General features: G+C 69.2%; 52 protein-coding genes and 1 pseudogene (2 of these 53 cut by a window edge). 29 read left to right on the top strand and 24 right to left on the bottom strand.

The window, feature by feature from the left end; translation table 11 throughout:
- Positions 1-280, bottom strand: the start of a protein-coding gene (locus LG391_RS33715; protein ID WP_225773414.1) for an NAD(P)H-dependent oxidoreductase. Its footprint begins 326 nt before the window's first position; the window shows 280 of its 606 coding nt (coding positions 1-280); the start codon lies at positions 278-280; its stop codon lies off the left edge, out of view.
- 153 nt (positions 281-433) lie between these two features.
- Here LG391_RS33715 and LG391_RS33710 point away from each other — a divergent pair, with 153 nt between their 5' ends.
- The gene (locus LG391_RS33710; RefSeq protein ID WP_255647008.1) at positions 434-970 is read left to right on the top strand and encodes a TetR/AcrR family transcriptional regulator; all 537 of its coding nucleotides are present in this window, start codon (positions 434-436) and stop codon (positions 968-970) included.
- Between the two features lie 53 nt (positions 971-1,023).
- Positions 1,024-2,763: a M28 family peptidase gene (locus tag LG391_RS35105; protein WP_225773410.1), complete on the top strand. Its 1,740-nt coding sequence runs from the start codon at positions 1,024-1,026 to the stop codon at positions 2,761-2,763.
- A 15-nt stretch (positions 2,764-2,778) separates the two neighbouring features.
- Here LG391_RS35105 and LG391_RS33700 read toward each other — a convergent pair whose 3' ends face one another.
- Positions 2,779-3,027: a hypothetical protein gene (locus LG391_RS33700; RefSeq protein ID WP_225773408.1), complete on the bottom strand. Its 249-nt coding sequence runs from the start codon at positions 3,025-3,027 to the stop codon at positions 2,779-2,781.
- Positions 3,028-3,105: 78 nt separating this feature from the next.
- Between LG391_RS33700 and LG391_RS33695 the strand changes: the two genes are divergently transcribed.
- The 8 genes from LG391_RS33695 to LG391_RS33660 all read left to right on the top strand — a co-directional run bounded on the left by LG391_RS33695 (position 3,106) and on the right by LG391_RS33660 (position 13,526).
- A complete protein-coding gene (locus LG391_RS33695) occupies positions 3,106-4,047 on the top strand; it encodes a nucleoside hydrolase (RefSeq protein ID WP_225773406.1) in 942 nt (313 codons plus the stop codon).
- A gap of 307 nt (positions 4,048-4,354) precedes the next feature.
- A complete protein-coding gene (locus LG391_RS33690; protein ID WP_225773404.1) occupies positions 4,355-5,383 on the top strand; it encodes an amino acid ABC transporter substrate-binding protein in 1,029 nt (342 codons plus the stop codon).
- A gap of 207 nt (positions 5,384-5,590) precedes the next feature.
- Positions 5,591-6,673 (top strand): ABC transporter permease subunit, encoded by a 1,083-nt coding sequence (locus LG391_RS33685; protein ID WP_308013086.1) that lies wholly within the window; start codon positions 5,591-5,593, stop codon positions 6,671-6,673.
- A 2-nt stretch (positions 6,674-6,675) separates the two neighbouring features.
- Positions 6,676-7,854, top strand: coding sequence for an amino acid ABC transporter permease (locus tag LG391_RS33680; protein WP_225773400.1), 1,179 nt, complete (start codon positions 6,676-6,678; stop codon positions 7,852-7,854).
- 16 nt (positions 7,855-7,870) lie between these two features.
- Positions 7,871-8,638, top strand: a complete 768-nt coding sequence (locus tag LG391_RS33675) for an amino acid ABC transporter ATP-binding protein (RefSeq protein ID WP_304608583.1) — start codon at positions 7,871-7,873, stop codon at positions 8,636-8,638.
- Positions 8,639-9,147: 509 nt separating this feature from the next.
- A complete protein-coding gene (locus LG391_RS33670; RefSeq protein WP_225773398.1) occupies positions 9,148-10,317 on the top strand; it encodes a porin in 1,170 nt (389 codons plus the stop codon).
- Between the two features lie 447 nt (positions 10,318-10,764).
- Complete coding sequence (locus tag LG391_RS33665; RefSeq protein ID WP_225773396.1) at positions 10,765-11,937, top strand: porin; 1,173 nt, start codon at positions 10,765-10,767, stop codon at positions 11,935-11,937.
- Between the two features lie 416 nt (positions 11,938-12,353).
- Positions 12,354-13,526 (top strand): porin, encoded by a 1,173-nt coding sequence (locus LG391_RS33660; RefSeq protein WP_225773394.1) that lies wholly within the window; start codon positions 12,354-12,356, stop codon positions 13,524-13,526.
- 24 nt (positions 13,527-13,550) lie between these two features.
- On the opposite strand, the gene LG391_RS33655 is transcribed toward LG391_RS33660, so the two are convergent.
- From LG391_RS33655 to LG391_RS33635, 5 genes are read right to left on the bottom strand one after another with little or no spacing between them, the layout of a single operon-like run.
- Positions 13,551-14,132, bottom strand: a complete 582-nt coding sequence (locus LG391_RS33655) for a GNAT family N-acetyltransferase (RefSeq protein ID WP_225773392.1) — start codon at positions 14,130-14,132, stop codon at positions 13,551-13,553.
- Positions 14,129-14,989, bottom strand: coding sequence for a 3-mercaptopyruvate sulfurtransferase (gene sseA, locus LG391_RS33650; protein WP_225773390.1), 861 nt, complete (start codon positions 14,987-14,989; stop codon positions 14,129-14,131). The genes LG391_RS33655 and sseA overlap by 4 nt, the downstream gene beginning before the upstream one ends.
- A complete protein-coding gene (locus tag LG391_RS33645; protein WP_225773388.1) occupies positions 14,986-15,711 on the bottom strand; it encodes an alanyl-tRNA editing protein in 726 nt (241 codons plus the stop codon). The genes sseA and LG391_RS33645 overlap by 4 nt, the downstream gene beginning before the upstream one ends.
- Positions 15,708-16,736 (bottom strand): cysteine synthase A, encoded by a 1,029-nt coding sequence (locus LG391_RS33640; RefSeq protein ID WP_225773386.1) that lies wholly within the window; start codon positions 16,734-16,736, stop codon positions 15,708-15,710. Before LG391_RS33640 ends, LG391_RS33645 begins: the two co-directional genes overlap by 4 nt.
- Positions 16,737-16,775: 39 nt before the next feature.
- Positions 16,776-17,411 carry an NUDIX domain-containing protein gene (locus tag LG391_RS33635; protein WP_225773384.1) on the bottom strand — a complete coding sequence of 212 codons (636 nt, stop codon included), beginning with the start codon at positions 17,409-17,411 and terminating at the stop codon, positions 16,776-16,778.
- 307 nt (positions 17,412-17,718) lie between these two features.
- On the opposite strand from LG391_RS33635, the gene LG391_RS33630 reads away from it, so the two are divergent.
- The 6 genes from LG391_RS33630 to LG391_RS33605 all read left to right on the top strand — a co-directional run bounded on the left by LG391_RS33630 (position 17,719) and on the right by LG391_RS33605 (position 25,219).
- Entirely contained in the window at positions 17,719-19,386 is a 1,668-nt protein-coding gene (locus LG391_RS33630; RefSeq protein ID WP_225773383.1) for an ABC transporter substrate-binding protein, read from the top strand.
- 76 nt (positions 19,387-19,462) lie between these two features.
- Entirely contained in the window at positions 19,463-20,395 is a 933-nt protein-coding gene (locus LG391_RS33625; protein ID WP_225773380.1) for an ABC transporter permease, read from the top strand.
- A gap of 9 nt (positions 20,396-20,404) precedes the next feature.
- Positions 20,405-21,295 (top strand): ABC transporter permease, encoded by an 891-nt coding sequence (locus LG391_RS33620; RefSeq protein ID WP_225773378.1) that lies wholly within the window; start codon positions 20,405-20,407, stop codon positions 21,293-21,295.
- A gap of 4 nt (positions 21,296-21,299) precedes the next feature.
- A complete protein-coding gene (locus LG391_RS33615; protein ID WP_225773376.1) occupies positions 21,300-23,402 on the top strand; it encodes an ABC transporter ATP-binding protein in 2,103 nt (700 codons plus the stop codon).
- Between the two features lie 170 nt (positions 23,403-23,572).
- Positions 23,573-24,010 (top strand): helix-turn-helix domain-containing protein, encoded by a 438-nt coding sequence (locus LG391_RS33610; protein WP_225773374.1) that lies wholly within the window; start codon positions 23,573-23,575, stop codon positions 24,008-24,010.
- Positions 24,011-24,097: 87 nt separating this feature from the next.
- Positions 24,098-25,219, top strand: coding sequence for a DegT/DnrJ/EryC1/StrS aminotransferase family protein (locus LG391_RS33605; RefSeq protein WP_225773372.1), 1,122 nt, complete (start codon positions 24,098-24,100; stop codon positions 25,217-25,219).
- Here LG391_RS33605 and LG391_RS33600 read toward each other — a convergent pair.
- The gene (locus LG391_RS33600) at positions 25,216-25,827 is read right to left on the bottom strand and encodes a LysE family translocator (protein WP_225773370.1); all 612 of its coding nucleotides are present in this window, start codon (positions 25,825-25,827) and stop codon (positions 25,216-25,218) included. The genes LG391_RS33605 and LG391_RS33600 overlap by 4 nt on opposite strands.
- An 89-nt stretch (positions 25,828-25,916) precedes the next feature.
- Positions 25,917-27,461, bottom strand: coding sequence for an amidase (locus tag LG391_RS33595; protein ID WP_225773368.1), 1,545 nt, complete (start codon positions 27,459-27,461; stop codon positions 25,917-25,919).
- A gap of 152 nt (positions 27,462-27,613) precedes the next feature.
- On the opposite strand from LG391_RS33595, the gene lpxA reads away from it, so the two are divergent.
- A complete protein-coding gene (gene lpxA, locus LG391_RS33590) occupies positions 27,614-28,399 on the top strand; it encodes an acyl-ACP--UDP-N-acetylglucosamine O-acyltransferase (RefSeq protein WP_225773366.1) in 786 nt (261 codons plus the stop codon).
- Positions 28,400-28,460: 61 nt separating this feature from the next.
- Positions 28,461-28,925 carry an SRPBCC family protein gene (locus LG391_RS33585; protein ID WP_225773364.1) on the top strand — a complete coding sequence of 155 codons (465 nt, stop codon included), beginning with the start codon at positions 28,461-28,463 and terminating at the stop codon, positions 28,923-28,925.
- 50 nt (positions 28,926-28,975) lie between these two features.
- Here the strand turns inward: LG391_RS33585 and LG391_RS33580 are convergent, their stop codons facing one another.
- Positions 28,976-29,878 (bottom strand): NAD-dependent epimerase/dehydratase family protein, encoded by a 903-nt coding sequence (locus tag LG391_RS33580; protein WP_225773363.1) that lies wholly within the window; start codon positions 29,876-29,878, stop codon positions 28,976-28,978.
- Positions 29,879-30,080: 202 nt separating this feature from the next.
- Here LG391_RS33580 and LG391_RS33575 point away from each other — a divergent pair, with 202 nt between their 5' ends.
- Both LG391_RS33575 and LG391_RS33570 read left to right on the top strand, forming a co-directional pair.
- Entirely contained in the window at positions 30,081-31,079 is a 999-nt protein-coding gene (locus LG391_RS33575; RefSeq protein ID WP_225773361.1) for a TIGR03571 family LLM class oxidoreductase, read from the top strand.
- A 17-nt stretch (positions 31,080-31,096) separates the two neighbouring features.
- A complete protein-coding gene (locus LG391_RS33570; protein ID WP_225773360.1) occupies positions 31,097-31,948 on the top strand; it encodes an aldo/keto reductase in 852 nt (283 codons plus the stop codon).
- A gap of 505 nt (positions 31,949-32,453) precedes the next feature.
- Here the strand turns inward: LG391_RS33570 and LG391_RS33565 are convergent.
- Positions 32,454-33,611: an IS110 family transposase gene (locus LG391_RS33565; RefSeq protein ID WP_225767413.1), complete on the bottom strand. Its 1,158-nt coding sequence runs from the start codon at positions 33,609-33,611 to the stop codon at positions 32,454-32,456.
- A 121-nt stretch (positions 33,612-33,732) separates the two neighbouring features.
- Positions 33,733-35,235 carry an FGGY-family carbohydrate kinase gene (locus LG391_RS33560; protein WP_225773358.1) on the bottom strand — a complete coding sequence of 501 codons (1,503 nt, stop codon included), beginning with the start codon at positions 35,233-35,235 and terminating at the stop codon, positions 33,733-33,735.
- A 146-nt stretch (positions 35,236-35,381) separates the two neighbouring features.
- On the opposite strand from LG391_RS33560, the gene LG391_RS34825 reads away from it, so the two are divergent.
- Both LG391_RS34825 and LG391_RS33555 read left to right on the top strand, forming a co-directional pair.
- Complete coding sequence (locus LG391_RS34825; protein WP_255647006.1) at positions 35,382-35,504, top strand: hypothetical protein; 123 nt, start codon at positions 35,382-35,384, stop codon at positions 35,502-35,504.
- 3 nt (positions 35,505-35,507) lie between these two features.
- Positions 35,508-36,455, top strand: a complete 948-nt coding sequence (locus LG391_RS33555; RefSeq protein WP_225773356.1) for a shikimate dehydrogenase — start codon at positions 35,508-35,510, stop codon at positions 36,453-36,455.
- 6 nt (positions 36,456-36,461) lie between these two features.
- Here LG391_RS33555 and LG391_RS33550 read toward each other — a convergent pair whose 3' ends face one another.
- From LG391_RS33550 to LG391_RS33540, 3 genes are all read right to left on the bottom strand, one after another.
- Positions 36,462-37,271, bottom strand: coding sequence for a DUF72 domain-containing protein (locus LG391_RS33550; RefSeq protein WP_225773355.1), 810 nt, complete (start codon positions 37,269-37,271; stop codon positions 36,462-36,464).
- Between the two features lie 89 nt (positions 37,272-37,360).
- The gene (locus tag LG391_RS33545; protein ID WP_225773353.1) at positions 37,361-38,392 is read right to left on the bottom strand and encodes an NAD(P)-dependent alcohol dehydrogenase; all 1,032 of its coding nucleotides are present in this window, start codon (positions 38,390-38,392) and stop codon (positions 37,361-37,363) included.
- 259 nt (positions 38,393-38,651) lie between these two features.
- The gene (locus tag LG391_RS33540) at positions 38,652-39,161 is read right to left on the bottom strand and encodes a DUF1993 family protein (RefSeq protein ID WP_225773351.1); all 510 of its coding nucleotides are present in this window, start codon (positions 39,159-39,161) and stop codon (positions 38,652-38,654) included.
- Positions 39,162-39,338: 177 nt separating this feature from the next.
- Here LG391_RS33540 and LG391_RS33535 point away from each other — a divergent pair, with 177 nt between their 5' ends.
- Together LG391_RS33535 and LG391_RS33530 are read left to right on the top strand one after the other, a co-directional pair.
- Positions 39,339-39,812, top strand: coding sequence for a nuclear transport factor 2 family protein (locus tag LG391_RS33535; RefSeq protein WP_225773350.1), 474 nt, complete (start codon positions 39,339-39,341; stop codon positions 39,810-39,812).
- Positions 39,813-39,823: 11 nt separating this feature from the next.
- The gene (locus LG391_RS33530; RefSeq protein ID WP_374200835.1) at positions 39,824-40,372 is read left to right on the top strand and encodes a TetR/AcrR family transcriptional regulator; all 549 of its coding nucleotides are present in this window, start codon (positions 39,824-39,826) and stop codon (positions 40,370-40,372) included.
- On the opposite strand, the gene LG391_RS33525 is transcribed toward LG391_RS33530, so the two are convergent.
- The 3 genes and pseudogenes from LG391_RS33525 to LG391_RS33515 all read right to left on the bottom strand — a co-directional run bounded on the left by LG391_RS33525 (position 40,359) and on the right by LG391_RS33515 (position 42,409).
- The gene (locus tag LG391_RS33525) at positions 40,359-41,276 is read right to left on the bottom strand and encodes an alpha/beta fold hydrolase (RefSeq protein ID WP_225773443.1); all 918 of its coding nucleotides are present in this window, start codon (positions 41,274-41,276) and stop codon (positions 40,359-40,361) included. The two genes, LG391_RS33530 and LG391_RS33525, sit on opposite strands and share 14 nt — an antisense overlap.
- 105 nt (positions 41,277-41,381) lie before the next feature.
- Positions 41,382-41,846 (bottom strand): annotated as a pseudogene (locus LG391_RS33520) (GNAT family N-acetyltransferase); the annotation flags it as partial.
- Positions 41,843-42,409 (bottom strand): TIGR00645 family protein, encoded by a 567-nt coding sequence (locus tag LG391_RS33515; RefSeq protein ID WP_225773346.1) that lies wholly within the window; start codon positions 42,407-42,409, stop codon positions 41,843-41,845. The gene LG391_RS33515 and the pseudogene LG391_RS33520, both read right to left, overlap by 4 nt.
- 213 nt (positions 42,410-42,622) lie before the next feature.
- Here LG391_RS33515 and LG391_RS33510 point away from each other — a divergent pair, with 213 nt between their 5' ends.
- The gene (locus tag LG391_RS33510; RefSeq protein ID WP_225773344.1) at positions 42,623-43,786 is read left to right on the top strand and encodes a transglycosylase SLT domain-containing protein; all 1,164 of its coding nucleotides are present in this window, start codon (positions 42,623-42,625) and stop codon (positions 43,784-43,786) included.
- Positions 43,787-44,236: 450 nt separating this feature from the next.
- Entirely contained in the window at positions 44,237-45,196 is a 960-nt protein-coding gene (locus LG391_RS33505; RefSeq protein WP_225773342.1) for a crotonase/enoyl-CoA hydratase family protein, read from the top strand.
- A gap of 75 nt (positions 45,197-45,271) precedes the next feature.
- Here the strand turns inward: LG391_RS33505 and LG391_RS33500 are convergent, their stop codons facing one another.
- The 6 genes from LG391_RS33500 to erpA form a co-directional block, all read right to left on the bottom strand.
- Positions 45,272-47,566 carry a hybrid sensor histidine kinase/response regulator gene (locus LG391_RS33500; protein ID WP_225773340.1) on the bottom strand — a complete coding sequence of 765 codons (2,295 nt, stop codon included), beginning with the start codon at positions 47,564-47,566 and terminating at the stop codon, positions 45,272-45,274.
- 221 nt (positions 47,567-47,787) lie between these two features.
- Positions 47,788-48,579 carry a histidine kinase dimerization/phospho-acceptor domain-containing protein gene (locus tag LG391_RS33495; RefSeq protein ID WP_225773338.1) on the bottom strand — a complete coding sequence of 264 codons (792 nt, stop codon included), beginning with the start codon at positions 48,577-48,579 and terminating at the stop codon, positions 47,788-47,790.
- Positions 48,580-48,828: 249 nt separating this feature from the next.
- Positions 48,829-49,650, bottom strand: a complete 822-nt coding sequence (locus tag LG391_RS33490) for a HAMP domain-containing sensor histidine kinase (protein ID WP_225773336.1) — start codon at positions 49,648-49,650, stop codon at positions 48,829-48,831.
- A gap of 76 nt (positions 49,651-49,726) precedes the next feature.
- Complete coding sequence (locus tag LG391_RS33485; RefSeq protein ID WP_225773334.1) at positions 49,727-51,862, bottom strand: EAL domain-containing protein; 2,136 nt, start codon at positions 51,860-51,862, stop codon at positions 49,727-49,729.
- A 141-nt stretch (positions 51,863-52,003) separates the two neighbouring features.
- Positions 52,004-52,774, bottom strand: a complete 771-nt coding sequence (gene xth / locus LG391_RS33480; RefSeq protein WP_225773333.1) for an exodeoxyribonuclease III — start codon at positions 52,772-52,774, stop codon at positions 52,004-52,006.
- A gap of 105 nt (positions 52,775-52,879) precedes the next feature.
- Positions 52,880-53,221, bottom strand: coding sequence for an iron-sulfur cluster insertion protein ErpA (gene erpA, locus LG391_RS33475; protein ID WP_225773331.1), 342 nt, complete (start codon positions 53,219-53,221; stop codon positions 52,880-52,882).
- 118 nt (positions 53,222-53,339) lie between these two features.
- Here erpA and LG391_RS33470 point away from each other — a divergent pair, with 118 nt between their 5' ends.
- The 3 genes from LG391_RS33470 to nagZ form a co-directional block, all read left to right on the top strand.
- Positions 53,340-54,503 carry a deoxyguanosinetriphosphate triphosphohydrolase gene (locus LG391_RS33470; RefSeq protein WP_225773329.1) on the top strand — a complete coding sequence of 388 codons (1,164 nt, stop codon included), beginning with the start codon at positions 53,340-53,342 and terminating at the stop codon, positions 54,501-54,503.
- 203 nt (positions 54,504-54,706) lie between these two features.
- Positions 54,707-55,777: an SPOR domain-containing protein gene (locus tag LG391_RS33465; protein ID WP_225773327.1), complete on the top strand. Its 1,071-nt coding sequence runs from the start codon at positions 54,707-54,709 to the stop codon at positions 55,775-55,777.
- A 9-nt stretch (positions 55,778-55,786) separates the two neighbouring features.
- Positions 55,787-56,116: the start of a beta-N-acetylhexosaminidase gene (nagZ, locus tag LG391_RS33460; protein WP_225773326.1), read on the top strand. The gene runs 705 nt beyond the window's last position; the window shows 330 of its 1,035 coding nt (coding positions 1-330); it begins with the start codon at positions 55,787-55,789; the stop codon falls past the right edge of the window.

Below are 56,116 nucleotides of genomic sequence, written 5' to 3'. Positions count from 1 at the left end.
GCAGCCCCGGCATCGACCACCAGTACACCGGATAGACCAGCACCAGCGCATCGGCGCGGTCGATCCGCGCCTGCTCGGCGAGCACGTCGGCGGAGGGCGCCGCCTGCTTGAGATGGACGGCGTGGTCGTTTGCCGTGAAGCGCGGGTCGAAGCCTTCCGCCATCAGGTCGGCGATCTCGGCGGAATGGCCGGCCAGGGACACGCCCTCGGCGAGGCGGGCGGCCACGGCGTGGGTCAGCGATGTGGGATCGGGATGCGCGACGACGACGAGCGCGTGCATGCCGGCAGCTCCTGCTGGTGATTGCGGGGACGGACGAAGTTTTATATACTTTTCGTAACTTACGTTTGGTATATAAGCATGTCAAGCACCCCTGTGAGAGACTCCCGGTCGCCGCGCCGCCGCCTGTCGCGGGAGGAGCGGCACCGACAGCTCATGGACGTCGCCTGGCGCCTGGTGCGGGAGGAGGGGACGGACGCCCTGACCCTCGGCCGGCTGGCCGATCAGGCGGGCATCACCAAGCCGGTGGTCTACGACCATTTCGGCACGCGCACCGGGCTGCTGATCGCGCTGTACCGGGAGTTCGACGACCGCCAGACGGCCCTGCTGCAGGCCGCGCTGCGCACCGGCGAGCCGACCCTGGCCGGGCGGGCGGCGGTGATCGCCTCCGCCTATCTCGACTGCGTGCTGGCCCAGGGCCGCGAGATCCCGGGCGTGGTCGCGGCCCTGACCAGCTCGCCGGAGCTGGAGAAGGTCAAGCGCGAATGCGACGCGGTGTTCCGCGAGACCTGCCGCGCCGCCCTCGCGCCCTTCGCCCCATCCGGTGCCATCGCCCCCGCCGGCCTCTGGGCGATGCTCGGCGCCGCCGAAGCCCTGTCCGCCGCCGCGGCCGGTGGCGACCTCACCGCTGCGGAGGCGCAGGCGGAATTGGCCGAGACCATCGCCGCGATGGTTGCTAGGAATCGGGGCTGACGCCGGGGCGGAACAGCCGGGCGTCTTCCGCACGAAACCACGGGCAAGCCAGCATGCGCATCGTCGACGTCGTCGAGGTCACCAAGCCGATCGCCTCCCCGATCCGCAATGCCTATATCGACTTCTCCAAGATGACGACGAGCCTGGTGGCCGTGGTGACCGACGTGGTGCGCGACGGCCGCCGGGTCGTCGGCTACGGCTTCAACTCGAACGGGCGCTACGGCCAGGGCGGGCTGATCCGCGAGCGGTTCCGCGACCGCATCCTGGCGGCGGAGCCGGCGAGCCTGCTCGACGATGCCGGCGAGAACCTCGACCCGCACCGGATCTGGGCGGCGATGATGGCGAACGAGAAGCCGGGCGGGCACGGAGAGCGCTCGGTCGCCGTCGGCACCATCGACATGGCGGTGTGGGACGCCGTCGCCAAGATCGCCGGCCAGCCGCTGTTCCGGCTGCTGGCGCAGCGCAAGGGGCGCGAGGCGAACCCCCGCGTCTTCGTCTATGCCGCGGGCGGCTACTACTACCCCGGCAAGGACAATGCGGCGCTGCGGGCGGAGATGCGCGGCTATCTCGACCGCGGCTACACCGTCGTGAAGATGAAGATCGGCGGCGCCCCGATCGACGAGGATCGCGGCCGGATCGAGGCGGTGCTGGCGGAGATCGGCGGCCAGGCGCAGCTGGCGGTCGACGCCAATGGCCGCTTCGACCTCGAGACCGCGATCGCCTACGCCAGGATGCTGCGGGACTATCCGCTGTTCTGGTACGAGGAGGCCGGGGACCCGCTGGACTACGCGCTGCAGGCGGCGCTGGCGGAGTTCTATCCGGGCCCGATGGCGACCGGCGAGAACCTGTTCTCGCACCAGGACGCGCGGAACCTGCTGCGCTATGGCGGGATGCGGCCGGACCGCGACTGGCTGCAGTTCGACTGCGCCCTGTCCTACGGGCTGGTGGAGTATCTGCGCACCCTCGAGGTGCTGGCGCAGCTCGGCTGGTCGCCGGCGCGCTGCATCCCGCATGGCGGGCACCAGATGTCGCTGAACATCGCCGCCGGCCTGGGCCTCGGCGGCAATGAGAGCTACCCGGACCTGTTCCAGCCCTATGGCGGCTTCCCGGACGGGGTGCGAGTCGAAGACGGCCACATCGTCATGCCCGACCTGCCGGGCATCGGCCAGGAGCAGCGCTACATTGTCGTCTCGGCGCATTACGACCATCTCGGCACCCGCGGCGGCCGCATCTACAACGGGGCGGACGACAACGCATCGGGCACCGCCGCGCTGCTGGCCCTGGCCGACCATCTCGGCAAGCACCCGACCCGGCATCCGGTGATCTTCGCCGCCTTCTCGGGCGAGGAGCTGGGCATGATTGGCAGCGAAGGCTTCGTCCGCGCGCCGCCGGTCCCGCTCTCCGCCATGGGGGTGGAGATCAACATGGACATGATCAGCCGCAGCAGCCGCAACGAGGTCAGCGTCCTCGGCACCTGGCATTATCCGTTCCTGCGGCCCTGGCTCGAGCCGCTCTCCGGCAAGGCCGGGGCGCCGAAGATCATGTTCGGCCATGATGCGCCGGAGCCGAAGGACGAGGACTGGACCCTGCGCTCCGACCACGCGCCGTTCCACAAAGCGGGCATCCCCTTCGTCATGTTCGGGGGCGAGGAGCACGCCGACTACCATCGCCCGACCGACGATTTCGAGCGGATCAACCCCGTGTTCTATGTCCGCACGGTCGAGATGATCACCCGCGCGATCGCCGTCCTGGACGACAGGCTGGACGAGTTTCCGGTGCGCGCCGGCGCCTGACCCGCGGTCTGGCCGTCACTCCTTCGGCTTGCCGTAGACCCCGCGCAGGAAGAAGTCCCAGACCGCGTAGACCAGGGCCGCGCCCCAGAGGAACAGCCACAGCCGGTCGCCCAGCCACAGATACTCCGCCGCCAGGGCGGCGATCAGGAAGACGACGATCAGCAGCCGGACCCAGAGGGGTTCGAGCCAGGGATGGGCTTGCGGCGTCGGCATCGTCTCCAGCGCGTCCGGCGGGGCAGGGGCGGGGAGAGTGGCACGGAGCATGCCCCCGCATCCAGCGGCGTTTTGCGCCGCGCCCGGCCGCGCTATGGTCGGGCCGGCCGACACGAAAGGACCCTGCCGATGCCGAAGATCATCCTCGACTGCGACGTCGGCATCGACGACGCGCTCGCCATCCTGTGGCTGGCCGACCGGCCGGGGGTGGAGATCGCCGCCCTCGGCAGCGTGCACGGCAACGCCCATGCCGACGTCGCCGCCGCCAACGCCCAGCATGTCTTCGACCTGGTCGGGCTCGGCCATGTCCCGGTCGCGGTCGGGGCCGAGGCGCCGTTGGCCCAGCCGGTCAGCATCAGCGGCCATGTCCACGGCGACGACGGGCTCGGCGGTCACGGCCCGCAGGCGCCGCTGCGGCCATTCGCACCCGAGACCGCGGCCGAGCAGCTGGTCCGTCTGGCCCGGGCCGAGCCGGGCGCCCACGCCATCCTGGCCACCGGGCCGCTGACCAATCTGGCGCTGGCGCTGCATCTCGAGCCGGAGCTGCCGCGGCTGGTCGAGCGGGTGGTGGTGATGGGCGGGGCGGTGACCGTGCCGGGCAACATCACCGCCGCGGCCGAGGCCAACATCTTCCACGACCCGGAGGCGGCGGAGGCGGTGTTCGCCGCGTCGTGGCCGGTCACGCTGGTCGGGCTCGACGTCACCATGACCGCCTGGCTGGGCGAGGCGGAGCTGGCGCGGATCGAGGCAGATTCCCGGCCGCGCGGGCGCTTCGCCTGCTCCATCCTGCAGCACTATGTCGGCTTCTATCACGCCCGCTACGGCATCCGCGGCTGCGCCCTGCACGACCCGGCGGCGGCGATGCTGCTGCTCGACCCCGGCCTCGCCGACTATGCCGAGTGGCCGGTCCGGGTCGAGCTCAGCGGCGACCTGACCCGCGGCATGACCCTGGCCGACCGGCGCGGTGTCCCCGAGGAGCAGGCGGCGGCGGGGCGGCCCGCCGTCCGGGTGGCGACCCGGATCGACCGCGACCGCGTGGTCGGCGGCTTCCTCGACGGGCTGCTGCGCTGACGGCAGGAAGTCGACCGCCGGTCTATTCTTGCCGATTGTCGCGATACATCTGGTCGCGACGCGGCGCTTGCCGAAAGAACCGCCAATCCGTTGCGCATGGATTGGTCGGATGATTATTCGGAAAGCACATGGAACGGTCGCCGTTTGATTGAAATACCATACACCAGCAGCTCGCCGGAGGCGCCAAACCAAAAAAGCCGTGCATTCGTCGGGGATGTTCCATTAAATGACCCTCCCCCGGCGGCGCTTCGTCGGGACGACTTGCGGTTTCGCTCCGGCGAAGGCCGGGGCAAAAAGGGGAGGTTTCATGAAGGTTCGTACTCTGCTCGCGGCGGGGGCTGCGGCCGTGGCCGCGATGGGCTTTGCCGCCTCGGCACAGGCCGGCGCCGTGCTCGATGCCATCAAGCAGAAGGGCTTCGTGCAGTGCGGCGTCAACACCGGCGCGCCCGGCATGTCGGTGCCCGACAGCCAGGGCAACTGGACCGGTCTCGACGTCGACACCTGCCGCGCCTTCGCCGCGGCGATCTTCGGCGACGCGACCAAGATCAAGTTCACGCCGCTGAACGCGCAGGTCCGCTTCACGGCGCTGCAGTCGGGCGAAGTGGACGTCCTGGCCCGCAACACCACCTATTCGCTGACCCGCGACACCGAGCTCGGCCTGAACTTCACCGCCATCAACTTCTATGACGGCACCGGCTTCCTGGTGCCGACGAAGCTGGGCGTCAAGAGCGCCAAGGAGCTGAACGGCGCTTCGATCTGCGTCCAGCCGGGCACGACCACCGAGCTGAACCTGGCCGATTGGTTCCGGGCGAACAAGCTGGACTTCACGCCGGTCGTGATCGAGCGTCTCGAAGACATCGAGGCCGCCTTCTTCTCCGGCCGCTGCGACGCCTACACCACGGACCTGTCCAGCCTCGCCGGCACCCGGGTCGCCAAGGCGCCCAACCCGGACGACTACGTGCTGCTGCCCGAGGTGATCTCGAAGGAGCCGCTGGCTATCGCCGTGCGCCAGGGCGACGAGCAGTGGGCCGACGTCACCCGCTGGGTCTTCAACGCGCTGATCCAGGCGGAGGAGAGCGGCATCACCAGCAAGAACATCGACGACTTCAAGAACTCCCAGGACCCGACCGTCCGGCGCATGCTCGGCACCGACCCCGGCATGGGCAAGGCGCTCGGCCTGCCCGAGACCTGGGCCTATGACGCGATCAAGCAGGTCGGCAACTACGGCGAGATCTTCGACCGCAATGTGGGCAAGGATTCCGCCCTCAAGCTCCAGCGCGGCCTGAACGCCCTGTGGAACAACGGCGGGCTGCAGTACCCGCTGCCGATCCGCTGATATCGGATCGGGGCTGCCGCCGGCTCCATCGCGAGCCGGCGGTGGACCCGCGGAAGCCCGCAGGTCGGCTGGAGTGGCACAGGCCGAGGATCATCTATGACCATTACTGTCTCCGGGGGATCCGGAAAAAGCGTCCGTCGCAGGCGCGCGCTCAACGATCCGCGACTGCGGTCGGTCGTCTATCAGATCATCATCCTTGCGGTCGTGGTGGGGGTCGGATGGTTCCTGATCTCGACCATGCTGCAGAACCGCGCCGCGAGCGGGATCGCGGTCGGCTATGACTTTCTTTACGGCCCCGCGAATATTCGCCTGAGCGACGATTCGCTGATCTCGTACGCCCCCTCGGACAACTGGATCCGCGCCCTCGAGGTCGGTGTTCTCAACACCCTCGTCGTCTCCGTTCTCGGCATCGTCCTGGCCACGATCCTCGGTACCGTGATCGGTGTGGCGCGGCTGTCTGGCAACTGGCTGGTGGCCAAGCTGGCGGCCGTCTATGTCGACGTCCTTCGCAACATTCCGCTGCCCATCCAGCTGCTCCTGTGGATCGGCCTGATCCGGTTCGCGCCGCCGCCGAGGGAGGCGATCACCCTCCTGCCCGATGTCTTCATCAGCAACAAGGGCCTGCGGGTGCCCGCGATCCAGAACGACCCGATCTTCCTCTGGGTCGGCATCGCGGCGCTGATCGGCCTGATCGCGGCCTGGGCCATCCATCGCTGGGCCAAGGCGCGCCAGGCGGCGACGGGGCAGCCCTTCCCCAGCGTCTGGACGGGCCTCGCCGTGGTCCTGATCCTGCCGATCGCGGTCTGGCTGGCGGGCGGCGCCCCGGTGGTGCTCGAGCTGCCGCAGCTCGGCCGCTTCGATTTCACCGGCGGATGGACCCGTAGCCCCGAATTCGCAGCCGTGCTGATCGGGCTTTCGGTTTATACCGCGGCCTTCATCGCCGAGATCGTGCGCGGCGGCATCCTCGCGGTGTCGCACGGCCAGACCGAGGCGGCCCGCTCGCTGGGCCTGCATTCGGGCATCACTCTGCGGAAGATCATCCTGCCCCAGGCGCTGAGAACGATCCTGCCGCCCTTGACCAGCCAGTATCTCAACCTGACCAAGAACTCCTCGCTCTCGGTCTTCGTCGGGTATTTCGATCTGGTGCTGGTGGGCAACACCATGGGCAACCAGACCGGCCGCTGGGTCGAGGCGATCTCGATCTACATGGCGATCTACCTGACGATCAGCCTCGCGATCTCGATCGGGATGAACGCCTACAACCGTCGCATGGCCTTGCGGGAGCGCTGAGAATGTCGGACGGACGCTCCCTCACCGATCCCTTCGTCGCCACCGGCGAGATCCCGGCCCAGCCGCCGCCCAGCAGCGCCGTCGGGCCGATCGCCTGGCTGCGGCGCAATCTCTTCAGCACCTGGTACAACGTCATCCTGACCCTGGCGATCGCCTATCTGTTGTATCTGGTGGTGCCGCCGCTGATCTCCTGGGCGTTCATCGACCCGGTCTGGGGGCCGGCGACGCCGGATCAGCCGGCCCGCGAGGTGGTGGACGCCTGTCGCGCCGCCGCGGGGGCATGCTGGGCCTTCATCGGCGAGAAGTACCGGCTGATCTTCTTCGGCCTCTACCCCTATGGCGAGGAATGGCGGCCGGTCCTGGCCATGATCCTGATGGTCGGGGTCGTGGTCATCAGCACGATGCGCCGGTTCTGGAGCCGGTGGCTGATCTGGGCCTGGGTCGTGGTGATCGTGGCGGCGATCGCGCTGATGTACGGGGCCATCCCCCTCGGCTTCGTCGACATTCCCGTTCCGGGCCTGAGCATCGTCGAAACCGTGAAATGGGGCGGCCTGCCTCTGACCATCGGCCTGTCGATGGTGGGCCTCGCGGTCGCCTTCCCCTTCGGCATCCTCCTGGCGCTCGGCCGCGCCTCCGCGATGCCGGTCGCGCGGGTGCTCTCCGTGACCTATATCGAGATGATCCGCGGCGTCCCGCTGATCACCGTGCTGTTCATGTCGAGCTACCTGTTCCCGCTGTTCCTGCCGACGGGATGGAACTTCAACGGGCTGCTGCGGACCCAGATCGCGATCATCCTGTTCTCGGCCGCCTATCTGGCCGAGGTCGTGCGCGGCGGGCTGCAGGCGCTGCCGAAGGGCCAGTTCGAGGCCGCCGACAGCCTCGGCCTCGGCTACTGGCAGAAGCAGCGGCTGATCATCCTGCCGCAGGCGATACGGGTGTCGATCCCGGCCCTGGTCAACTCGTTCATCGGCGTCTTCATGGACACGACGCTGATCACGACGGTCAGCATGTACGACATCCTGCAAGGCGCCCGCGCCGGCTTGGCCGACGCGATCTGGGGGCCGTACTACAAGGAAGCCTATGTGTTCGTGGCGCTGATCTTCTTCGTGTTCTGTTTCTCCATGTCGCGCTATTCGCAGTATCTGGAGAAGTATCTGAACATCGGTACGCGCCGCCGCTGACAGGGAGACTGTAACAATGACTGCGACGCAAGCGACCGCGACCCAGCCGGAAATCCTGATCCAGATGTCCGGGGTCAACAAATGGTACGGCGAGTTCCATGTCCTGCGGGACATCAACTTCGCCGTCGAGAAGGGCGAGAAGGTGGTGATCTGCGGGCCCTCGGGCTCCGGCAAGTCGACCCTGATCCGCTGCCTGAACCGGCTGGAAGAGCACCAGAAGGGCTCGATCGTCGTCGACGGCATCGAGCTGACCAATGACGTCAAGAACATCGACGCCATCCGCCGCGAGGTCGGCATGGTGTTCCAGCAGTTCAACCTGTTCCCGCACCTGACGGTGCTGGAGAACCTGACCCTCGCCCCGATCTGGGTCCGCAAGGTCCCGAAGAAGGAGGCCGAGGAGACGGCGATGTACTTCCTCAAGCGGGTCAAGATCCCCGAGCAGGCGCAGAAGTATCCGGGGCAGCTGTCCGGCGGCCAGCAGCAGCGCGTGGCGATCGCGCGATCGCTGTGCATGAAGCCGAAGATCCTGCTGTTCGACGAGCCGACCTCGGCGCTCGATCCCGAGATGATCAAGGAAGTGCTCGACGTCATGGTCGAACTGGCCCGCGAAGGCATCACCATGATCTGCGTCACCCACGAGATGGGCTTCGCCCGGACCGTGGCGAACCGGGTGATCTTCATGGATCGCGGCCAGATCGTGGAGCAGAACGAGCCGGAGGAATTCTTCAAGAACCCGAAGTCGGACCGGACCAAGCTGTTCCTGAGCCAGATCCTGGCACATTGAGGGCAGGGGCGCCGGTCGGGCGCCCCGTTCCCGTCCCGAGGCCGGCGAGGCGCTGCCCGCCGGCCTTTTTCATGCCCAATGGGTGGCTGCCGCCGCTTCCGCAGGGAATTCCGGGCTGGACATCGTGTCGATCGGGCGGTGTGCGGCTCCAGCCTTGCGCATCTGCGAAGGTGTGGCCCTCCGGCCACAGGTCGTTGCGATTTTATCTTACATACATTCTAGAATGTATAATCTGATTGCCGCGTCTCCGAGGGCGAGACTATGGTCTCGAAGTTTTCGGGGCATCCGCCCGACCGACCGCCAAGGCCGATCGGACTGTGCTTTCGATGACACAGATCGGCGCCGTTTCGGGGGACTCGCTTTCGACACGGCCGCCATCGCCCGACCGGCAGCGTCGGGTTCTGCCTGCAAGCCCCGATGGGCAGCCAAGACGGGGCAGGCAAGCAGGCGGGCCGAGAGGCGTCTTGAGCGAACCGCCCTGCATTCGGTGTGGGGCATAGGAGGGAAGAATGAAGAAGGTACTGCTGGGTGGTACGGCGCTTGTCGCCGCCGCTCTGATCGGCGCGATGCCGGCATCGGCGGCCGACGCCAATGTGACGTCCGGTCTTTCGCTGAAGATCAGCGGCTTCATCGGGTCCCAGGCGACCCTGTCTCTGGGCGACACCCAGAACGACGAATTCGACCGCGACTACGACTTCCAGAGCAGCGCCCGGATGCAGTTCGACGTCAAGAACGTCACTGATTCCGGCCTGGAATACGGCGGCCGCATCCGTTTCAACTCGGTCAATCGCCGCGACGACGTCCAGGTGGACCGCACCTACGTCTATGTAAAGGGCGGCTTCGGTACGGTGACCTTCGGTAACGCGCCGACCACCGCCGATGACTTCGGCTATGTCTACGCGCATGACCAGCTGAGCGGCGACATGGGCCTGGGCGCCGGCTTCGGCGACCTGCTCGACGGCAACTTCTACTTCGGCGGCAACGAGTTCTTCTCGATCGACGCGACCTACCTCGCCGGTCTGAGCAACGCCGACACCCGAATCAAGTACACCTCGCCGACCTTCGACGGCTTCAGCTTCGGTGTCGACTTCACCCCGGTGGTCGGTGGTCCGGACCATGCCGGCAATGGCGGCCGGAACGACCTGTTCAACGACGACGAGACGATCTACGAGAACGTCGTCACCGCCGGCGTCAACTACGAGCAGACCTTCGACGCCGTGTCGCTCCGCCTCGCCGCCTCGGCCGCTTACGGCAACGGCGTCAGGACCTCCATCAACAGCGACAACCTGAGCGGCAACGATCTCGAGGTCTACACCCTCGGTGGCCAGGTCAGCTCCGGCGGCATCTACTTCAGCGTGAACTGGACGCACAACGAGCAGACCGCGTTCACGTTCAAGCCGGTCGACACCGTCATCGGCAACCTCAGCTACCAGTGGGGGCCGTTCCTGGCTTCGGCCTCCTACGCCTATACCTGGGCCGACAAGGGCAATGGGCTGGATTCGTCCTACACCAGCGGCGCGGATCTGAAGGAAGACCACCTCGCTGGCGTGAACCTGACCTACACCCTGGCTCCGGGCCTCAACACCTATGCTGAGGTCATCTACTCGAAGCAGAACTTCCGCGCGGGCGCGGATTGGGAGTCCGCCAGCCTCGGCACCGGCATCGTCCTCGGCTTCTAAGAAGCCCTGGCGAGTCCGGACCGAAAGGTCGGCTCGGGAAGACCGGGCGTGACAGACCACTCCTAACGGTCTCTGTCTCGTCCCCTCGAAGGCTGAAAGGTCACGTCCGGTCGACGGAGGATGCGCGGTCTGCAGACCGCGCATCCTCTTTTTTATGTGCGTCTCGAGCGATGCTGTCCGGCCTGTCTCCATCTACATTACATACGTTCATGCATGTATATTCTCGTTGCTTCGCTCCGCCGGAGAGATTACCGTTCCGTAATCTCGCGACGGGCCGAGTCCCGAAGGCCCCGCAGCCCGGGGCGGACTCGGACCTTCGTCCTGGGAGATGCGCTCTCGATTTCCTGTGCAAAGCCAAGGCTCGGCGTGGACGGCCCACCGGATTTTCCGGCGATGCGATCCTCAGATCGGCGAAGCCGTCGAGACGGACCGAGTGGAGGAGGGGAAGTGAAGAAGGTTCTGCTGGGTGGGGCGGCGCTGGCCGCCATGGGACTGGCCGGCGCGGCGCCGGCATCGGCTGCGGACGCGAATGTGACGTCCGGTCTGCAGCTCAAGATCAGCGGTTTCATCGGCTTCCAGGCCACGTTGAATCTGGGCGACACCCAGAACGACGAGTTCGCTCGCGACTATGATTTCCAGAGCGGCGCGCGGCTGATCTTCGACGTCAAGAACGTCACCGATTCGGGCCTGGAATACGGCGGTCGTATCCGTTTCGATCAGGTCAACCGCCGCGACGACGTCAGCGTCGACCGCACCTATGTCTATGTGAAGGGCGGTTTCGGCACGGTGACCTTCGGTAACGCGCCGACCGTGGCCGACGACATCGGCTATGTCTATGCCCACGACGCCCTTGCCAGCGAGATCGGCGCGGGCGGCCTCAATTTCGGCGACCTGCTCGACGGCGACTTCCCGCTGGGCGGCGGCGATCTCTACTCGCTCAACGCCACCTATCTGGCGGGGCTGAGCAACGCCGACACCCGAATCAAGTACACGTCGCCGACCTTCAGCGGCTTCAGCTTCGCCTTCGACTTCACGCCCGTCGTCGGCGGCGCGAATCATGCCGGCAACGGCGGCCGCAACGACCTGTTCGACGACGACGACACCTATTACGAGAACGTCGTCACGGGCGGCATCAACTACGAAGAGACGTTCGATTCGGTCTGGGTCCGCCTGGCCGCCACGGCCGCCTACGGCAACGGTGTCCGGACCTCCGGGGCCGGCGCCAATCCGAACGGCAACGACCTTGAGGTCTACACCCTCGGCGGCATGGTCCAGTCGGGCGGCATCGCCGCTAGCGTGAACTGGACCCACAACGAGAGCATTGCGGTCGCCGACAAGCCGGTCGACTCGATCGTGGCCGATCTCAGCTACCAGTGGGGTCCGTATCTGGCGTCGCTGTCCTACGCCTACACCTGGGCGGACAAGAACAACGGCCTGGACTCGCAGTTCTCCAGCGGCACCGATCTCCAGGACAACCACATCGCCGGCGTGAACTTCACCTACACGCTCGCGCCGGGCCTGAACACCTATGGCCAGGTGATCTACGAGAAGCAGAACTATCGCGCCGGCCAGGATTGGGAGACCGCCAATCTGATGACGGGCGTGCTCCTGGCGTTCTGATCAAGCCGTCACCCGTGTGACGGCTCGGGAAGACCGGACGTGACGGACCACTCCTGACGGTCTCTGTCTCGTCCCCTCGAAGGCTGAAAATCACGTCCGGTCGATGGAGGATGCGCGGTTCTGCAGGCCGCGCATCCTTTTTTTATGGCTGGCCGGCCAAGCAATGGCTGCTTCAATGCATACATTCATGAATGTATATAGAGCTTGCTCCCACTCTGCTCCGGTATTACGGTTTGGCATCCCCGGGCGGGTCGAGGCTTGGCTTCCCGAACTCGCGTGGAGGAGCGGAATTCGCCGCGGGGGACTTTGTCTCTATATTCCTTGGCGCAGGCTTTCACGGCCCCGGCGGGCCTGAGTCCGGCAATGACCCGATGCGGATGCCAGGCGTCCGCGACGACGGGGCGGGAGGAGGGGAAATGAAGAAGGTTCTTCTTGGAGGGACGGCTGTTGCCGCCCTGGGACTGGCCGGCGTGGCGCCGGCATCGGCGGCCGACACGAACGTGACCTCCGGTCTTCAGCTGAAGATCAGCGGCTTCATCGGCTGGCAGTCCACGCTGGTGCTCAGCGACAGCCAGCACAGCAGCCTCGACCGCGACTACGACTTCCAGACCAATGCGCGCCTGATCTTCGACGTCAAGAACGTCACCGATTCCGGGCTGGAATATGGCGGCCGCATCCGCTTCGATTCGGTCAACCGCCGCGACGACGTCAATATCACGCGCCTCTACGCCTATCTGAAGGGGGGCTTCGGCACCCTGACCTTCGGCGATGCGCCGACCGTCGCCGACGATATCGGCTACGTCTACGTCCATGACGAGCTGGTCGGCAACATGGGCGCCGGCGGGATGAATTTCGGCGAGCTGCTGGACGGCGACTTCCCTGTGGGCGGCGGCAACTTCTACTCGATCAACGCGACCTATCTCGCCGGCCTGACCAATCAGGACACGCGGATCAAGTACACCTCGCCGACCTTCGACGGCTTCAGCTTCGCTGTCGACTTCACCCCGGTGGTCGGCGGGGCGGACCACGCCGGCAATGGCGGCCGCAACGACCTGTTCGACGACGACGAGACCTATTACGAGAACGTCGTCACCGCCGGCGTGAACTATGAGGATACGTTCGGCGATTGGTCGGTCCGCGGGGCGGCCACGGCGGCCTACGGCGCCGGCATCCGGACATCGGCCTCGGGCGCAAATCCGGGCGGCCACGACCTCGAGGTCTATACGCTGGGCGGCCAGGTCGGGTACCAGGGCATCTGGGCCAGCGTGAACTGGACCCACAACGAGCAGCTCGCGGCCTCGGACAAGCCAGTCGACACCATCATCGGCGACCTCAGCTACCAGTGGGATCGATATCTGGTGTCGCTGTCCTATGCCTATACCTGGGCCGAGAAGAACAACGGCCTGGAGTCCGAATACACCAGCGGCGAGGACCTGAAGGACAATCACATCGTCGGCGCGAACTTCACCTACACGCTCGCCCCCGGTCTCAACACCTATGCCCAGATGATCTATGAGAAGCAGAACTTCCGGCAAGGCGGGGACTTCGAGAACGCCAACCTGATCACCGGTCTTATCCTTGGATTCTGACCCTGGGGTGCCGCACGTCCCGGCTCAGGTCGCCAGAGGGATGTGCGGCGCAGCCGTCCGCGGTAGCAATCCGCTGAGGCGGGGGTCGGGCTTGCGCACCACCCGCTGCGCATAGGGGACGAAGCCGGCGCGCTGGTAATGTGCCAGCGCCTTCGGGTGGTCCAGCGTGCAGGTGTCGACCGTCATCCGCCGGATCGGCCGCGCCCAGGCGAGGTCGATCAGCGACCACAGCAGGAACGGTCCCAGCCGGCGGCCGATGAACTCCGGGATCAGCCCGAAATAAGCGAGATCGGTGGTCTCGGCGTTGGCCTGGAACAGCTCGCCGAAGCCGGCGGGCGTGCCGTCGAGGTACAGCACATAGACGCCGGTACGCTCGTCGTTCAGCCGGGCGGCCAGCTTGTCGTCGTCCCACTCCCTCCGGTCGGTCCACAGCCAGTTGGCGCCGACCGTGTCGTAGAGATAGCGGTAGAAGGACACGGTCGCCGGCTCGGCCCGCATCAGCAGGTGCCGGGCCAGCGGCGGGGGCGGCGGCGGGCGCCACGGCCTGGCCGTCATCTCCAGCTGGGTGACGGTGACCGTCAGCTCCGGGACGGCCGCGGCGCTCATGATGGCTTCCGCGCCGGGCCGGTCTCGACCGGCGTGTCCCCCGGCATGCCCCATTCGGCCCAGGATCCGTCATAGACCGCCGCGTCCTCGCGGCCGATTCGGTGCAGGCCGAGGGCCAGGACGCAGGCGGTGATGCCGCTGCCGCAACTCGCCGTCACCGGCCCGCTCTCCGGCAGGCCCGCGGCGGCGAAGCGCGCGGCGATCTCCTCGGGCGGCAGCAGGGTCTTGCTCGCCGGATCCAGCAGCTCGCCGAAAGGCAGGTTGAGGGCGCCCGGTATATGGCCGCCGCGCAGGCCGGGCCGCGGCTCCGGCGCCGTGCCCTCGAAGCGCTCGCTCGCCCGGGCGTCGACCACGGCGCCGACCCGGCCGGCCAGGATCTCGGCCTTGCTGCGCACCAGCGCCGGCCGCGGATGTGGGGTGAAGCGCGCCGGGGCGGGGGTGGAAATGCCGCTTTCCAGTGGCCGGCCCTCCGCCTTCCAGGCCGGCAATCCTCCATCCAGCACCGCCACGCCGTCATGGCCGAAGGCGCGCAGCATCCACCAGGCGCGGGCCGCGCTCATCAGCCCGTGCACGTCGTAGCAGACCACGAAGCTGTCATTGCCGATGCCCAGCGCGGCCATCCGCTCCGCGAACAGCTTCGGCGGCGGCAGCATATGCGGCAGGCCCCCAGGCGCCTTGCTTTCCGGCGCCGCGATATCGTCGACGTCGAAGAACACCGCGCCTGGGATATGGGCCTCGGCGAACTCCGCCGCGGCGTCGCGGTTGGTGCCGGGCAGGTGGTAGGTGGCGTCGACGACGCGGACGTCCGGGTCGTCGAGATGGTCGGCCAGCCAGGCGGTGGAGACGATGGTGTTCATGCTTCGCCTGCGAAGGTGAGGACGACCCGGCGGTTCTGCTTGCCCTTGTTCTCGATCTTGGCGACCGCGAGGGGGCCGATCTCCGCCGTGTTGCGGACATGGGTGCCGCCGCAGGGCTGCAGGTCGACCGGGGCGGCGGCGTCGCCGATCCGCACCAGCCGCACCCGCCCGAAGCCGCTCGGCGGCTTGACCGACATGGTGCGCACCAGCTCCGGCCGCGCCGCCAGCTCCTCGTCGGTGATCCACTCGGTCTCGATCGGCAGGGCGGCCGCGACCAGCTCGTTCAGCCGGGCGGTGATCGCCGCGGCGTCCAGCGCGTCGCCCGGCAGGTTGAAGTCCAGCCGGCTGCGCTCGGCGCCGATCTGCCCGCCGGTGACGTCGCCGGGAACCGCGACGCACAGCAGGTGCAGGGCCGTGTGCATCCGCATGTGGCGGTAGCGCCGCTCCCAGTCCAGCGCCAGCTCGACCGGCGTGCCGGGAGCGGGCAGGGCGGTGCCGTCGGCGGCGAGATGGCGGATCTCGTCGGGCATCGCCCCCTTGCGGGTGTCGGCCACGGCGATCTCGCCTCCGGCCCAGCGGATGGCGCCGGTGTCGCCCGGCTGGCCGCCGGCGGTGGCGTAGAACACGGTCCGGTCCAGGACGATGCCCTCCGGCGTCGCGTCGACCACGATGGCGGTCGCGCCGCTGGCATAGGCGTCGTCGCGGAACAGCAATTCGGTCATGCGCTGGTCTCCAGCCAGTCGGGTTCCGGCAATCCCTTCTCGCGCAGGAAGTCCGGGTTGTAGAGCTTCGACTGATAGCGGCTGCCGTGGTCGGCCAGGATGGTGACGATGGTGTGGCCCGGCCCCATCCGCCGCGCCATCTTCACCGCGCCGGCCAGATTGATGCCGGTCGACCCGCCCAGCAGCAGCCCTTCGTCCCGGGCCAGGCCGAACAGGATCCGCAGCGCCTCCTCGTCGGTCGCCTGCTGCGCCCAGTCGAGCGGCATGCCCTCGAGGTTCTTGGTCACCCGGCCCTGGCCGATGCCCTCGGTGATCGAGCTGCCTTCGGCCTTCAGCTCGCCATGCTCGTACCAGTTGTACAGCGCCGCCCCCAGCGGGTCGGTCAGCGCGATCTGCACCTTCGGGTCGCGCTCCTTCAGCGCCAGGGCGACGCCGGCCAGCGTGCCGCCGGTGCCGACGGCGCAGGTGAAGCCGTCGATCCGGCCGCCCGTCTGCTCCCAGATCTCCGGCCCGGTGGTGCGGTAATGGCCGTCGCGGTTGGCGACGTTGTCGAACTGGTTGGCCCAGATCGCGCCGTTCGGCTCGCTCTGCGCCAGCTCGGCCGCCAGGCGCTCCGAGTAGCGGACGTAGTTGTTCGGGTCCTTGTAGGGAACGGCATCGACCTCGACCAGCCTGGCGCCGGCCAGGCGGATCGCATCCTTCTTCTCCTGGCTCTGGGTCCGCGGCAGGACGATGACGCTGCGATAGCCCAGCGCCCGGCCGACCAGCGCCAGGCCGATGCCGGTGTTGCCGGCCGTGCCCTCGACGATCGTGCCGCCGGGCCGCAGCGTGCCCCGCGCTTCGGCGTCGCGGATGATCGCCAGCGCCGCCCGGTCCTTGACCGAGCCGCCGGGGTTCAGGAACTCCGCCTTGCCCAGGATCTCGCAGCCCGTCTCCTCCGACAGGCGGGCGAGGCGGATCAGCGGCGTGTTGCCGATCGCGCCGACAAAGCCGTCGACGATCTGGCGGGAAGGCGTGTCGCTCATGCTCGGTCCCAGTTCTCGGATCAGGCGTCCCCGGAGACCTTAGAGGGCGCCATTGGCGGCTTCAAGCGACGCCCAGCGGCGGCGCAGCGACTCCCGGTTCAGTGCGAACCATTGCAGCGCGATCAGGGTGATGGCGTTCTGGATCCGGCCCTCCGCCAGCAGCGCCAGGGCCTCGTCAGCCGGCATCGGCAGGATGCGGATGTCCTCCTGCTCGGTCGCCAGCCCGTGCAGGCTGCGCTCGGCCGGCGCCTCGACACGGCCGCAGAACAGGCTGACCCATTCGTTGAAACCGCCCGGGCTGGTGGCGAATTCGCCGATCGGCAGCAGGTCGGCCACGGCCAGGCCGGTCTCCTCCTGCGTCTCGCGGGCGGCGGAATGCTCCGGCGCCTCGTCGGCATCGATCAGGCCGGCCGGGATTTCGACCATCCAGGCCGGCCGGTCGGCGATCCAGGCGCCCAGCCGGAACTGCTCCAGCAGCACCACCCGGTCGGCGACCGGGTCGTAGGGCAGCAGGCCGACGGCCGGGCGGCGCAGCACCAGTTCGCGCGTCAGCGGCTCGGTCCAGCCGCCGTCGAAGCGGCGGTGGCGCAACTGCAGCCGGTCCAGCCGGAAGAAGCCGGCATAGTCGGTCCGCCGCTCGATCAGCTCGACATCGGCGTCATTGTCGAAGGCCACTCTCGTTCACTCCTGCGCGGCGGGCGACGCGGGGACCATAGCGGCGGCGACGGCCGGGCGCCACGGCGCCGCGCGCCGCAGGCGGGACGGGGATTAGGGTTTGACGCGGCGGCGCCGCGGTCGCGATACTTCCCATCGGGCCCGGCGGGCTGCGATGTCGCGGACGGGCGCTTCGTTGTCGCCAGGGGAAACAAAGGGATGGCCCACGGGCCGTCTAATGGCCTTGGTTGCGGGCCGAGGCTTCGGAAATTCAAGAAAGCCGGCGCCGCCACAGGGTGGTTCCAAGCGTCTCGACAGGGAGAGCCTGATGGACATCAAGGATCTGGGGAAGGTTCACGTCGCGATTCCGAAGCTGGCCGAGGATCTGCGCGACGGCCGGGTCGACCGGCGCGAATTCCTGCGCACATCCGTGCTGCTCGGCCTGGCGATCCCGACCGCGTATTCCGTGGCCTCGGTGCTGACCGGCGACCCGATCGTGCCGCAGGCGGCGGCGCAGGAGACGCCGCGCAAGGGCGGCACGCTGCGGATCGGCATCTTCGTCATGGATGCCAGCGACCCGGCGATCTACGACTGGTCGGAGAAGGGAAATTCCGCGCGGCAGCTGATCGAGCCGCTGGTGCGGATCGGCACCGACAACCTCTCCCATCCCCACTTGGCCGAGAAGTGGACGGCGAATGACGACGTCACGGTGTGGACGCTGTCGCTCCGCAAGGGGGTGAAGTGGAGCAACGGCGACGACTTCAACGCCGATGACGTGATCAAGACCTTCGAGCGCTGGCTCGACAGCAAGACCGGCTCCTCCAACCAGGGCCGGTTCAGCGGCCTGACGGTGAAGGAAGGCGACACCATCAAGATCGCGCCGAACGCGCTGGAGCGGGTGGACGACCACACGGTCCGCTTCCACTTCCAGAACGCCATGCTCTCCTTCCCCGAGAGCCTGGGCGACTATCCGGCGCTGATCACCCATCGCGACTTCGCCACCAAGTTCGAAGCCAACCTGATCAAGCACCCGATCGGCACCGGCCCGTTCAACCTGAAGGAATACGTGGTCGGCCAGCGCGCGGTGTACACCAAGAAGGCCGATTACTGGGGCGGCGAGCCCTATATCGACGAGCTGCAGTTCATCGATCTCGGCGCCGACCCGGCGGCGGAGCTGGCGGCCCTGTCCTCGGGCCAGGTCGACCTCCTGTACAAGCTCGACCCCAACCTGCTGCCCGGCTACCAGGCCAACCCGCAGGTCAAGGTCTACGACAAGGACACGGCGATCGTCGGCGTCGCCCGCATGCGGGTGACCGAGAAGCCGTTCGACGACAAGCGGATCCGCCAGGCGGTGCAGGCCTGCATCGACCACGACCGGCTGCTGCAACTGGCCTATCAGGGCCTCGGCATCGCCGGACAGGACTTCCACGTCGCGCCGATCCATCCGGAATACACCGATCTCGGCCCGATGAAGCAGGACTACGAGAAAGCGAAGAAGCTGCTGGCCGAGGCCGGCCACCCGAACGGCCTCGACATCGAGATCAACTGCGTCGACGACCCGAAATGGGAAGGCCAGATCGGCGTGGTGCTGTCCGAGATGGTGAAGCCGGCCGGCATCAACCTGAAGGTCAACATCCTGCCCGGCGGCACCTATTGGGACCGCTGGACCGCCTGGCCGTTCAGCGTGACGCAGTGGACCACCCGGCCGCTTGGCGTGCAGGTGCTCGACGTCGCCTACCGCAAGGGCGCGTCCTGGAACGAGACCGGCTACGACAACCCGGAGTTCGAGAAGCTCCTGAACCAGGCGCAGGCCACGATCGACGTGCCGAAGCGCAAGGAGATCGTGAAGCAGATCGAGCAGATGCTGCAGGACGACGCCATCACCATCATCCCGTTCTGGCTCAAGATCTATACCGCCAGCACGGACAAGGTGCAGGGCTTCGCCTACCACTTCGCCCGCGAGATGTATTTCGACAAGGTGTGGCTGTCGGCGTGAGGATGCAGGCCAGAGGTGTCGGACGGGGGCGCGTCACGCGTCCCCGGGCCGGCAAGCGGGGGGAGGTAGTGAGGCGATGCTGATCTTCCTCGCCAAGCGCGCCTTCTTCATGGTGCTGACCATGCTGGCGGTGTCGCTGCTGGTCTTCCTCCTCCTGGAGGTCAACGGGTCGGCCGTGGCGGTGAAGGTCCTCGGCCCCTACAGCTCAGAGGAGCAGCGGCGCCTGTGGCTCGAGGCGCACGGCTATTTCGCGCCGTGGTACGAGCGCTACCTCGCCTGGCTCGGCCGCATGGCGAGCGGCGAGTTCGGCGATTCCCTGCGCTTCAAGACCCCGGTCGCCGACGTGCTGTGGCCCCGGCTGCAGAACACCGCGATCCTCGCCGCCTGCGTCTTCCTGATCATGGTGCCGGTCTCGGTCGTGCTCGGCGTCCTCGCCGGCATGCGCGAGGGCTCGGGCACCGACCGCACCATCTCGGTGTTGTCGATCGTCACCACCTCGATCCCGGAATTCGCCTCGGCGACCTTCCTGTCCTTCCTCTTCGTCCTGGTCCTGAAGTGGCTGCCGGGGACCAGCGGCATGAGCCAGGGCTTCGACGTGCTGCAGCTGGTGATGCCGGTCGCGGTGCTGGTGCTGTACGATTTCGGCTACGTCACCCGGATGATGCGCGCCTCGATGGCCGAGGTGATGCAGAGCCCCTATATCCGCACCGCGGTGCTGAAGGGCATCCCCTACAAGCGGGTGATCCTGCGCCACGCCTTGCGCAACGCCCTGATCGCGCCGTTCACCGTGATCGTGCTGCAGATCAACTGGCTGCTCTCCGGCGTGATCGTGGTCGAGGCCTTCTTCGGCTACAAGGGCTTCGGCGCCCTCTTGCTCGAAGCCTCGCTGAACCAGGACATCTACCTGATCCAGGCCTGCGCCATGGTCTCGGTCTTCGTCGCCGTGGCGACCCAGACCATCGCCGATGTCGGCTACACCTACCTCAACCCGCGCATCCGCTTCACCTGAGGGGTCGGAATGGCCGAGATCTCGCGGCCGCCCCCATCCTCGCGGGGCCGCACCCCGGTCCTCCGCGCGCTGCGCTCGGTGCTGCTGCTGCGCGAAAGCGGGGTCGGTCTGGTCGGCGTCCTGATCGTGCTGTTCTGGATCGCGGTGGCGCTGCTGGCGCCGGTGATCGCGCCGTTCCCGCCGAACCAGAACCTGCTGCCGTTCAAGCCGCCCGGCACCGTGGCGCCGGACGGCGGGGTGTTCTGGCTGGGCACCGACCAGCTCGGCCGCGACATCCTCAGCCGGGTGATCTGGGGCGCGCGCCGGGTGCTGATCTATGCGCCCCTGGCCACCGCCTGCGCCTATGCGCTCGGCGTCACCATGGGGCTTCTGGCCGGCTACAAGCGCGGGCTGTGGGACGACGTGCTGAGCCGGATCGGCGACATCATCCTGTCCTTCCCGATCCTGGTGCTCTACGTCGTCATCATCACCACCTTCGGCCCGTCCGGCATCAACATCGTGCTGGCGGTCACCTGCGCCAGCGCCCCCGGCATCATGCGCATCGTCCGCGGCCTGACGCTGGACCTGCGCAACCGCGACTACGTCGCCGCGGCCCAGACCCGCGGCGAATCCTCGCTCTACATCATGTTCGTCGAGATCCTGCCGAATGCGCGTGGGCCGCTGATCGTCGATGCCTGCCTGCGCCTCGGCTACACCATCATCACCATCGGCGTGCTGGGCTTCCTCGGCCTCGGCCTGCCGCCGCCCGACCCGGACTGGGGCGGCATGGTCAACGAGACCCGCGCCATGGCCGCCTTCGCGCCCTGGATGACGGTCTTCCCCTGCATCGCCATCTCGTCGCTGGTCCTCGGCCTGAACCTGCTGGCCGACGGTCTGCGCGAGATCTCATTGAAGGATTGAGGGCATGGCCGTCGAGCTGATCCCGCCGCGCGACGCCACCACCCCGATCCTGGAGATCGACCGGCTGTCGATCTCCTACCTCACCCGCGCCGCCGAGATCCCGGCCGTGGTCGACTTCTCGCTCACCGTCCGCCCCGGCGAATGCGTCGGTCTGGTCGGCGAGAGCGGCTGCGGCAAGTCGACCGTGGCGATGGCGATCATGCGCTATCTCGGCCGCAACGGCCGGATCGCCGGCGGCTCGATGCGGTTCCGGGGGCGCGACATGCTGGCGATGTCGGAGGAGGAGCTGCGGCGGATCCGCGGCGCCGAGATCGCCATGGTCTATCAGGAGCCGATGGCGGCGCTGAACCCGGCGATGCGGATCGGCGACCAGCTGGCCGAGGTGCCGCTGTGCCACGAGCCCGGCTGCACCCGGGAGCAGGCGCTGGCCCGGGCCCGCGACATGCTGGCCCGGGTGCGGCTCGGCGATCCCGACCGGGTGCTGCAGGCCTATCCGCACCAGATCTCGGGCGGCCAGCAGCAGCGCGTGGTCATCGCCATGGCGCTGTTGTCCAACCCGTCGCTGCTGCTGCTGGACGAGCCGACCACCGCGCTCGACGTCACGGTCGAGGCCGGCATCGTCGACCTGATCGCCGAGCTCGGCCGGACGCTCGGCACGGCCATGATCTACATCAGCCACAATCTCGGGCTGATCCGTGAGACCTGCGACCGGGTCTGCGTCATGTATGCCGGCCAGGCGGTGGAGGAGGGGACGATCGACCAGATCTTCGCCGCCCCGCGCCACCCCTACACCCAGGGCCTGTTCGGCTGCATCCCGACCCCGGCGCGCGACAAGTCCAGCCGGCCGCTGGTGCCGATCCGCGGCCAGCTGCCGCTGCCGCAGGCCCGGCCGCAGGGCTGCTGGTTCGGGCCGCGTTGCGACCATTTCCAGCCCGGCCGCTGCGACGCCGCGGCGGTGCCGATGCTGCCGGCCAGCGAGACCCGGGGCGTGCGCTGCCTGCGCTGGGAGGAGATCGAGGCGAAGCCGCCGGTCCCGGCGCCGGTCGAGGCCGTGCCCGTCGCCGCCGCCGCGAATGACCAGCCGGTGCTGGAGGTCGCGGCGATGCGCAAGCATTACCCGATCTACGACAGCTCGATCGCGGCGCTGCTCGGCAGCGACCGCACCCGCTGGGTCCGCGCCAACGAGGCGATCAGCTTCGAGGCCCGCGGCGGCCAGACCGTCGCCATCGTCGGCGAGAGCGGCTGCGGCAAGTCCACCTTCGCCCGGGTGCTGATGGGGCTGGAGACGGCGACCGACGGCACCGTCTCCTTCCGCGGCACCGATATCGGCCGCAAACCGGTGCAGCAGCGCGACGCCAAGCTGCTGTCCTCGCTGCAGATGGTGTTCCAGAACCCGAACGACACGCTGAACCCCAGCATGACGGTGGGCCAGCAGATCGGCCGGGTGATCCGCAAGTTCGGGGTCAAGAAGGGCCGGCGCGAGGTGGAGGAGGAGGTGCTGCGCCTGCTCGACCTGGTGAAGCTGCCGCGCGCCTTCATCGACCGCAAGCCGCGCCAGCTCTCCGGCGGGCAGAAGCAGCGCGTCGGCATCGCCCGCGCCTTTGCCGGCGCCCCGGCCATGGTGGTGGCGGACGAGCCGGTCTCTGCCCTCGACGTCTCGGTCCAGGCCGCGGTCACCGGCCTCCTGGTCGACATCCAGCGCCGCTCCGGCACCACGCTGCTGTTCATCAGCCACGATCTCGGCGTGGTCCGCTATCTGGCCGACCGGGTGGTGGTGATGTATCTCGGCCAGATCATGGAGCAAGGGACGACCGACGCGGTCTTCCAGCCGCCCTACCACCCCTATACCGAAGCGCTGCTCGCCGCCGTGCCGGTGGCCGATCCGACGATCGAGAAGAAGCGCATCATCCTGGAAGGACCGCTGCCCAGCCCGCTGGACCCGCCGCAGGGCTGCCCGTTCCACACCCGCTGCCCGCGCAAGCTCGGCGGCATCTGCGAAAGCGAGGCGCCGCCCGAGCGCGCCGGCACCGACGGCCACGTCATCCGCTGCCATATCCCGCTGCCGGACCTCGAGGCGGTGGAACCCGTCTTGGGGCGTGCGGGTTAAGCGTGCCGGTGTAGATCGCCTTATGCGGGTATTGCGGCCCGGTTTCTCGCGACATACTATAGTATGAGGCGGGCCGGGTTCGACACTGCGGCAACAGGGGGACCGCACCAGATCGATCGTCCGCGATCGTAGTCGGTGTCGGGCTGAGGCCCGCAGGAGGAAGTAACAGTATGGCGACCCGCGGCTCGGACCGACAGCGCCGGCGCAAGACCATCACGGAGGATGGCCCGGATCCGGTGGATGTCCACGTCGGTGCCCGACTGCGCCAGCGCCGGACCCTTCTGGGGATGAGCCAGGAGAAGCTGGCTGCGGCCTTCGGCGTATCGTTCCAGCAGATCCAGAAATACGAGCGCGGCGCCAATCGCGTCAGCGCCAGCCGGCTGCACCAGTTGACGCAGATCCTCAACGTGCCGGTCGGCTATTTCTTCGAAGGCATGACCGATGCCCCGCAGAACGGTTCGGCCCATCCGGTGCACGACTCCGAGATGGTGGCGAGCCGCGAGACGCTGGAACTGGTTCGCGCCTATTACCGGATCGAGGACGCGACGGTCCGCCGCCGCTTGGTCGACCTTCTGCGCTCGCTCGGGCCGGACGCCGCCGAGCATTGAGGCGAATCGCCCGGGTCGCGTTTCCGGCTGGCGTCGAGGCCGGGGCGGGGCTACATCACCCCCAGTTCCGATAGCCGAGGCTCGCCCGTGTCGCTCCCCTTCGTCGACCTCAAGCAGCAATACGCCCGCCTGAAGCCCCTGATCGACGCCCGCATCCATGCGGTGCTGGACCACGGCCAGTACATCCTGGGGCCGGAGGTGGCGGAGCTGGAGGGCGAGTTGGCGCGTCGGGCCGGCGCCCGCCATTGCCTGACGGTGGCCAGCGGCACCGACGCCCTGATCATGCCGCTGATGGCCCGCGGCATCGGCCCGGGCGACGCCGTCTTCGTGCCGGCCTTCACCTTCACCGCGACGGCCGAGGCGATCCTGCTGCTCGGCGCCTCACCGGTCTTCGTCGATGTCGACCCCGAGACCTACCTGATCGACCTGGCCGATCTCGAGCGCCGCATCGCCGCGGTCAAGGCTGCGGGCAGGCTGGCGCTGAAGGCGGTGATCGCGGTCGACCTGTTCGGCCTGCCGGTCGATTACCCGAAGCTGCAGGCGGTCGCCGACGCGCACGGCCTGTTCGTCATCGACGACGCGGCGCAGAGCTTCGGCGGCGCCTTCCACGGCCGCCCGGTCGGGTCGCTGGCGCCGGTCACCGCTACCAGCTTCTACCCGGCCAAGCCGCTGGGCTGCTACGGCGACGGCGGCGCCATCTTCACCGATGACGACGAGTTGGCGGCGGTCCTCAAGTCGATCCGCGTCCATGGCGAGGGCAAGAGCCGCTACGACACCGTGCGGGTCGGCCTCAACGCCCGGTTCGACACCATCCAGGCGGCGGTGCTGCTGGCCAAGCTGCCCAGCTTCGGCGAGGAGCTGGAGGCCCGCGACCGGCTGGCGCGGCACTATTCGGCCCGGCTGTCCAACCGCATCCAGACGCCGGTGATGCCGGACGGGCTGACCTGCGCCTGGGCGCAGTACACCATCCGCGTGACCGACCGCGACGCGGTGCGGGCCAGGCTGGGCGAGGCCGGGGTGCCGACCGCGATCTACTATCCGACGCCGATGCCCCTGGCTGAGGCGTATCGCGCCCATGGCGAAGGCGAGGGTTCGCTGCCGGTCAGCGAGGCGCTGAGCCGCGAGGTGCTGAGCCTGCCGATGCACCCCTTCCTGTCCGACGCCGACGCCGACCGCGTCTGCGACGCGGTGATCGCCGCGGTCGGTTAGCGAGTTGCGACGGCCACTGCGGCGCCGGCCATCACTGCGCCGGTGCCGCGGTTGATCGCCTTCAGCGCCCGCGGCGACCGGAACATCCGCCGGGCGCGCAGCGCCAGCACGACATAGGCCGCCAGCACCGCGCCGTAGACCGCCATCAGCGTGGCGGCGAGCTCGGCGAAGCCCAGCCAGGTCAGCCGCGGCAGGTCGATGATGGTCGGCAGCAGCGCCAGGTAGAACAATGTCGTCTTCGGGTTGCCGAGGCAGACCGAGATGCCGGCCAGGAACAGCCGTACGCCTTCGCCGCGCACCGGCTGCGCCTCGACCGGCTCCGCGGCCGGGGCGGTCCACAGCCGCCAGGCGAGATACAGCAGATAGACGGCGCCGGCGTATTTGATCGCGACGAAGACCGGTTGCAGCGTCGCCGCCAGCATGGCGAGGCCGAGCGCCGTGGCGCCGAGCCACATCAGGTCGCCGGCCATCAGCCCGGCGCAGAAGGCCGGCGCCCCGCGGCTGCCGCGGCCCAGCACCCGCGCCACCAGCGCCGCGGTGGTTGGGCCCGGCACGGCGCAGGCGACGCCGAGCGTGACGGCGTAGATCAGCAGCGTCGACGGCTCCATCGGCGGATCCTCCCCAGCGGGCGGTGTCTGCCCGGATCGTTGCGGTCGGATTATGCCCGTCCGGGGCCGGAGCGGCCAGGGCCGCGGCGTCACGGGGTCAGGGCCGGCGGCCTGCGAAGCCGGGTGGCGCGCTCGTAGTCGAAGGCGAAGGACAGCAGGGCGGCCTCGCTCCACATCGGGCCGATGAACAGCAGGCCGAAGGGCGCGCCCGACGCGGTGCGGCCGGCCGGCACGGTCACGCCGGGCAGGCCGGCGATGTTGATCTCCGAGACCGCGGTCTCCTGGATCCGCGCGCCGCTTCCGACCAACGGCAGCACCTCGCGCATCTGCGGCAGCACCAGCCCGTCGAGCCGATGCCGGGCCAGGGTTTCTGCGAAGATCGCGAGATAGGCTTCCTTCGCCGCCAGGAACCCGGACAGATCCGGCGGCGCCAGCGGGTCGGCCAGGCTGGCCCGGAATCCCGGCAGGTCGGCGAGGTCGAACAGCACGCCGTCCGGGCCGAACGGATCCTCCGCCGCGACTGCGGCCTTGAAGGCATCGAAGGACCGGATCGCGGCCTGCGGGCCCAGCCGCTTCAGATACTGGTCCAGGTCGTGGGGCAGCCCCTCGCTGCCGCGCGGGTCGTAGCCGTCGGCGGCGGGCCCCGGGCGGGCGATGTCGGCGAAGCCGGTGCCCGCGAACGGGTCCTCGACCAGGACCGCGCCCCGTGCCTCCAGCTCGCCGATCGCCCTCCGATACGTCGCGGCCACCTCGGCCGACAGGGGCTGGCTGCGCCATCCCGGCCCGTACAGGCCGAAGCGCCTGCCGCGCAGCGATCCGGGGTCGAGGCCGGCGGCATATCCGGCCGGCGGCCTGTGGCCGATCCCGGCCGCGGTCTTCGGGTCCTCCGGGCTGAAGCCGGCCAGCACGTCCAGCGTCAGCGCCGCGTCGCGCACGCAGCGCGCGATCGGGCCGACGACGTCGCGGGTGCTGCCGGCCAGCGGCATGACCCCGGCATTGGGCACCAGGCCGAAGCTCGGCTTGATCCCGACCAGATCCTGCGCCGCGGCGGGGTTCTGGATCGACCCGCCGGTCTCCTCCGCCAGGCCCAGCACGGCGAGGCTGCCGGCGACCGCGGTGGCGGTCCCGGCGCTGCTGCCGCCCGGCACGCGGCCGGGGTCGGCGGCATTGAGCGTCGCGCCGGCCCAGCTGTCGTCGGCATGGCTGCCCGATGCGCTCAGCACGGGGACGTTGGTCTTGCCCAGGATCACGGCGCCGGCGGCGCGCATCCGCGCCACCACGGGCGAATCCGTCGCCGGGATCAGGTCGACGCCGCCGGCCCGGGCGCTCAGCAGCCGCCAGCCGCCGGTGCTGGGCAGTCCGGCCATGTCCATCGTGTCCTTGACCACGACCGGCACCCCGGCCAGCGGGCCCGGCGCCTCGCCCGCGGTGCGTCGCCGGTCGATCTCGCGCGCCTCGCGCAGGGCGTCGGGATTGGGCGTGATCACCGCGACATAGCGCGGATTGTATCGGGCGATGCGGTCGAGGAAGGTTTGCGTCAACGCTTCCGCGGTGACGCCCCGGGCGAAGGCGGCCGCGACGTCGGCCACCGTCATCTCGACAGTGTCGATCGCGGTCGATACGGCAGTGGTCATGGCAGCTCCGGACAGGTGCCGGACGATAGCATGAGGCCATGCATCGGTGGCAACGCAATGATTCGTAACAAATTTTGAGTTTGTCTCTTGCTGTCCTGTGGGCAGGATCGCCGGCGTGCCGGAGTGTCCGGCGTTTCCGTTCGGGACTATGCATGACGTCACCCCTGATCCACCGCACCGCGATCATCGAGCCCGGAGCCGAGATCGGCGAGGGCACCCGCATCGGCCCCTACGCCGTGATCGGGCCGAAGGTCCGGATGGGCCGCGACTGCATCGTCGGGCCGCATGCGGTGGTCGAGGGGCGGACCGAGATCGGCGACCGCAACCAGATATTCCAGTTCGCTTCGGTCGGCGCGCCGCCGCAGGACCTGAAGTGGAAGGGCGAGGAGACGCGGCTGGTCATCGGCCATGACAACATCATCCGCGAATATGTCACCATCCAGCCGGGCGTCGGCGTCTCCGGCGGGCTGACCACGGTCGGCGACGGCAACCTGTTCATGGCCTGCTCGCACATCGCCCATGACTGCCGGATCGGCAACCACGCCCAGTTCGCCAACGCCGCGACCCTGGCCGGCCATGTCGAGGTCGGGGACCACGTCCATGTCAGCGGGCTGGCCGGGGTGCACCAGTTCACCCGCATCGGCGCCCACGCTTTCGTCGCCGCCGGCGCCATGGTGGCCCAGGACGTGCCGCCCTTCTGCCTGGTCCAGGGCGACCGGGCGCGGCTGGTGTCGCTGAACGAGGTCGGGCTGCGCCGCCACGGCTTCAGCGAGCCCGAGGTGATGGCCCTGCGCCGCGTCTTCCGCACCCTGTTCCGCGGTTCCGGGGAGAAGGCCGAGCGGATGGCCCGGGTCCGCCGCGACCACGCCGGCGACAAGGGCGTGGCCGAGCTGCTGGAGTTCCTGTCCGACACCAGGCGCGGGCTGGTCGCGGCCTGACGGCAACGGGCCGGCCTCTCGGCGCGTTGATGACTCGAAGCCGATCGTCGAGGAGGACGCCATGACCGCCGTGAGCCCGATCCAGGCCGGCATCATCGTCGACGCGCCGCAGGACCGTGCCTTCGACGCTTTCACCCGGGAGATCGGGCGGTGGTGGCCGCTCGCCTATACCTACGCCCAGGCCGAGCTCGACACCGCGGTGATCGAGCCGCGGGCCGGCGGCCTGTGGTTCGAGCGCGACAGTGCCGGCCGCGAGACCGCCTGGGGCGAGATCCGCGCCTGGGAGCCGCCGTCGCGGCTGGTGCTGTCCTTCGCCGTCAGCCCGGAGCGGGCGCCGGAGCCGGAGGAGCGGGCCAGCGAGGTCGAGATCCGCTTCGTGCCGGAGCAGGGGCGCACCCGGATCGAGCTGGAGCACCGCGATTTCGAACGCCACGGCGACGGGGCGGCCCGGCTGCGCGACGGCATGGCCTCGCCCGGGGGCTGGCCGCTGATCCTCGCCGATTTCGCGCGGTACATGCGGGGCTGAGGACCAGCGTGTAGGTCGGGTTCGCCAGGGCGAACCCGACCCACGATGTCTCAGCCGACCGGCATCTCGGTCTCGATCCACTCGATCAGCGACGCATGCTTCGGCGCCCAGCCCAGCTCCGCCCGCGCCCGCTTGCCTCGAACCCGGCTGTTCGAGCCGAGCGCATAGACGGCATGGCCGAAGCCCAGCGCGGCGATGGCCTCGTCGGCCGGCCAGGGCCTCGGCGCCGCGAGGCCGAGGCGCCGGGCGATCGCCGCCGCAGCCTCGGCGAAGGAGGCCTCGCCGTTCTCGACGTAGTAGAAGGCGCCGGCCGGGGCGCGGTCCAGCGCCAGGGCGTAGAGATCCGCCATGTCGTCGACATGCACGTTCGACCAGATGTTGAGGCCGCGCCCGATATGCCGGACCACGCCGGTCCTGCGAGCCTCGGCGACCAGGGTCGGGATCTGCACGCTGTCCGGGTGCAGCCCGGGGCCGGTGCCGTAGATCAGGCTGTTGCACAGCACGATGGCCCTCACGCCTCGGCCGGCGGCGTCCACGATCATTCGGTCGATGGCGACCCGCGCTGCCTTGCCCGGCACCGGCTCGACCGGCGTGTCCTCGTCGTAGACGCGATCGGACGCCCATTCGCCGCGGGCATCGTCGGCCACCACGCTGGTGCCGCTGGTGTGCAGGAAGGGCTTGCCGCTGCCGGCGAGCGCGTCGAGGAAGGCCTCGACCGCCGGCCGGTCGTCGGAATCGGCGGTGTTGACGACCGCATCGGCGGTCTCCGCTTCCCGCGCCAGCAGCGCCGTGTCGGACAGGTCGCCCAGCACCGGCTCGATGCCCAGCGCCCGAAGCCGCTCCGCCTTCTCCGGTGAGCGCACGAGGCCTCGGATCCGGTGGCCCGAGGCCTTCAGGCGGAAAGCGACGGCGCCACCGATGAAGCCCGTGGCGCCGGTCAGGAAGATGGTCATGCCGATGCTCTCTGCTGTGTTGTGTCCACCAGAAAAGATGGTGCGGAATTCGTGGCCGAGAACGCATGCATTCGCGAATTGAATTCACAAGCTTTGATCTGCCCGGCCGGATTATCGCCACCGCCGGTCCTGACCACATTGCGCTCCGACACGAACCGCCCAGGCGCCGGTCGCAGTGCAGGGCAGGGCAGGGGAGAGGAGCATGACGTCTCACATGGAAGGATCGGCGCTCGACCTGATCCGCCGGCCGCACGGCCTGACGCTCGGCATCGAGCTGCCGCTCGACAACGACTGGTCGCCGATGGGCGAGGCCGCCCGCCGCGCCGACGGCCGTCCCTTCGGCGTGCCCGACCTGGCCCGCCATGCCGACCGGGTGCGGCAGGTCGACCGCTCCGGCTTCGCGGCGATCTGGATGCGCGACGTCCCGGTCTTCGATCCGCAGCGCTTCGGCGATGCCGGCTCGGTCTACGACGTCTTCGCCCATCTCGGCTTCCTGGCCGGGATCACGGAACGCGTCGCCCTCGGCACCGCCGCGGTGGTGCTGCCGCTGCGTCCCCCGATGATGACGGCGAAGGCCGTGGCCTCGGTCGACGCCCTGTCCGGCGGCCGGCTGATCCTCGGCGTCGCCACCGGCGACCGGCCGGTGGAGTTCCCGCTGCTGGGGCTCGATTTCGAAGCCCGCGGCGAAGCTTTCCGCGACGCCGTCGCCTGGATCCGCCAGGCTTGGCGGCCGGGCGGGCTGCCGCTCGGCGACGGCGTGCGGGATCCGTCCCTCGACCTGCTGCCCCGGCCGGTCCAGCCGTCGATCCCGCTGGTGATGGCCGGGCGCGGCCGGCAGAGCCTGGACTGGATCGCGGACCAGATGGACGGCTGGTTCGTCTACCCGAACACGCCGGAGCTGCTGGCCGCCCAGGCGCAGCAATGGCACCGCAAGCACGACGCGCGGCGGCCCTTCATCAGCGCCTTCCACCTCGACCTGGCCGAGGACCCGGACTCGGCGCCGCAGCCGCACCGCTTCGGCGCGCGGCTCGGCCGGAACCGCCTGGTCGAGCATCTGCACCGGATCGCGGCGCTGGGCGTCGACCACCTGGCGCTGCAGCTGCGGCACTCCCGCCGCCCGGTCGAGGAGGTCCTCGACGAGCTGGCGCGCGAGGTGCTGCCGCAGATCCACAACAGCCCGGCGGCCGACGCCGCCGAATGAGAAGAAAGGACACGGACATGACCGCTCCCCTGGTCACCGCCCCCCTCGTCACGGCGAACGGCGCCGAGATCCCGGCGCTCGGCTTCGGCACCTTCCGGATGAACGGCCCGGACACGGTCCGGATGGTCCGGCACGTGCTGTCGCTCGGCTACCGCCACATCGACACGGCGCAGATCTACGGCAACGAGGCCGAGGTCGGCGAAGGCCTGGCCGCCTCCGGCGTCGCCCGCGACGACGTGTTCCTGACCACCAAGGTCTGGGTCGCCAACTACCGCCGCGAGGCCTTCCTGCGCTCGGTCGACGACAGCCTGCGCAAGCTGGGCACCGGCCATGTCGACCTGCTGCTGCTGCACTGGCCGAACCAGGACGTGCCGCTGGCCGAGCAGATCGGCGCGCTGAACGAGGTCAGGGCCGCCGGCAAGGTGCGCCATATCGGCATCAGCAACTTCAGCACCGCGCTGATGGCCGAGGCCGCGTCGCTCAGCGCAGCGCCGCTGGTCACCAACCAGGTCGAATACCATCCCTATCTCGGCCAGTCGGCGGTGCTGGCGGCGGCCCGCGCGGCCGGGATGAGCGTGACCGCCTATTACGGCATGGCCGACGGCAAGGTGATCGGCGACCCGGTGATCCAGGCGATCGCCGACCGCCACGGCAGGACCGAGGCGCAGGTGGTGCTGCGCTGGCTGGTGCAGCAGCCGGGCGTCGTCGCCCTGTCGAAGACGGTCAGCGAGGCCCGCGCCGCCGCCAACCTGGCGATCTTCGACTTCGCGCTTTCGGCCGAGGAGATGGCCGCGATCCACGCTTTGGCCCGCCCTGACGGCCGCCTGGTCAGCCCGGAGGGTCTGGCGCCGGCGTGGGATGCGGCGTGAGGCGAAGAGGTCTCTGAATTCCCAGCCGTCATTGCGAGCGCAGCGAAGCAATCCAGGGCCGTTTGGCGTGGCCCCTGGATTGCTCACATGAGGAGTGTATGGGTCAAGGGGGGGCGAGAGGTCTTTCGTTGTTGCTGGCGGCGATGGCGTGACCGATGGCGCGCGCAGATCAAGTCAAGGCCGGCCCGCAGGGGCGCCGCGAAGCGGCTTGGTCTTGACGTGATCGAGCGCGCCATCAAGCTGGTGCGGTCGGCAGCACCGGAGCGGAGGGCCGTGGCGATCCCTGGGTCGAGCCGGTGCGACGATCTGGGTTGCCGGCCAGATCAAACTCACATTCGGTCGTCGCGCGAGGCGACAGCACCACGCTTCCGCTTGCGGCGGGCAGGCTCGAGAGGACGAGACCAGTCTTCGTTGCGGCGATGAGCCATGCAATCCATCGGTTCGTCCACCCGGATCGGCCGAGGCTGATCGGGCCTCGGCGGAACGGCTGGGCGGCGGCCTGTGGTCAGGCCGTCTTGATCACCGCGCCCTCGATGACGACGCCGGCTGTGACGTACTTCCACAAGGCCACCAGAAGCTTGCGCGCCAGGGCGACGATGGCGCGCTTGCGGTCGCGCTGGCCACGGGCCTGGAACCAGCGTGCCAGGGCCGACTGCGGCTGGTGCCGCAGCCACAGCCAGGCGAGCTGGATCATCACGGTGCGCAGCCGCGGATTGCCGGCCTTCGACACACCCTGCTCATGCATGATGCTGCCGCTGCGCCACGGCGTCGCCGCCAGCCCCGCATAGGCGGCCACCTGGCGGCGATTGGCGAAGGATCGATAGAAGCCCTCCGACCAGAGAACCGCCGCAAAGGTGGCGCCGATCCCCCGCACTGCCGACAGCATCGCCACCGGCTCCGAGGCGGCCGTCTCACCGGCGCCGGTCTCGGCCAGCACGGCCTCCTGCTCGGCCTCGACCCTCTTGATCTGGTCGACCAGCAGCTCGAGCCGGTCCAACTCGCGGCTGATCTGCGCCGTCAAGTGCGGCGGCAGCGCCCGCCCGTCGGCCGTGTGCAAGGCCGCAAGCCGCTCCCGCCGGTCGCGCCGCTGCGGCGCGTAGTCGGTGATACCCTGCGCGAACAGAAGCCCCTTGATCCGGTTCACATGCGTGGTCCGCTCACAGATCAGCGTCTGGCGTTCGCGGCACAGCCGGCGCCGGTCCTCCTCTTCCGGAGAGGGCGCCACCACCATGGCGCAGACCCGCGGCTCGCCGCGCTTGTAGGCCAGAAGCGCCCGCAGCAGCGCCTCGCCGTCGAGCCGGTCCGTCTTGGCCCGCCGGCGCCGACGCGGCGCCGCAATCGACGCCGGATCCACCACGTGGCTCTCGATCCCCTCCCGACACAGAACCCGGTGCAGCCAGAACCCGTCCAGCCCAGTCTCCTGAACGGTGATGATCGGATAGCTCCGGCCCGTCCGCATCGCCGCCTTGCGCCTGAACTCTGCAAACAGCGCCAGCAGCCCCGCGACATCGCCCGCCCCGACGCTGTGCTTGGACATCTTCTCCCCGCCGCCGGGCGACAGTGAGGTGATCAGCCAACTCGAACGGCTCAGTTCCAATGACACAAAAATTGCGCCAATCTGTGTCCGGATAGCGGCCTGTCCCTCGCAAGGTTGATCGAGCATCGGTCGTCTCCAGGGTGAGTGGGATAGCAACCTCAGCCTGGGCCGACTCCTGGCCGCTATCCACCCTCATGGAATCTTCGTCGGCTTCGCCTCCTCGCAATGACGACTGGGAGGACCGCCCCTAAGACCCGATCCCATCCAGATCGTCATACAGCGCCTGGCTGTGATGGTAGAGCCGGTCGAACACCGGCTGCATCCGGGCGTAGCGCTCGGCCCAGGCGGGGTCGGGGGCGATCTCGGCGCCATAGCGCACGTAGGTTCCGGCCGCATCCTGCACCGTGCTGAACCGGCCGGTGGCGGCGGCGACCATGGCGGCGCAGCCGACCACGCCACACTCCGCCTCCTCCGGCACCAGGATCGGCAGGCCGGTGGCGCTGGCCTTGATCTTCAGCCACAGCCCGGTCTTGGCGCCGCCGCCCGACGCGATCAGCCGGTCCAGCGGCCGGCCCGACGCCGCCTCCATCACCCGGATGTGGCGGGTGACGGCGAAGGCCACGCCTTCCAGCACCGCCCGGTGCAGCTCGGCCAGGCCGTGGCCGGCGCCCAGGCCGAAGAACTGCGCCCGGGCGTTGCGGTGGGCGCCCAGCCGCTCGCCCACCAGATAGGGCAGGAACAGCAGGCCGCCGGCGCCCGGCGCCGCCTCGGCCGCCTTGGCGACGATCTCGGGATAGCCCAGCGCGCCCTCGTGGAAGGCGCGGCGGGCCCAGCGCATGGCATCGCCGCCGCTCTCCAGCAGCACGAACGGCCCCCAGCCGCCCTCGATCGTGGCGACGTTGCAGATCTCGGGGTCCAGCAGCGGCGCCCCGGTGATCAGGGTGATGATCGAGGAGGTGCCGGTGACGTCGGAGACCAGCCCCGGCCGGCAGGCGCCGGAACCCAGGAGCGCCATCGGGTAGTCGGCGCCGCCGACCAGCACCGGCGTGCCCTCGAGCACGCCGGTCTCGGCCGCCGCCGCGGCGGTGACGCCGCCCAGGATCTCCAGCGGCGACCGCAGCCGCGGCAGCTTGGCGGCGTCCAGCCCCATCAGCGCGATCATCGCGGATGACCAGTCGCGCGTCGCCGGGTTCATCAGGAAGCTGCAGGAGCCTTCCGTCGCCTCCATGGCGATCTCGCCGGTCAGGCGGAAATTGACCCAGTCCTTCGGCATCATCACGGCGGCCGCCCGGCGCCAGGCCTCGGGGTCGTGGTCGCGGATCCAGGCCAGCTTGAAGCCCGGCCAGGCCGGCGTCGGCGGGTTGCCGCTCTCGGCCAGATAGCTCTCCGGCGCATGGTCGCGCTCGAAGGCCGCGACGAGGTCGAGCGTGCGCTTGTCGTTCCACAGCGGGACGGTGTCGCGGGTCAGGGTACCGGCGTCGTCGACCAGCACCGTGCCGTGCATCTGGCCGCAAGCGCAGATCGCGGCGATGCGGCCGCGGGCGCCCTCGACCTGGTCCAGCACGGTCCGCACCGACTGCACGACGCCGGCCCACCAGTCGGCCGGCCGCTGCTCCGACCAGCCGAACTGCGGCACGATCTGCTCGTGCTCCCGTGCCGCGATGGCCAGGATCCGCCCGCCGCCGTCGACCAGCGCCGCCCGCGCGCTGCCGGTGCCGACATCGATCGAAAGGGCGAGGTCCTGGGTCATGGGCGGATCTGTGGCGCTGATTGCCGACAGCAGGACCGCGGCGGTTTCCCGCCGTCGATCCGACCCCGATCGGGAACGGGCTTGCGTCCGCACCGGAACCGAGCCACTCCTTTTGTCAGCGGGAGAACAATGGAACGCGGGCCGTCATGCCGCTGCGTGAACCCATGAGCTGCATGCTGCAAGTGCGGGACGGCGACAATCCGGGCTACCGGCCGCGGCCGCAAGCGCAGATCGATCCGCTGTTCGCCGCGGCGGAGCACGGGGGCTGAGCCGTGGCAGTTCTTCCGCCCGCCATCCTGCCGACGCTCTATTTCATTGGCGTCACCACCGGCAAAAGCTCGATCATGACGGTGTTCCCGGCCTGGGCCCAGGCGCTCGGCCTGGCGGATGCCGTGATCCGCGGCATCGACTTCCCGCTGCATGCGGACCCCGCCGCCTATAGAGAAGCCGTGGCTTTTATCCGCGCCGACCCGCTGTCGCTCGGCGCCCTGGTCACCACCCACAAGATCGACCTGTTCCACGCCTGCCGCGACCTGTTCGACGAGATCGATCCGCACGCCGCGCGGCTGGACGAGGTGAGCTGCCTCTCCAAGGCCGGCGGCCGGCTGGTCGGACACGCCAAGGACCCGATCTCCGCCGGCCTCGCCTTCGACGCCTTCGTGCCGGCTGGCCACTTCACCCGGACGGGGGCGGAACTGTTCTCGATCGGAGCCGGCGGTGCCGCCATCGCCCTGACCTGGCACGCGATGCACGCCCGGCCCGACCGGCCGGTGCGGATCGTGGTGTCGGACCGCAGCCCCGAGCGGCTCGACGAGATCCGGCGCCTTCACGGCGAGATGGGACGCACCGTCCCGGTCGACTATGTCCTGGCACAGGGGCCCACCGACAACGACACGGCGCTGCGCGGTCTGAAGTCCGACTCGGTGGTGGTCAACGCCACCGGCCTGGGCAAGGATGCGCCAGGATCGCCGCTGACCGGCGCGGCGCCGTTCCCGCAGGGCGGCCTGCTTTGGGACCTCAACTATCGCGGCGACCTCCTGTTCCTGGACCAGGCTCGGCGGCAGCAGGCGGCGCGCGGCCTGACGGTGGAGGACGGCTGGACCTATTTCATCCATGGCTGGACCCGGGCGATCGCCGAGGTCTTCCATATCGAGATCCCGACCTGCGGCCCACGCTTCGACGAGCTGTCCCGGATCGCGGCCGCGGCGGCGCGAGGGTAGGCGCGCTCATCCCAGCTTCTTGATCAGTGCCATGGCCGCGGCCGGGGCCTTCGGCTTGAAGCCGTTGATCATGTAGATGAAGACGTCACGCGACTTCGGCGGCTTCTTCTCCGGCGCCCCGACCGGCGTCAGGTCGTCCGGCGCGCCGCCCTCGGCCCAGGCCTTGGCCCGCTTGGCCCATTGGTCGATCGCCTTCGGGGCGTAGCCGGTCTCGACCTCTTCCGAGGCGCGCTGCAGCCGGGCATAGACGAAGGGGGCGGTGACGTCCGGGATCTCCGGGAAGCCCTCCTTGTCGGTCAGCACCACCGCCACCTTGTATGCCCGCAGCATGTCGATGAATTCGGGGGTGCGGAAGCTGTCGTGCCGGACCTCGACCACATGGCGCAGGGCGTGGCCGTCGACGCTGTGCGGCAGCAGCTTCAGGAAGGCCTCGAAATCCTTCGGGTCGAACTGCTTGGTCGGCAGGAACTGCCAGTTGATCGGCCCCAGCTTCTCCTTCAATTCGGTGATGCCGCTGCCGACGAATCGCTCGATCGACTCGCCGGCCTCGGCCAGCACCCGCCGGTTGGTGGTGAAGCGCGTGCCCTTGACCGAGAAGACGAAGCCCTCCGGCGTCTCCTCACGCCATTTGGCGAAGCTCTCGGGCTTCTGCGAGCCGTAATAGGTGCCGTTGATCTCGATCGAGGTGACCTGGCGCGAGGCGTATTCCAGCTCGCGCTTTTGGGCCAAACCCTTGGGGTAGAAGGTCTCGCGCCAGGGCTCGAAGGTCCAGCCGCCGATGCCGACGCGAATCCCCGTTGCCTGCTTCGCCGCCATGGCGTCCTCCCGTTGGCCTGTCCTGACACTGGAACATAAGGCGAACGAGGAATCAAGCGCCGGCCGCATCGGGCCGGCGCTCTGCGCGATTACAGCTTGATCTGCAGCTTGACGTCGCCCGGCCGGCCCTCGGCCGCGCGCTCGAAGGCCTTGATGCTGTCCTCGAAGCCGTAGGTGTGGGTGACCAGCGGCTTCAGGTCGACCTTGCCGGAGGCGATCATGGCGATGGCGCGGTCGTAGACATTGGCGTAGCGGAACACGGTCTCGATCCGCACCTCCTTGGCCGCGGCGGCGACCAGGTCGACCGCGACCGGCTCGACCGGCATGCCGATCACCACCAGGCAGCCGCCGGGGCGGACGGCATCGAAGATGCCAGGATAGGCGCGGGGGCTGCCGCTGGCCTCGAACACCACATCGGCGCCCCAGCCGTCCGTCGCCTCGGCCACGGCGTCGGCCAGGCTTTTCTCGCGGATGTTGACGCCGGTGATGCCGGGATAGCGCTCGGCGATCGCCAGCTTCTCCGGCAGCAGATCGGAGATCAGCACCCGGCTGCAGCCGCCGGCCAGCGCCGCCAATGCCGCCATGATGCCGATCGGGCCGGCGCCGATCACCACGGCGAAATCGCCCGGCTGGATCCGCGCCTTCACCGCCGCCTGCAGGCCGACGGCGAAGGGCTCCACCATCGCGCCCTCGGCGAAGGAGACGTTGTCCGGCAGCTTGAAGGTGAAGCCGGCGGGGTGCACCACCTCGGGCGTCAGGCAGCCATGCACCGGCGGGGTGGCCCAGAACACGACGCTGGGGTCGACGTTGTAGAGGCCCAGCTTCGAGGCCTTGGAGGTCAGGTCGGGGATGCCCGGCTCCATGCAGACCCGGTCGCCGGGCTTCAGGCTGGTGACGCCGGGGCCGGTCTCGATCACGGTGCCGGCGGCCTCATGGCCCAGCACCATCGGCTCCTTCACCACGAAGGGCCCGATCCGGCCGTGGGTGTAGTAGTGCACGTCGCTGCCGCAGACGCCGACGGTGTCGATCTTGATCCGGACGTCGCCCGGCCCGAGCGTCCGGGGCAGGTCGATCTCTCGCAGCGACAACTCCCTCTGCCGCTCCAGGACCAGTGCACGCATCTGGCTTCCTCCCGAATTCGGGCCGGCCCCGCGGCCGGCCCCACCCTTCATTGGTACGACATCCTGCCGGGAGCAGGGAAGGCGTCTCTGCACAAATGTTTTTTATTGGATACGAAAGTTCATGATGGATCGGGCCCATCTTCCCCCTCTTCCGTCATGGCGAGCCCCGAAGGGGCGTGGCCATCCAGGGGGCGGTGCGAGCGGCCTCTGGATGGCCACGGCGCTGCGCGCCTCGCCATGACGGGGTTGGGAAAAGGCCTCAACCCGCCAGCGCCAGATAGTCCCGCTTGCCGATCTCCACGCCCTTGTGGCGGAGGATGTCGTAAGCGGTGACGACGTGAAAATAGAAGTTCGGCAGCACCATGGTCAGCACGTAGCTGCGGCCGGTGAACTCCACTTTCCGGTCGCGCAGGGGGAGGATCACCGTCTCCTCCTCCCGCCCGTCGATCTGGTCGGGGCCGACGCTCTCCAGATAGGCGATGGTCTTGGCCAGCCGCTCCTGCAGCTGGGGCAGGGTGGTCTCGTTGTCCTCGAAGGGCGGCGGCGTCAGTCCGGCCAGGCGGGCGGCGCCGAACTTGGCGGCGTCGCTGACGCGCTGGATCTGGCCCGACAGCGGGTACATGTCGGGCGCCAGGCGCGCCTCGACCAGCGTGGCGGGGTCGATCCCGCCGGCCTCGGCATGGGCCGCGGCCTTGTCCAGCAGCGTCGACAGCATGCGCAGCTTCGGCAGCATCACGCCGACCGAGATCTCGTGCAGGGAGAGAGGCAAGGGAGTGCTCCGATGAAGTACGGGCGCCGCGACAGCCCGGGCGTTCGGCGGCGGGTGAACCCTCCGCCCTCGACTCGCTTGCGGTCAAGGTCCGCACGGCTTGACGGATTGCATCGTTGTTTGTACCAATCGGTAAAGTCAGTTCCGTTCGGTACAGTCCCGTCGAGGAGAGCCGTCATGACCGCCGACCGTCCGCCGCTGCCGCCCTTCACCCGCGAGACCGCGATCCAAAAGGTCCGCATGGCCGAGGACGCCTGGAACAGCCGCGACCCGCAGCGGGTCTCTCTGGCCTATACCGAGGACAGCCGCTGGCGGAACCGGGCGGAGTTCCCGCAGGGCCGCGCCCAGATCGTCGAGTTCCTGACCCGGAAATGGGCGCGGGAGCTGGAGTACCGGCTGATCAAGGAACTCTGGGCCTTCGAAGGCAACCGCATCGCTGTCCGCTTCGCCTATGAATGGCGCGACGATTCCGGCCAGTGGTACCGCTCCTACGGCAACGAGAACTGGGAGTTCGATGAGCACGGGCTGATGCGCGCCCGCCACGCCTCGATCAACGACCGGCCGATCGCCGAGTCCGAGCGCAAGTTCCACTGGGACCGGTCGGGCCCGCGGCCGGCGGACCATCCGGGCTTGAGCGACCTCGGGCTCTAGCCTTGCCGAGGGTGGTGGCGGAGCGGGCGGATGTGCTGCCCGCCCTGGCCGAGGTCTTCCGCGAGCACGGCTTCGAGGGCGCCAGCCTGGCCCTGATCGGCCAGCGCACCGGCCTCGGCAAGGGCAGCCTCTACCATTTCTTCCCGGGCGGGAAAGAGGAGATGGCGGCGGCGGTGCTGGCCGAGATCGACGGCTGGTTCGAGCAGCACATCTTCCGCCCGCTGCGGGAGGAGGAGCCGCGCCGCGCGGTGGCGGAGATGATCCGCGCGGTCGACGGCTATTTCCGCTCCGGCCGCCGGGTCTGCCTGGTCGGCGCCTTCGCGCTGGGCGATGTCCGCGACCGTTTCGGTGCCGCCATCCACGGCTATTTCGCCGCCTGGACCGATGCCCTGGCGCAGGCCCTGGTGCGGTCCGGCCGGCCCGAGGACGCGGCGCGCGACCGGGCGGAGGAGGCGGTGGCGGCGATCCAGGGCGCCCTGGTCCTGGCCCGGGCGCTGGACGAGCCCGCCGCCTTCCGCCGCTCGCTGGCCCGGATCGAGGCCCGGCTCATGGCGACGTGAGCGGGTCCTCCCGCAGGAACCCGATCAGCGCCTCGGCGGTCTCCTCCGGCCGTTCCTCCTGCAGCGCGTGGCCGCAGGGCAGGGCGCGGCCACGGACATCCGTGGCCTTCTCGCGCCAGGTCGCCAGCACGTCATAGAGTTCGCCGACCACGCCCTTCGCGCCCCACAGCGCCAGCAGCGGTGCCTCGATGCGGCGATCGGCATCGGCGGCGTCATGCTCCAGGTCGATCGTCGCCGCGGCGCGGTAGTCCTCGCAGATGGCGTGGACCGCGCCGGGCTGGCGGTAGCAGCGCAGATACTCCTGCACCAGATCCTCGCGCGGCAGGCCCGGGGTCCGGCTCTGCCCGGCCAGATGGTGGCGCAGGTAGAATTCCGGATCGGCCTCGATCAATCGCTCCGGCAGCGGCGCCGGCTGGATCAGGAAGAACCACCAGAAATAGCGGGTGGCGAATTGCCGGTCGGTGCGGGCGTACATCGTCGCCGTCGGGGCGATGTCCAGCACCGCGATGCGGCGGACGGCGTCCGGATGATCCAGCGCCATGCGGTGGGCGACGCGGCCGCCGCGGTCATGGCCGACCACGGCGAAACGGTCGTGCCCCAGGGCGCGCATCACCGCCACCTGGTCGGCAGCCATCTCCCGCTTCGAATAGGCGACATGGTTCTCGCCGCCCTCCGGCCGGGCGCTGTCGCCATAGCCGCGCAGATCGGCGGCGACCACCGAATGGCCGGCCGCAACCAGGCGCGGCGCCACCTCGCACCAGGTGACATGGGTCTGCGGGTGGCCGTGCAGCAGCAGCACCGGCGGCCCGTCGCCGGCGCGCACGCCGTGGATGCGGATGCCGGGCGCGGTCTCGACGTCGAACGGCGTGAAGCCGGGCATCAGGTCCTGGGTCATGGGCGGCATTCCAGCTCCTCGGCGCCGGAGCGGCAACTGGTACCGATACTCGTCGCTGGAGCGCCCCTTGAAATGATCGGCGTCGCGGATCGTCCCGGTCCGCTCGAAGCCGAGCGCCTCCACCAGCGCGATCGAGGTCACGTTGCAGGTGTCGATCGAGGCGCCGATCGCGGTGACCGCCGGCTCGGCCGCCAGTGCTTCGACCACGGCGCCGACGGCGCGACGGCCGATGCCGCGTCCCTGGCAGCGGCAGAAGACGAAATAGGCGATGTCGGCCGCGCCGCTGCCGCCGACCGTGGCCTCGACCAGCCCGGCGTAGCTGCCGTCGGGCAGGCGGATCGCCCAGTTCAGCCAGGCCTGGTCCCCGGCCGGCGACCGGCGCGCGGCCAGCCGTTTGAACCGGGCCCGCAGCGCTGCGGCGTCGGAAGGCGGCTCCTGCGGGATGAAGCGGTAGAGGACGGGATCGGCCAAGCCGTCGAACAGCGGTTCGGCGTGGTCTGGCTGAAGTGGCTCCAGCCGCAGGTCCCCGGCGGTCAGCTCCGTCTCCGCCAGGGCGGCGATGGCCGGATCGGGCCTCAATGCGGCCGGTCGGTGGCGGGTTGGGAAAGGCGGTCGATCAGGGCGATGCCGATCGCCGACAGGATGAAGACGCTGTGGATCACCGTCTGCAGGATGATCCCCATCTCGGTGTAGCCGGTATTCTCCGGCGCCCCGACATTGCCGGCGCCGATGAAGGTGCGCAGCAGGTGGATCGAGGAGATGCCGATGATCGCCATGGCCAGCTTCACCTTCAGGATGCTGGCGTTGACGTGGTCGAGCCATTCCGGCTGGTCGGGATGGCCGTTCAGCCCGAGGCGGGAGACGAAGGTCTCGTAGCCGCCGACGATCACCATCATCAGCAGGTTCGAGATCATCACCACGTCGATCAGCCCCAGCACCACCAGCATGATCTGCTGCTCGGTCAGCTCGGGCGCGTGGCTGACCAGGTGCCACAGCTCCTTCAGGAACAGGAAGGCGTAGACGCCCTGGGCCACGATCAGACCGAGATAGAGCGGCAGCTGCAGCCAGCGCGAGCCGAAGATCACCATCGGCAGCGGCCGCAGGCGGTGCGGCGTCGGGGCGGGGGCGGCGTCCTGCGGCATGTCCGGCTCCGGAAGCAAAGATCGGGCGCCCTTATACAGGCGCGACGCGACCTGTCGGAGAGGGATTTTCCGAAAGCCGGCCCTGCGCCTCGATTCGTCGGGGGTGCCATTCTTTCGACAAACATGATAGGTTTGAATGGCTTGTCGTCGGTCCTTGTGATCACGATGTAACAAGGGGCGCTTGTGCCCGGGGGAGTCTGGAGGGGGCCTGCCATGGCCGGTTGGGGACACTGGCTGAGGACCGCGGCGACGCTCGGTCTGGTCGCCGGAATGATCGCCGGTTGCGGCGGCGACAAGCCTCGGCCGTCGGGCGGCAACGTCGCCTATTGGGAGCCGCAGATCCAGAAGGCGTCGAAGCGCTTCAACGTGCCGCCCGAATGGATCCGCGAGGTGATGCGGATCGAGAGCGGCGGCCGCGCCACCTGGAAGGGCGGCCAGCCGATCACCAGCTCGGCCGGGGCCCAGGGCCTGATGCAGGTGATGCCGGCCACCTATGAGGAGCTGCGGGTCAAGCACGGCCTCGGCCGCGACCCCTACGACCCCGAGAACAACATCATGGCGGGCACGGCCCATATCCGCGAGCTGTACGAGATGTACGGCCCGCCCGGCCTCCTCGGCGCCCACAACGCCGGGCCGGGCCGCTACCGGCAATATGTCGAGAACGGCCGCAGCCTGCCGCCGGAGACCCGGCGCTACATGGACATCGTCGGCCCGCAGATCGCCGGCATCGAACCGGGCTCCAGCCGGCCCGACCGGATGACGCAATACGCTGAGCAGCAGATCCAGCAGCGGGTCGACGGCGCGATCCAGGCCCGCACCGGGCAGCCGGGCAGCCGGTCTCCGGTGGTGATGGCGATGGCGCCGATCCCCGACCGGCTGTCGCCGGAGGAGCAGGGCACGATGGCGCGGGTCGACGCCGCCATCGCCGACCGCACCGGTCAGCCGGTCCCGGCCCAGCCAGCGGTGGTGGCGATGCAGCCGATCCCTGACCGGGTCGCGCCGTCCCGGCCGGTGGTGGCGATGGCGCCGATCCCCGATCGCGTGGCGCCGATGCCGGCGCCGGTCCACCAGGCCGCGGCACGGCCCGCCCCCGTCCGCATGGCGCCGATCCCGGACCGGCCGCAGGTCGCGCCGGTCGACGACGTGTTGCTGGCGATGGCGGCCTCGCAGCCCGAGCGGCCGAGCGCCGCCCCGGTGGCGCCGCGGGCGGTCGCCCAGCCGCAGGCCCGGCAGGCCAGGGCAGTGCCGGCCCCGACCCCGGTGGCGGTGGCGCCGACCCGGGTGGCGGCGACCACCCCGGCCGCGCCGGCCCCCGTTCGGCGCCAGGCCAGCGGCCTGCCCGCCGGCTGGTACGTGCCTTCGGCGCCGGGCAAGTAACGGCCTGAGCAGCGGCCGCGGAGGCGACGGCCACTCGCCGCCGCCATCCGGCCGATCCGGATCGTGCAGGTGTGCCGCATCGCAATTCATGCCGCCTGCAGCCGCTGCCCACCCGCCCCGACCGCCGCCGACCCCGCGGAATACGAGAGCCTTCCCGATCCGAAGCCGCATACCTCGGACAGAGGATGGTTGTCGATTTCGGCGAGGCTTTATCCCTATTTTAGGCTAATTCATCAAAAATTCGATTTTGCGCATAGTCCGTCGTAATGCGGCCGACATAAAATATCATTAAAAATCTATGCAACTTATACCAACAATACGCGAATAATTGATCCTGGGTGGCCAAAATAAACCGAAATGCGCACTATGTTCGTGCCGCTCCGCAGAAGAAGACCTCCCTTGCTGACGATCAGGCTTGCAGCGGGGCGGCATCAACCGAAGGAGCACGAGATGACCCCCAGCGTCGCCATTCCCGAGCCAGCTCAGCAACTGCCTTCCGTCTTCGGACGACCGTCCCTTGTTTCCAAGGCGCGAGAGCCCGCCCATCTCGAAGTCGCTCGCAGCCACTACCGCAATCTGGCCGTCGAGCTCGACCCGGTCGCCCGGACATACTGGTGCTTCATGCAGCCGGAAGGACGGCCGAGCTTCACGCCGGAACTGCTGCAGGACATCACTGATATGCAGCTGTCGATCCAGCGCATGTTCGTCGAACGGGCGGATGAAGAACCGCCGATCCGCTACTTCGTCTTCGCTTCGGGCCTTCCGGGGATCTACAGCATGGGCGGCGATCTGGGCCTGTTCATCGAGAAGATTCGGGCCGGGGACAGGGTGGCGCTTCGCCGCTATGCCCATGCCGCGATCGAGCCGATCTATCGCAACCATGTCGCCTTCGGCACCCCGATCATCACCATGGGGCTGGTCCAGGGCGATGCGCTGGGCGGCGGCTTCGAATGCGCCTTGTCGCTCGACATGATCGTGGCTGAGCGGAGCGCCAAGATGGGGCTGCCCGAGATCCTGTTCAACCTGTTCCCCGGCATGGGGGCGTACAGCTTCCTGTCCCGCCGGGTCGGCGCGGTGACGACGGAGAAGATGATCACCAGCGGGCGGATCTACACCGCTGAGGAGCTGCACGAGATGGGCATCGTCGACGTGCTCGCCGAGGACGGCAAGGGCACCGAGGCGGTCCGCGAATACATTACGGAGAATGGCCGCAAGTACAATGCACACCGGGCCCTGATCCAGGCCCGGCGCCGGGTCAACCCGATCACGCTCGGTGAGTTGCGTGACGTGGTCGACATCTGGGCCGATGCCTGCCTTGGCCTCGGCGAATCCGATCTCCGCAAGATGGCGAGGCTGACTGCGGCGCAGGATCGTCGGCGCGCCGCGATCATGCCGATCGCGGCCGAGTGACGTCCAAACTCGTGGTCCGAGGGGCAGCTGAGGCGACGGGCTGGGGAGCCGGTCGCCTCATTTTCCCGGTCCGGATCAGCCGTTCTGCGCCGGCCGGGCCGCGGTGCCGCGCCGCCGCAGCAGGATCGGGCGCAGGCGCTCCATTTCGGCCGCCAGACGCCGCAGATAAGTCTGGCCGTTGCGGGCGAGATCCGGCCCGCTGATGCCCTGCCAGTCCTGGCAGAGATCCGACAGGCCGCGCGCGCCGACATTCGCCGTGGCGCTGCGCAAGGCATGGGCGTTCGCCCGGAACAGCATGGCGTCGCCTTTCTGCACTGAGAGTTTCATGTCCTCGGCAATCGTCTCGATATCCGCCAGGAAATCGTCGATCAGCTCGACCAGGAATTCGTTGCCGCCCAGGGCTTCCAGGCGATCGATGACGCGCATGTCGATTGCGGCCGGACCGGCCTGGGGCAGCGTCGTGACGTTGTCCGGCAGCGGTTGCGGCGGCGCTTTGGAGACATGCTCCTGCAATACCTCATCGATGGTGGCGAACAGCTGCTCGGGCTCGATCGGCTTGGTCAGGCAGGCGTCCATGCCGGCCTCGGCGCAGCGCGCGGCGACACCCGGCGTGGCATCGGCGGTCAAGGCGATGATCGGGACATGCGGCCGGTCCAGCGCGGTGAAGCGGAACAGCTTCGTGGCCTCGACGCCGTTCATCACCGGCATGTTGATGTCCATCAGGACGAGGTCAAAGGTCGCCGCGTCCAGCGCGTCCAGGGCCTCCTCGCCGTTGGCCACCAGCCGCACCTGATGACCGGCCCGCGTCAGGATCTCCCGCAGGACCTTCTGGTTGATGCGGTTGTCGTCCGCAACCAGGACGGACAGGCTGCGCCCCGCCGGGGCTTGGCGATGAGCGGCCGCGGCCTTCCGCTTGCCCTGCGGGCGTCCGGCCTGCGCGATGCGGAAGGCGGTGCCGATGGTTCGGGTATCCGCGTCTGCTGGGATCGCGGTGACGAAGACTTCCGTCAGATCGTGCGAGATGCTCTCGCCGCTGGCCGGATCGATGAGCAGGATCGGGCGGATGGCCGGCGCCGAACGCAGCGCAGCGAGGATCGCCGCTTGCCGGTTCGGGTCGCTCGGCAAGGCGCCCCGGTCCACGATCAGGATCGCGGCCGCGTCGGCCGAGCGCAGAGGCTGCCACGCCAGCATCGCGTCGATCGAGCCGAAGGTCTCGACCGTGCTGGCGGCCGGCGTCAACAGCGGCATCAGCCGTCCGATCAGCGCCGCGTCCGTGGCGACCACGCCGAGATCGGGAATCGGTTCGACGACAGGCTGCGCCTCGACATCGGCTGCCTGATCGAATGCCAATGTGAACCAGAAGGTGCTGCCGACACCGGGCGTGCTGTCGACGCCGATCTCGCCGCCGAGCAGGGTGACCAGCCGTTTGCAGATGGCGAGCCCCAAGCCGGTGCCGCCGAACCGATCCATGATCGAAGCGTCGGCCTGTCGGAAGCTTTCGAAGATGTGACCGGAGGCCTCCGGCTCGATGCCGATTCCGGTGTCGGAGACCTCGAAGCGCAGCCGCGGTCGATCGTCCAGGCCGGCTTCCGGCCGGACGGCGATGACCACGCTGCCGGCCTCGGTGAACTTGACGGCGTTGCCGAGCAGGTTGAGGACGACTTCCCGGAGATGTCGCTCGCTGCCTCGCAGTCGGAGCGGCACGCGATGGTCGATATGAACGCCGAGATGCAGGCCCTTGGATTTTGCCTCGGTCAGGACCATCGCCCGCATTTCCGACAGCACCGATGGCAGGTCGAAATCGGCGACCTGCACCGTCATCTGTCCGGCTTCGATGCGAGAGAAGTCCAGGATATCGTTGATCAGCGTCAAAAGCTGCTGGCCGGCCGAGACGACGGTCTGCGTCATCTCTTGCTGCGAAGGGTTCAGCTTGGTGTCGTGCAGAAGCGATCCCATGCCGATGATGGCGGTCAGGGGCGTCCGCAACTCGTGGCTGACGCTGGCCAGGAACATGCTTTTCGCCTGGCTTGCCTCCTCTGCCTGCTGCCTTGCCCTGGAAAGCTTGCGGATCAGCGTGGCGGCGTAGGCCGGCAGCAGCACCATGCCGCCGAGCAGGCCGGCCGACAGCGCGCCGTGCTCGCGCCAGAACTCGGTCGTCGCCACGACCGCGCCGAACGAGATCAGGCCGCCGCTGGTGGCCAGCGCAAGAAAGGCGATGCCGAAACGGAAGCCGTTGCCGAAGATGACCCAGAGATAGATCGGAAACAGGATAGTGGCGGCTTCGCCGCCGATGTGCATCTCCCAGAACATGGCGCCGAAATCGACCAGGATGGCGACGATCCGCCGGGGACGGCAGATCGCCGGATGCATGGCGATATGGGTCAGGATGGCGATGTTGAGTGTGATATATCCGGCCAGGACGGCGACCGCCTCCAGGTTGTACTGCCCGGTCGCCAGGACGTAGATCAGGATGGCGACGGCGAAGACGATGCCGTTGAGGCGCATCTCGTGCTCGCTGTCCGGACGATTCCTGAAGCGCTGCACGATACGCCCGATCGGGGATCTCGATCTCGCCTGCGGTCTGCTGTTGATCATCGATCACCACTGCGTCCGGGCCGTCCGGTGCCGGCGCCGTCGGGAATGTCGTCGATCAGTTCCAATAGCCGCTGCCCGGCCGACACTACCTTCCGCGCCATCTCCCGCTGCGCCGGGCTGAGCCTGGTATCCTGCAGGGTAGATCCTGTGCCGATGATGGCGGTCAGCGGCGTCCGCAGTTCATGGCTCACGCCGGCGAGGAGCAGGCTCATTTCCCGGCTCTCCGCCTCGGCCTTCCGCTTGTCCCGGGACAGCTTGCGGATCAAAGGCATGGCGCAGAGCGGCACCAGCAGCATCCCGCCGAACAGGCCGGCGGTCAAGGCACCGTGCTGGCTCCAGAACGGCGTCGTCGCCGCCACGGCGCCGAACGAGACGAGGCCGACAGCCGTGGCCAGGGCCAGGAAGGCGAGCCCGAACCGGAACCCGTTGCCTAGTATGACCCAGACGTAGAGCGGGAACAGGACGGCTGTGGTCTCGCCGCCGATATGCATGACGCAGAATAGGGCGGCGAGATCGCTGAAGATTGAGAAGATCCGGCGTGGGCGACAGATCCCCGGATAGCGCAGGATGTGACCGAGCACGGCAACATTGATCGCGAGATAGGCAGGAGGGACGGCGAGGATGCTCGGATCGTTGCCGGTCGCCGCCAGAAGATAGATCAGGATGGCGGTGCCGAAGCCGAGGGCGTTGAACCGCATTTCGTGTTCGCTGTCCGGGCGGGTCTGAAGGCGCCGCGCGATGCACGCAACCAGGGATCGAGGGGCTACCTGCGGTTTGCTGTCGGTCATCTCCAAAACCACTCCAGCCCGACGGCGCCGTCACTCCGACCGGGACCATACCGAACACCGATTGGGATGGCAAAAGACCTGCTGGTCGGCCGGCCGATCCCCTGGGAACTCTCGCCGCCGGATGTTCGATTTCAACCTGAGGAAATGAAACCTCTGAACCTCGCCGACCAGCGTGCAGATCCTCTGAGCCACCCGTAAGTTTCCTCTCCTTCGACGGTCGCGTCCAGGCCGAGATTAGTGGCGGTCTGCCTAGCCGACGTCCGAGTCCGGGCTGGAGAGATGGTGCAGTCGATGGGAATCGGCACCCCCAGAGCGCGAGGCGGCGGAGATGTCATTGGCCAGCGTCAGCAGGTGCTGCCCTGCCGATACGACTTTCCGCGTCATCTCCCGTTGTGCGGAATTGAGCTTGGTGTCCTGCAGTACCGATCCGGTGCCGACGATCGCGGTCAGCGGGTTGCGCAGCTCGTGACCGACATTGGCCAGGAGGACAGCCTTTTCACGACTGGCGGCCTCGGCCTGCCGTTTGGCATTTGATAGCCTGCGGATCAGGGGCGCGACGGTGAGTGAGACCAGGCACATGCCGCCGAGCAGGCCCGCCGACAGCGACGGCTGCGACTGCCAGAACGGCGTCGTGGCGATCACCGCGCCGAAGGCCCCGACGCCCGCCGCGGTGGCCACGGCCAGATAGCGGAGGCCGAAGCGGAAGCCGTTGCCGAGGACGACCCAGATGAACAGGGGGAAGAGGAAGGCAGTCCCCTCACCGCGGATCAGCATTTCGCTCAGCAGCACGCTGAAGTCGCCGATCATGGCGATGATCCGGCGCGTGTGGCAGGCCTGCGGCCGGAGCAGGATGTGAGCGAAGATGATGAGACAGAAGGCGGTATAGCTGATGTAGACCGCGAGCTCCCCCAGACCGAACTGTCGGGTCGCGAGCAGATAGACCGCAGTCAAGGTTGACAGGGCGACGCCGTTGAACCGCATCTCGTGCTCGCTGTCCGGACGAGCCCGAAGGCGCTGTACAATGCGGCTGGCCAGGGATCCCGGTCCCGCCCGTCGCCTGCTGTCGGTCATGGCCACGCTCACTCCAGCTCCACGGCACGATCGCGCCGTCGGAGACTACGCCGAATTGTCAAACCTGGGGAACGGCCTAGGAAATCCGTCCGTCCGCCGGCCATCTGCGCACGAAGTCCCGCAACTGGTCGTCCGGCATCGGCCTGGCGAAATGAAATCCCTGGACCTCGTCGCAGCCCAGCCCTCGGACGGTCTCAAGCTGCTCCGGAGTCTCCACCCCTTCGGCGGTGACGTCCAGGCCGAGATCGTGGCCGAGATTGGTGATGGCGCGGACGATCGCGGCATCTCCGGGGCTGCTCTCCAGGTTGCGGATGAAGCTGCGGTCGATCTTCAGGCGGTCGACCGGGAAGATCTTGAGGTAGCTGAGCGAGGAGTAGCCGGTGCCGAAATCGTCGATGGCGAAGCGGATGCCGAGGTCGCGCAGCTCCCGGATCTTTCCCGCCGCCGATTCCGCGTTCTGCATCAGCACGCCCTCGGTCAGCTCGAGCTCCAGGTCCGCCGCGGCCAGGCCGGTATCGTCCAGGGTCTGCCGGATCAGCTGGCCGATATCCTGCTTGCGGAACTGCAGCGAGGTCAGGTTGACGCCGACGCGCAGCGACAGCCCGTCCCCGGCCCAGGCCGCGGCCCGGGCGCAGGCCTCGCGCAGTACCCAGGTGTTCATGGCGATGATCAGCCCGCTTTCCTCCGCCGCCGGCAGGAACTGCGCCGGCAGCAAGAGGCCGCGGGTCGGGTGCTGCCAGCGCATCAGCGCCTCGGCGCCGACGATCCGGCCGCTGCGCAGGTCGATCTGCGGCTGGTAGTGCAGCACGAACTGGTCGCCCTCCACCGCGGCCCGTAGCTCGGCTTCGAGCACCACCGCATCCTGGATGCCGGCGTTCAGCTCGGTGGCGAAGAAGCGGTACTCGCCCGGCCCGTCGGCCTTGGCCCGGTACATCGCCAGATCGGCGTTGCGGAACAGCTGGTCAGGATCGTTCCCATCCTGCGGATGCAGGGTGATGCCGATGCTGGCGGTCAGCGAGACGGTGCTGTCGTTGCGGATGTGCGGCCGGGCGATCTCCTGCAGGATCTGCGCCGCCGCCGCGGCCGCATCCTCGCCCCGCGCCACCCCCGGCTGCAGCACCGCGAACTCGTCGCCGCCGAGCCGGGCGACGATGTCCCCCGGGCGCGCCATCAGGATCAGCCGCCGCGCCACCTCCTGCAGGATCTGGTCGCCGAAGTGATGGCCCAGCGCGTCGTTGATCGATTTGAACCGGTCGAGGTCCATGAATTGCAGGGCGAAGGGCGCGTCAGGGTCGCGGGCCAGGATCCGGCGGATCCGGTTCAGGAGATGCGCCCGGTTCGGCAGGTCGGTCAGCGCGTCGTGGTTGGCCAGGTGGTGCAGATGCTCCTCGGCCAGCTTGCGGTCGGTGATGTCGAGCGCGGTGGTTAGGACGCTCGCCACCTCGTTCGACGCATCCCGCAGCGGCGCCTTGCTGGTCAGGAACACCTGCCGCACGCCGCTGCGCTCGACCACCTCCTCGTAGCTCGGCAGCGGCTCGCCGGAGGCGAAGACCAGCTGGTCCAGCTGCCGGCTGCGCTCGCCGCGCTCCCGCCCGAACACGGCGGCGACATCCTCGCCGACCAGGGCCGCGGGGGTGGAGCCGCTGGTCGCCGCCTGATAGGCGTTGACGAAGACGCAGCGGCCGTCGCGGTCGGCGGCGCTGATCATCGCGGGCAGCGTGTCGATCACCTGGGCCAGCGCGTCGCGGCTGCTGCGCAGCGCCTCCTCCTGGCTGCGCTTGGTCCGCTCCAGCTCGCGCTCCAGCGTCGCGGCGCGGCGCTTGACCCGCTGCTGCTGCCGCCGCAGCCGCAGCAGGTTGCGGGCCCGGGTCACGAATTCGTGATGGTCGACCGGGCTCTGCAGGAAGTCGGTGGCGCCGGCCTCCAGCGCCTGCAGCCGGAAGCTGCGGTCGTCATAGGCGGTGATGACGATCACCGGCACGTCGGCGACATGCGGGTTGCCGCGCAGGCGGCGGGTGAACTCCGCGCCGTCGAGATTCGGCATCTTGTAGTCGGCGATCACCAGGTCCGGTGTGTGGCCCGACAGCCAGTCGAGCGCCTCCAGCGGGTCGCCGAACGCCTGCACCGTCACCTGGCTCTCGAGCGAGGCGGCCAGCCTGGAGAAGATGTTCCGGTTGGTGGGCCGGTCATCCAAGATGACGACGAGCGACATTCCCGCTTCAGCACTCCCTGTCGTGCCCGCCTCTGTCGAATCCGACAGGCCGGATGGTATGGCCCACTCCACTATAGTCGGGCCTTCGGCTGGACCAGGAGGGAATTCGTATGACGACTGGACAGGGGGCGCCGGTTCCGCCTATGCCGCCAGCGTCATCACCACCGGCGTGTGGTCCGAAGCCTTGTCGCGGCCGCGCGGCTCGCGGTCGATGATGCAGGCGTCGAGCCGGTCGGCGAGCTCCGGGCTGGCCAGCAGGTGGTCGATGCGGATGCCGTTGTCGGCCTGCCAGGCCTGGCCCTGATAGTCCCAGAAGCTGTAGCCGGTGGCGGTCGGGTTCAGCGCCCGCCAGGAATCGGTCAGGCCCAGATGCATCAGCGCCCGGAAGCGGCGGCGCGTCTCCAGGAGGAACAGGGCGTCCTCGGTCCAGGCGGCCGGGTCCGCGGCGTCGCGCGCCTCCGGGATGACGTTGAAGTCGCCGCCCATGACGAAGGGCCGGCCCGCGGCCAGCAGGGTCTCGGCCCGGCGGCGCAGCCGGTCCATCCAGGCCAGCTTGTAGTCGTATTTCTCGGTGCCGGCGGGGTTGCCGTTCGGCAGGTACAGGCCGCAGACCCGGACGCCCCGGACCGTGCCCTCGACATAGCGGGCCTGGGTGTCGTCGCCGTTGCCGTCCAGCCCGGTCAGCGGGTCCTCGATCGGATCCTTCGAGATCAGGGCGACGCCGTTATAGCTCTTCTGGCCGTGCACCAGAAGCTTGTAGCCCAGCGCCTCGAACTCGAAGCGCGGGAACGCCTCGGTCTCGCACTTGATCTCCTGCAGCACCGCGACGTCGGGGTCGGCGCTGCGCAGCCAGTCCAGCACGTTCGACAGCCGGGCCTTGACCGAATTGACGTTCCAGGTGGCGATGCGCATGCCTCAGCCCTCCGCCCGGAGGATCGGGGACGGGGCGGGCAGGGTGGGGCGCATGACTGGTCCTCCGGGGCTGGGCGGCCCTCCGACTCCGGCGGGCGCGGCCGCTCAGATTGCGAAGGAAGTGCCGCAGCCGCAAGAGGAGGTGGCGTTCGGGTTCTTCACCTGGAAGGACGCGCCGATCAGCTCCTCGACATAATCGATCTCGGCGCCGGCCAGCAGGTCCAGCGACACGTCGTCGACCACCACGGTGACGTCGTCGCGCCGGAAGGTCAGGTCGTCGCCGTTGATCTTGTCGTCGAAGCTGAAGCCGTACTGGAAGCCGGAGCAGCCGCCGCCGGACACGGCGATGCGCAGCATCAGCGCGTCGTTGCGTTCGGCGCGCTTCAGCTCGGCGATCCGCCGGGCGGCACTTTCGGTCAGGTTCAGGATGCGGCCGTCGTCGGGCATGGTTCGATCAATCGCAGGACGTCGGGACAGGTCCCCACCAATGTAGGGAGCCGCGGGCCGTCTGCAAAGCGTCCGCCGCGATTGCCAGCCCCGCATGCGGCGGCTAGCTTGACCTCTGATGACCGCCGTCTACGCCACAGCCCCGGACCGCAGCCGCGGCCGGCTTCACGCCGAGCCGGACAGCGGCATGCGCTCGCCGTTCCAGCGCGACCGCGACCGCATCGTCCACTCCTCGGCCTTCCGCAAGCTGCAGTACAAGACCCAGGTCTTCATCTATCACGAGGGCGACTACTACCGGACCCGGCTGACCCACACGCTGGAGGTGGCGCAGATCGCCCGCACCATCTGCCGGGCGCTCGGCCTGGACGAGGATCTGGGCGAGGCGGTGGCCCTGGCGCACGACCTTGGCCACACCCCCTTCGGCCATGCCGGCGAGGACGCGCTGCACGCCGCCATGGCCGGCCATGGCGGCTTCCATCACAACGACCAGACGCTGCGCATCCTGACGGCGCTGGAGCGGCGCTACGCCGGTTTCGACGGGCTGAACCTGACCTGGGAGACGCTGGAGGGCGTGGTCAAGCACAACGGCCCGCTGCTGCCGCTGCCGCCCGGCGGAACGCTGCCGGCCACGATCGACGCGTTCCGCGCCGTCTGGGACCTAGACCTCGCCTCCCAGCCGGGGCCGGAGGCGCAGGTGGCGGCGCTGGCCGACGACATCGCCTACACCAACCACGACATCGACGACGCGGTGCGGGCCGGACTGCTGGAGCTCGACGCGCTGCGCGGCCTGCCGCTGGTCGGGCCGGTCCTGGCCGAGGTCGAGGCCCGTCATCCCGGCCTGCCGCGGCGCCGGCTGGTCCATGAGACGGTGCGGCGGGTGATCGACCAGATGGTGACCGACCTGCTGGCAGAGTCCCGCCGCCGCTTGGCGGCGCTGGCGCCGGCCTCGGTCGAGGCGATCCGCGCCGCGCCGGTGGCGGCGATCGCCTTCTCCGACGGCGTCGCGGCCGATCTCGCCGTGGTCCGCAGCTTCATGTTCCGCGAGGTCTACCGGCACTATCTGGTGAACCGCGAGACCAGCAAGGCCCGGCGGGTGGTGCGCGACCTGTTCGAACTGTTCACGGCCGAGCCGAACACCCTGCCGACCGACTGGCGGCGCCAGGCCGACGCGGCAGGCCCAGCCGGCCTGCCACGGCTGGTGGCCGACTACATCGCCGGCATGACCGACCGCTACGCCCTGCTCGAACACCAGCGCCTGTTCGCCCTGGACCGGCCGGTGTGAGAGGCGACGGGCCTCGCCCCGTCTTGTCATGCCCGGGCTTGACCCGGGCATCCAGAAAGTGTCGAAAGCCTCTGGATTGCCGGGTCAGGCCCGGCAATGACAGGCGGGGAGGGGGGCTCCCCAGATTGATTCGTCACTGAATCAATTTCTTATCGCCCGTTTCTCCGATTCGGGTTATGATTCCGAATCAGTCGGGGGATAGTATGGTCGACACCGCCACGCAACTGCGACTCGGACCGGACGGGCAATGGATGGAGGCGCCGCACGCGCTGCCCGTCGCCGCGCCCGTCGCGGCTCATCCCACGGTCCAGCTCCGCCAGGTTCCGGCGACGCCCTGGCGTCTCATCGTCCCGGCCGGGGTGATCCTGGTCGTCGTCCTGCTGTTCGCCGGCATCCTGATCTCGACCTACACCTCCGGCGGCTCGGTGACGATGGAGGGCGGGGTGCCGATCATCCGCGCCGACCGCGCCGAGTTCCGCACGAGGCCGGAGCAGCCGGGCGGCATCGACATTCCGAACCAGGACCGTCTCGTGCTGCAGGATCTCGGCCGCCGGCAGGCGCCGGTGAAGGTGGCCCCCGTGCTGCCGCCGCCGGAGCAGCCGATGCCGCGGCACGTCCAGGCCGGCCCCGACCAGCGCGGCTGGCGCCTGCCGCTGCCGGCCGCGGCCCCTGGCGCCGGGGTGGTGGAGATCCTGCTGGCGCGCCCCGGCCAGGCCGCCGCGCCGCCGGAACCGGTCGCGCCGGCCCAGCCGTCCCCCGAGCCGGCTGCCGCGGCACCGGCGGCCGCGGATCCCGCGCCCGTCGCCGATCCGGCCCCGGTCCAGACTGCCGCGCTGGCGCCGGCGGCGCCGATCGCTCCGGCCGAGCCTGCCGCGCCCGCGCCCCAGGCGGCCCCGCAGCCGGCCGACCCGATCGCCGCGCTGCTGGCCAACCCAGCGGCCGCCGACGGCTGGATCGACCCGGACGCCGGTGCGCCGGCCGCCCAGGTCGCGGCCGTGCCGTCGATGCCGGCGATCGTCGCCGTGCCGGACGGGCGCTTCGCGGCCCAGATCGCGGCGGTGACCTCGCCGCAGGAGGCGCAGGCCGAATGGGCCCGCTTCCAGCGCCGCTTCCCGGAGCTGTTCGGCGCGCTGCAGCTCGCCGCGCCGCAGGTCTCGGCCTCGACCCGGCTCGGCTATCGCGTCCAGGCCGTGCCGCTCGACCAGGCGACGGCGACGCGGCTGTGCGAGGCCCTGGCCAGCGAGAAGACCGGCTGCCTCGTCGTTCCCCGCTGAGTTCCGTTCATGCCCCCCTTGTCGTTGAATCGGGCGATCCTGTTCGGCTGCGCCGGCCCCGTCCTGACGGCCGAGGAGCGGCTGTTCTTTCGCGACGCCGATCCGCTCGGCTTCATCCTGTTCCGCCGCAACTGCGAGACGCCGGACCAGCTCGCGGCCCTGGTCGCCGAGCTGCGCGACGCGGTCGGCCGCCGGGCGCCGGTGATGATCGACCAGGAGGGCGGGCGCGTCGCCCGCCTCCGGCCGCCGCACTGGCCCGGCTTCCCGGCCGCCGGCCGCTTCGGCGCGCTGCACGCCCTCGACCCGGAGGCGGCGATGGAGGCTGCCCGCGCCAATGCC

Source organism: Inquilinus sp. Marseille-Q2685, assembly GCF_916619195.1.
In the GTDB taxonomy this organism is placed as follows: Bacteria; Pseudomonadota; Alphaproteobacteria; order DSM-16000; family Inquilinaceae; genus Inquilinus.
Note: the sequence above shows the minus strand (reverse complement) of the source record. Positions and strands in the feature narration are given on the sequence as shown.

Excerpts from the sequence above, each read along its gene's own strand:
- LG391_RS33710 (WP_255647008.1), top strand. The coding sequence starts at position 434 with ATGGACGTCGCCTGGCGCCTGGTGCGGGAGGAGGGGACGGACGCCCTG.
- LG391_RS35105 (WP_225773410.1), top strand. The coding sequence starts at position 1,024 with ATGCGCATCGTCGACGTCGTCGAGGTCACCAAGCCGATCGCCTCCCCG.
- LG391_RS33700 (WP_225773408.1), bottom strand. The coding sequence starts at position 3,027 with ATGCTCCGTGCCACTCTCCCCGCCCCTGCCCCGCCGGACGCGCTGGAG.
- LG391_RS33695 (WP_225773406.1), top strand. The coding sequence starts at position 3,106 with ATGCCGAAGATCATCCTCGACTGCGACGTCGGCATCGACGACGCGCTC.
- LG391_RS33690 (WP_225773404.1), top strand. The coding sequence starts at position 4,355 with ATGAAGGTTCGTACTCTGCTCGCGGCGGGGGCTGCGGCCGTGGCCGCG.
- LG391_RS33680 (WP_225773400.1), top strand. The coding sequence starts at position 6,676 with ATGTCGGACGGACGCTCCCTCACCGATCCCTTCGTCGCCACCGGCGAG.
- LG391_RS33675 (WP_304608583.1), top strand. The coding sequence starts at position 7,871 with ATGACTGCGACGCAAGCGACCGCGACCCAGCCGGAAATCCTGATCCAG.
- LG391_RS33670 (WP_225773398.1), top strand. The coding sequence starts at position 9,148 with ATGAAGAAGGTACTGCTGGGTGGTACGGCGCTTGTCGCCGCCGCTCTG.
- LG391_RS33660 (WP_225773394.1), top strand. The coding sequence starts at position 12,354 with ATGAAGAAGGTTCTTCTTGGAGGGACGGCTGTTGCCGCCCTGGGACTG.
- LG391_RS33655 (WP_225773392.1), bottom strand. The coding sequence starts at position 14,132 with ATGAGCGCCGCGGCCGTCCCGGAGCTGACGGTCACCGTCACCCAGCTG.
- sseA (WP_225773390.1), bottom strand. The coding sequence starts at position 14,989 with ATGAACACCATCGTCTCCACCGCCTGGCTGGCCGACCATCTCGACGAC.
- LG391_RS33645 (WP_225773388.1), bottom strand. The coding sequence starts at position 15,711 with ATGACCGAATTGCTGTTCCGCGACGACGCCTATGCCAGCGGCGCGACC.
- LG391_RS33640 (WP_225773386.1), bottom strand. The coding sequence starts at position 16,736 with ATGAGCGACACGCCTTCCCGCCAGATCGTCGACGGCTTTGTCGGCGCG.
- LG391_RS33630 (WP_225773383.1), top strand. The coding sequence starts at position 17,719 with ATGGACATCAAGGATCTGGGGAAGGTTCACGTCGCGATTCCGAAGCTG.
- LG391_RS33625 (WP_225773380.1), top strand. The coding sequence starts at position 19,463 with ATGCTGATCTTCCTCGCCAAGCGCGCCTTCTTCATGGTGCTGACCATG.
- LG391_RS33620 (WP_225773378.1), top strand. The coding sequence starts at position 20,405 with ATGGCCGAGATCTCGCGGCCGCCCCCATCCTCGCGGGGCCGCACCCCG.
- LG391_RS33615 (WP_225773376.1), top strand. The coding sequence starts at position 21,300 with ATGGCCGTCGAGCTGATCCCGCCGCGCGACGCCACCACCCCGATCCTG.
- LG391_RS33610 (WP_225773374.1), top strand. The coding sequence starts at position 23,573 with ATGGCGACCCGCGGCTCGGACCGACAGCGCCGGCGCAAGACCATCACG.
- LG391_RS33600 (WP_225773370.1), bottom strand. The coding sequence starts at position 25,827 with ATGGAGCCGTCGACGCTGCTGATCTACGCCGTCACGCTCGGCGTCGCC.
- LG391_RS33595 (WP_225773368.1), bottom strand. The coding sequence starts at position 27,461 with ATGACCACTGCCGTATCGACCGCGATCGACACTGTCGAGATGACGGTG.
- lpxA (WP_225773366.1), top strand. The coding sequence starts at position 27,614 with ATGACGTCACCCCTGATCCACCGCACCGCGATCATCGAGCCCGGAGCC.
- LG391_RS33585 (WP_225773364.1), top strand. The coding sequence starts at position 28,461 with ATGACCGCCGTGAGCCCGATCCAGGCCGGCATCATCGTCGACGCGCCG.
- LG391_RS33580 (WP_225773363.1), bottom strand. The coding sequence starts at position 29,878 with ATGACCATCTTCCTGACCGGCGCCACGGGCTTCATCGGTGGCGCCGTC.
- LG391_RS33575 (WP_225773361.1), top strand. The coding sequence starts at position 30,081 with ATGACGTCTCACATGGAAGGATCGGCGCTCGACCTGATCCGCCGGCCG.
- LG391_RS33570 (WP_225773360.1), top strand. The coding sequence starts at position 31,097 with ATGACCGCTCCCCTGGTCACCGCCCCCCTCGTCACGGCGAACGGCGCC.
- LG391_RS33565 (WP_225767413.1), bottom strand. The coding sequence starts at position 33,611 with ATGCTCGATCAACCTTGCGAGGGACAGGCCGCTATCCGGACACAGATT.
- LG391_RS33560 (WP_225773358.1), bottom strand. The coding sequence starts at position 35,235 with ATGACCCAGGACCTCGCCCTTTCGATCGATGTCGGCACCGGCAGCGCG.
- LG391_RS34825 (WP_255647006.1), top strand. The coding sequence starts at position 35,382 with ATGCCGCTGCGTGAACCCATGAGCTGCATGCTGCAAGTGCGGGACGGC.
- LG391_RS33550 (WP_225773355.1), bottom strand. The coding sequence starts at position 37,271 with ATGGCGGCGAAGCAGGCAACGGGGATTCGCGTCGGCATCGGCGGCTGG.
- LG391_RS33545 (WP_225773353.1), bottom strand. The coding sequence starts at position 38,392 with ATGCGTGCACTGGTCCTGGAGCGGCAGAGGGAGTTGTCGCTGCGAGAG.
- LG391_RS33535 (WP_225773350.1), top strand. The coding sequence starts at position 39,339 with ATGACCGCCGACCGTCCGCCGCTGCCGCCCTTCACCCGCGAGACCGCG.
- LG391_RS33525 (WP_225773443.1), bottom strand. The coding sequence starts at position 41,276 with ATGCCGCCCATGACCCAGGACCTGATGCCCGGCTTCACGCCGTTCGAC.
- LG391_RS33515 (WP_225773346.1), bottom strand. The coding sequence starts at position 42,409 with ATGCCGCAGGACGCCGCCCCCGCCCCGACGCCGCACCGCCTGCGGCCG.
- LG391_RS33510 (WP_225773344.1), top strand. The coding sequence starts at position 42,623 with ATGGCCGGTTGGGGACACTGGCTGAGGACCGCGGCGACGCTCGGTCTG.
- LG391_RS33505 (WP_225773342.1), top strand. The coding sequence starts at position 44,237 with ATGACCCCCAGCGTCGCCATTCCCGAGCCAGCTCAGCAACTGCCTTCC.
- LG391_RS33500 (WP_225773340.1), bottom strand. The coding sequence starts at position 47,566 with ATGCATCCGGCGATCTGCCGTCCCCGGCGGATCGTCGCCATCCTGGTC.
- LG391_RS33495 (WP_225773338.1), bottom strand. The coding sequence starts at position 48,579 with ATGACCGACAGCAAACCGCAGGTAGCCCCTCGATCCCTGGTTGCGTGC.
- LG391_RS33490 (WP_225773336.1), bottom strand. The coding sequence starts at position 49,650 with ATGACCGACAGCAGGCGACGGGCGGGACCGGGATCCCTGGCCAGCCGC.
- LG391_RS33485 (WP_225773334.1), bottom strand. The coding sequence starts at position 51,862 with ATGTCGCTCGTCGTCATCTTGGATGACCGGCCCACCAACCGGAACATC.
- xth (WP_225773333.1), bottom strand. The coding sequence starts at position 52,774 with ATGCGCATCGCCACCTGGAACGTCAATTCGGTCAAGGCCCGGCTGTCG.
- erpA (WP_225773331.1), bottom strand. The coding sequence starts at position 53,221 with ATGCCCGACGACGGCCGCATCCTGAACCTGACCGAAAGTGCCGCCCGG.
- LG391_RS33470 (WP_225773329.1), top strand. The coding sequence starts at position 53,340 with ATGACCGCCGTCTACGCCACAGCCCCGGACCGCAGCCGCGGCCGGCTT.
- LG391_RS33465 (WP_225773327.1), top strand. The coding sequence starts at position 54,707 with ATGGTCGACACCGCCACGCAACTGCGACTCGGACCGGACGGGCAATGG.